The sequence below is a fragment of the Limnobacter parvus genome, from assembly GCF_024623725.1.
GTDB lineage: Bacteria > Pseudomonadota > Gammaproteobacteria > Burkholderiales > Burkholderiaceae_B > Limnobacter > Limnobacter parvus.
This window is the reverse complement of sequence record NZ_JANKHG010000017.1, coordinates 173,015-230,685: the sequence shown is the minus strand read 5'-3', so window position 1 is coordinate 230,685 and position 57,671 is coordinate 173,015. Positions and strand designations below refer to the sequence as shown.

Annotated in this window: 52 protein-coding genes and 1 tRNA gene (2 of these 53 running past the window's edge); 14 read left to right on the top strand and 39 right to left on the bottom strand. The window is 51.2% G+C overall.

The features are described from left to right. The 20 genes from nuoG to NSP04_RS08045 form a co-directional block, all read right to left on the bottom strand. Positions 1–181, bottom strand: partial view of an NADH-quinone oxidoreductase subunit NuoG gene (nuoG, locus tag NSP04_RS08140; protein ID WP_257511843.1) — the 5' portion only. It extends 2,096 nt beyond the left edge of the window; 181 of the gene's 2,277 nt are visible here — the first part of the coding sequence; it begins with the start codon at positions 179–181; its stop codon lies beyond the left edge, outside the window. A 20-nt stretch (positions 182–201) separates the two neighbouring features. Beyond that, entirely contained in the window at positions 202–1,497 is a 1,296-nt protein-coding gene (nuoF, locus tag NSP04_RS08135) for an NADH-quinone oxidoreductase subunit NuoF (protein WP_257511842.1), read from the bottom strand. Continuing rightward, positions 1,494–1,973, bottom strand: coding sequence for an NADH-quinone oxidoreductase subunit NuoE (nuoE, locus tag NSP04_RS08130; RefSeq protein WP_257511841.1), 480 nt, complete (start codon positions 1,971–1,973; stop codon positions 1,494–1,496). The genes nuoF and nuoE overlap by 4 nt, the downstream gene beginning before the upstream one ends. 15 nt (positions 1,974–1,988) lie before the next feature. Next, entirely contained in the window at positions 1,989–3,242 is a 1,254-nt protein-coding gene (locus tag NSP04_RS08125; RefSeq protein ID WP_257511840.1) for an NADH-quinone oxidoreductase subunit D, read from the bottom strand. A gap of 2 nt (positions 3,243–3,244) precedes the next feature. Then, positions 3,245–3,856, bottom strand: coding sequence for an NADH-quinone oxidoreductase subunit C (locus NSP04_RS08120; RefSeq protein ID WP_257511839.1), 612 nt, complete (start codon positions 3,854–3,856; stop codon positions 3,245–3,247). 12 nt (positions 3,857–3,868) lie between these two features. Then, the gene (locus tag NSP04_RS08115; protein WP_008251188.1) at positions 3,869–4,345 is read right to left on the bottom strand and encodes a NuoB/complex I 20 kDa subunit family protein; all 477 of its coding nucleotides are present in this window, start codon (positions 4,343–4,345) and stop codon (positions 3,869–3,871) included. A gap of 42 nt (positions 4,346–4,387) precedes the next feature. Further along, positions 4,388–4,747 (bottom strand): NADH-quinone oxidoreductase subunit A, encoded by a 360-nt coding sequence (locus tag NSP04_RS08110; RefSeq protein WP_130556729.1) that lies wholly within the window; start codon positions 4,745–4,747, stop codon positions 4,388–4,390. 88 nt (positions 4,748–4,835) lie between these two features. Further along, positions 4,836–4,921 (bottom strand) — tRNA-Leu (locus NSP04_RS08105). Positions 4,922–4,928: 7 nt separating this feature from the next. Further along, a complete protein-coding gene (gene secG / locus NSP04_RS08100; RefSeq protein ID WP_257511838.1) occupies positions 4,929–5,291 on the bottom strand; it encodes a preprotein translocase subunit SecG in 363 nt (120 codons plus the stop codon). A 7-nt stretch (positions 5,292–5,298) separates the two neighbouring features. After that, positions 5,299–6,084: a triose-phosphate isomerase gene (tpiA, locus tag NSP04_RS08095; RefSeq protein ID WP_257511837.1), complete on the bottom strand. Its 786-nt coding sequence runs from the start codon at positions 6,082–6,084 to the stop codon at positions 5,299–5,301. Between the two features lie 15 nt (positions 6,085–6,099). After that, positions 6,100–7,089, bottom strand: coding sequence for an NAD(P)H-quinone oxidoreductase (locus tag NSP04_RS08090; RefSeq protein WP_257511836.1), 990 nt, complete (start codon positions 7,087–7,089; stop codon positions 6,100–6,102). Then, positions 7,089–9,233 (bottom strand): polyribonucleotide nucleotidyltransferase, encoded by a 2,145-nt coding sequence (gene pnp, locus NSP04_RS08085; protein ID WP_257511835.1) that lies wholly within the window; start codon positions 9,231–9,233, stop codon positions 7,089–7,091. The genes NSP04_RS08090 and pnp overlap by 1 nt, the downstream gene beginning before the upstream one ends. Positions 9,234–9,365: 132 nt before the next feature. Next, positions 9,366–9,629 (bottom strand): 30S ribosomal protein S15, encoded by a 264-nt coding sequence (gene rpsO / locus NSP04_RS08080; RefSeq protein ID WP_008251166.1) that lies wholly within the window; start codon positions 9,627–9,629, stop codon positions 9,366–9,368. A gap of 123 nt (positions 9,630–9,752) precedes the next feature. Then, on the bottom strand, positions 9,753–11,294 hold the full coding sequence (locus NSP04_RS08075) for a 2-isopropylmalate synthase (protein WP_257511834.1): 1,542 nt from the start codon (positions 11,292–11,294) through the stop codon (positions 9,753–9,755). 342 nt (positions 11,295–11,636) lie between these two features. Beyond that, a complete protein-coding gene (gene pssA / locus NSP04_RS08070; RefSeq protein WP_306815301.1) occupies positions 11,637–12,455 on the bottom strand; it encodes a CDP-diacylglycerol--serine O-phosphatidyltransferase in 819 nt (272 codons plus the stop codon). Between the two features lie 2 nt (positions 12,456–12,457). Beyond that, the gene (locus NSP04_RS08065) at positions 12,458–13,102 is read right to left on the bottom strand and encodes a phosphatidylserine decarboxylase (RefSeq protein WP_257511833.1); all 645 of its coding nucleotides are present in this window, start codon (positions 13,100–13,102) and stop codon (positions 12,458–12,460) included. A 146-nt stretch (positions 13,103–13,248) separates the two neighbouring features. Beyond that, complete coding sequence (locus NSP04_RS08060; protein ID WP_257511832.1) at positions 13,249–15,315, bottom strand: catalase; 2,067 nt, start codon at positions 15,313–15,315, stop codon at positions 13,249–13,251. Positions 15,316–15,583: 268 nt separating this feature from the next. Continuing rightward, a complete protein-coding gene (ilvC, locus tag NSP04_RS08055; RefSeq protein ID WP_257511831.1) occupies positions 15,584–16,600 on the bottom strand; it encodes a ketol-acid reductoisomerase in 1,017 nt (338 codons plus the stop codon). Positions 16,601–16,682: 82 nt separating this feature from the next. After that, positions 16,683–17,174, bottom strand: coding sequence for an acetolactate synthase small subunit (gene ilvN / locus NSP04_RS08050; protein ID WP_257511830.1), 492 nt, complete (start codon positions 17,172–17,174; stop codon positions 16,683–16,685). Between the two features lie 16 nt (positions 17,175–17,190). Next, positions 17,191–18,903: an acetolactate synthase 3 catalytic subunit gene (locus tag NSP04_RS08045; RefSeq protein WP_257511829.1), complete on the bottom strand. Its 1,713-nt coding sequence runs from the start codon at positions 18,901–18,903 to the stop codon at positions 17,191–17,193. Positions 18,904–18,943: 40 nt separating this feature from the next. Between NSP04_RS08045 and NSP04_RS08040 the strand changes: the two genes are divergently transcribed. From NSP04_RS08040 to NSP04_RS08020, 5 genes are all read left to right on the top strand, one after another. Further along, a complete protein-coding gene (locus tag NSP04_RS08040) occupies positions 18,944–19,075 on the top strand; it encodes a hypothetical protein (RefSeq protein WP_008251157.1) in 132 nt (43 codons plus the stop codon). Between the two features lie 217 nt (positions 19,076–19,292). Next, positions 19,293–19,853 carry an RNA polymerase sigma factor gene (locus NSP04_RS08035; RefSeq protein WP_371825009.1) on the top strand — a complete coding sequence of 187 codons (561 nt, stop codon included), beginning with the start codon at positions 19,293–19,295 and terminating at the stop codon, positions 19,851–19,853. Beyond that, a complete protein-coding gene (locus NSP04_RS08030) occupies positions 19,850–20,329 on the top strand; it encodes a DUF3619 family protein (protein WP_257511827.1) in 480 nt (159 codons plus the stop codon). Before NSP04_RS08035 ends, NSP04_RS08030 begins: the two co-directional genes overlap by 4 nt. A 20-nt stretch (positions 20,330–20,349) precedes the next feature. Next, complete coding sequence (locus NSP04_RS08025) at positions 20,350–20,784, top strand: DUF3106 domain-containing protein (protein WP_257511826.1); 435 nt, start codon at positions 20,350–20,352, stop codon at positions 20,782–20,784. A 45-nt stretch (positions 20,785–20,829) separates the two neighbouring features. Next, positions 20,830–21,297 carry an RDD family protein gene (locus NSP04_RS08020; protein WP_257511825.1) on the top strand — a complete coding sequence of 156 codons (468 nt, stop codon included), beginning with the start codon at positions 20,830–20,832 and terminating at the stop codon, positions 21,295–21,297. On the opposite strand, the gene NSP04_RS08015 is transcribed toward NSP04_RS08020, so the two are convergent. The 6 genes from NSP04_RS08015 to NSP04_RS07990 all read right to left on the bottom strand — a co-directional run bounded on the left by NSP04_RS08015 (position 21,294) and on the right by NSP04_RS07990 (position 31,596). Continuing rightward, on the bottom strand, positions 21,294–22,274 hold the full coding sequence (locus NSP04_RS08015) for an aminotransferase class I/II-fold pyridoxal phosphate-dependent enzyme (protein ID WP_257511824.1): 981 nt from the start codon (positions 22,272–22,274) through the stop codon (positions 21,294–21,296). The two genes, NSP04_RS08020 and NSP04_RS08015, sit on opposite strands and share 4 nt — an antisense overlap. Continuing rightward, positions 22,264–23,730, bottom strand: a complete 1,467-nt coding sequence (locus tag NSP04_RS08010; RefSeq protein WP_257511823.1) for a SpoVR family protein — start codon at positions 23,728–23,730, stop codon at positions 22,264–22,266. Before NSP04_RS08010 ends, NSP04_RS08015 begins: the two co-directional genes overlap by 11 nt. An 11-nt stretch (positions 23,731–23,741) precedes the next feature. Further along, on the bottom strand, positions 23,742–24,995 hold the full coding sequence (locus tag NSP04_RS08005; protein WP_257511822.1) for a YeaH/YhbH family protein: 1,254 nt from the start codon (positions 24,993–24,995) through the stop codon (positions 23,742–23,744). A 27-nt stretch (positions 24,996–25,022) separates the two neighbouring features. Then, entirely contained in the window at positions 25,023–26,987 is a 1,965-nt protein-coding gene (locus tag NSP04_RS08000; protein WP_257511821.1) for a PrkA family serine protein kinase, read from the bottom strand. A 198-nt stretch (positions 26,988–27,185) separates the two neighbouring features. Further along, positions 27,186–28,985, bottom strand: coding sequence for an MFS transporter (locus NSP04_RS07995; protein ID WP_257511820.1), 1,800 nt, complete (start codon positions 28,983–28,985; stop codon positions 27,186–27,188). Positions 28,986–29,100: 115 nt separating this feature from the next. After that, a complete protein-coding gene (locus tag NSP04_RS07990) occupies positions 29,101–31,596 on the bottom strand; it encodes an acyl-CoA dehydrogenase (protein WP_257511819.1) in 2,496 nt (831 codons plus the stop codon). A gap of 401 nt (positions 31,597–31,997) precedes the next feature. Here NSP04_RS07990 and NSP04_RS07985 point away from each other — a divergent pair, with 401 nt between their 5' ends. Further along, on the top strand, positions 31,998–32,450 hold the full coding sequence (locus NSP04_RS07985) for an SRPBCC family protein (protein WP_257511818.1): 453 nt from the start codon (positions 31,998–32,000) through the stop codon (positions 32,448–32,450). A 56-nt stretch (positions 32,451–32,506) separates the two neighbouring features. Then, positions 32,507–33,562, top strand: a complete 1,056-nt coding sequence (locus NSP04_RS07980; protein ID WP_257511817.1) for a saccharopine dehydrogenase family protein — start codon at positions 32,507–32,509, stop codon at positions 33,560–33,562. A gap of 77 nt (positions 33,563–33,639) precedes the next feature. Here NSP04_RS07980 and NSP04_RS07975 read toward each other — a convergent pair whose 3' ends face one another. Beyond that, the gene (locus NSP04_RS07975; RefSeq protein ID WP_257511816.1) at positions 33,640–34,467 is read right to left on the bottom strand and encodes an outer membrane protein assembly factor BamE; all 828 of its coding nucleotides are present in this window, start codon (positions 34,465–34,467) and stop codon (positions 33,640–33,642) included. Between the two features lie 257 nt (positions 34,468–34,724). On the opposite strand from NSP04_RS07975, the gene NSP04_RS07970 reads away from it, so the two are divergent. Together NSP04_RS07970 and ettA are read left to right on the top strand one after the other, a co-directional pair. Beyond that, complete coding sequence (locus NSP04_RS07970) at positions 34,725–35,867, top strand: NAD(P)/FAD-dependent oxidoreductase (protein WP_257511815.1); 1,143 nt, start codon at positions 34,725–34,727, stop codon at positions 35,865–35,867. A 38-nt stretch (positions 35,868–35,905) separates the two neighbouring features. Continuing rightward, the gene (ettA, locus tag NSP04_RS07965) at positions 35,906–37,567 is read left to right on the top strand and encodes an energy-dependent translational throttle protein EttA (RefSeq protein WP_257511814.1); all 1,662 of its coding nucleotides are present in this window, start codon (positions 35,906–35,908) and stop codon (positions 37,565–37,567) included. A gap of 53 nt (positions 37,568–37,620) precedes the next feature. Here ettA and NSP04_RS07960 read toward each other — a convergent pair whose 3' ends face one another. From NSP04_RS07960 to NSP04_RS07905, 12 genes are all read right to left on the bottom strand, one after another. After that, on the bottom strand, positions 37,621–40,140 hold the full coding sequence (locus NSP04_RS07960; RefSeq protein WP_257511813.1) for a chemotaxis protein CheB: 2,520 nt from the start codon (positions 40,138–40,140) through the stop codon (positions 37,621–37,623). Next, entirely contained in the window at positions 40,137–40,742 is a 606-nt protein-coding gene (locus NSP04_RS07955; RefSeq protein ID WP_257511812.1) for a PAS domain-containing protein, read from the bottom strand. The genes NSP04_RS07960 and NSP04_RS07955 overlap by 4 nt, the downstream gene beginning before the upstream one ends. A gap of 134 nt (positions 40,743–40,876) precedes the next feature. Then, positions 40,877–41,473, bottom strand: coding sequence for a hypothetical protein (locus NSP04_RS07950; RefSeq protein WP_257511811.1), 597 nt, complete (start codon positions 41,471–41,473; stop codon positions 40,877–40,879). Next, a complete protein-coding gene (locus tag NSP04_RS07945; RefSeq protein ID WP_257511810.1) occupies positions 41,463–41,939 on the bottom strand; it encodes a hypothetical protein in 477 nt (158 codons plus the stop codon). The genes NSP04_RS07950 and NSP04_RS07945 overlap by 11 nt, the downstream gene beginning before the upstream one ends. A gap of 76 nt (positions 41,940–42,015) precedes the next feature. Beyond that, a complete protein-coding gene (locus NSP04_RS07940) occupies positions 42,016–42,432 on the bottom strand; it encodes a cytochrome c-type biogenesis protein (protein WP_257511809.1) in 417 nt (138 codons plus the stop codon). After that, on the bottom strand, positions 42,429–43,010 hold the full coding sequence (locus NSP04_RS07935) for a DsbE family thiol:disulfide interchange protein (RefSeq protein ID WP_257511808.1): 582 nt from the start codon (positions 43,008–43,010) through the stop codon (positions 42,429–42,431). Before NSP04_RS07935 ends, NSP04_RS07940 begins: the two co-directional genes overlap by 4 nt. Continuing rightward, positions 43,007–44,998 (bottom strand): heme lyase CcmF/NrfE family subunit, encoded by a 1,992-nt coding sequence (locus NSP04_RS07930; protein ID WP_257511807.1) that lies wholly within the window; start codon positions 44,996–44,998, stop codon positions 43,007–43,009. The genes NSP04_RS07935 and NSP04_RS07930 overlap by 4 nt, the downstream gene beginning before the upstream one ends. Then, complete coding sequence (gene ccmE, locus NSP04_RS07925; protein ID WP_257511806.1) at positions 44,995–45,402, bottom strand: cytochrome c maturation protein CcmE; 408 nt, start codon at positions 45,400–45,402, stop codon at positions 44,995–44,997. The genes NSP04_RS07930 and ccmE overlap by 4 nt, the downstream gene beginning before the upstream one ends. 10 nt (positions 45,403–45,412) lie before the next feature. Next, positions 45,413–45,583: a hypothetical protein gene (locus NSP04_RS07920; protein WP_257511805.1), complete on the bottom strand. Its 171-nt coding sequence runs from the start codon at positions 45,581–45,583 to the stop codon at positions 45,413–45,415. Between the two features lie 22 nt (positions 45,584–45,605). Beyond that, positions 45,606–46,298 (bottom strand): heme ABC transporter permease CcmC, encoded by a 693-nt coding sequence (gene ccmC, locus NSP04_RS07915; RefSeq protein ID WP_257511804.1) that lies wholly within the window; start codon positions 46,296–46,298, stop codon positions 45,606–45,608. 2 nt (positions 46,299–46,300) lie between these two features. Further along, a complete protein-coding gene (locus NSP04_RS07910; protein ID WP_257511803.1) occupies positions 46,301–47,620 on the bottom strand; it encodes a heme exporter protein CcmB in 1,320 nt (439 codons plus the stop codon). Further along, on the bottom strand, positions 47,621–48,766 hold the full coding sequence (locus NSP04_RS07905; RefSeq protein ID WP_257511802.1) for a tetratricopeptide repeat protein: 1,146 nt from the start codon (positions 48,764–48,766) through the stop codon (positions 47,621–47,623). Between the two features lie 235 nt (positions 48,767–49,001). Here NSP04_RS07905 and NSP04_RS07900 point away from each other — a divergent pair, with 235 nt between their 5' ends. The 5 genes from NSP04_RS07900 to NSP04_RS07880 form a co-directional block, all read left to right on the top strand. Then, positions 49,002–49,817, top strand: a complete 816-nt coding sequence (locus NSP04_RS07900) for a hypothetical protein (protein ID WP_257511801.1) — start codon at positions 49,002–49,004, stop codon at positions 49,815–49,817. Positions 49,818–49,825: 8 nt separating this feature from the next. After that, the gene (locus tag NSP04_RS07895; protein WP_257511800.1) at positions 49,826–51,295 is read left to right on the top strand and encodes a cytochrome c3 family protein; all 1,470 of its coding nucleotides are present in this window, start codon (positions 49,826–49,828) and stop codon (positions 51,293–51,295) included. Positions 51,296–51,396: 101 nt separating this feature from the next. Further along, complete coding sequence (locus NSP04_RS07890) at positions 51,397–53,367, top strand: GlcG/HbpS family heme-binding protein (protein WP_257511799.1); 1,971 nt, start codon at positions 51,397–51,399, stop codon at positions 53,365–53,367. A 17-nt stretch (positions 53,368–53,384) separates the two neighbouring features. Further along, positions 53,385–55,577 carry an SH3 domain-containing protein gene (locus NSP04_RS07885; protein WP_257511798.1) on the top strand — a complete coding sequence of 731 codons (2,193 nt, stop codon included), beginning with the start codon at positions 53,385–53,387 and terminating at the stop codon, positions 55,575–55,577. A 16-nt stretch (positions 55,578–55,593) separates the two neighbouring features. Beyond that, on the top strand, positions 55,594–57,671 hold the 5' portion of the coding sequence (locus NSP04_RS07880; protein ID WP_257511797.1) for an LVIVD repeat-containing protein. The gene runs 1,822 nt beyond the window's last position; only the first 2,078 of its 3,900 coding nucleotides appear in the window; its start codon is at positions 55,594–55,596; its stop codon lies beyond the right edge, outside the window.

Below are 57,671 nucleotides of genomic sequence, written 5' to 3'. Positions count from 1 at the left end.
CAGGCAAAGGCTTGGGCGCCTTTTCTACATCGACTAGGCACATGCGGCAGTTCGCTGCAATCGACAACTTTTTGTGATAGCAAAAGTGCGGTACATAGCTGCCCGCCTGTTCAGCAGCAGTAATCAGCATGCTGCCTTCAGCCACTTCAACTTTTACGCCATCAATCTCTAATTCAACCATTTGTATCTACCCGCAGGGAATCAAACGTAAGACGGCACAATGCACGACTTGTGTGTGATGTGATGCTCAAATTCTTCATGGAAATGCTTCAGGAAAGCGCGAACCGGCATGGCCGCAGCATCGCCCAAAGCGCAAATTGTGCGGCCCTGAATGTTGTCAGCAATCGAGTTCAACATGTCCAAATCTTCCGGACGACCTTCACCGTGCTCAATACGATTCACGATTCGGTACAACCAACCCGTGCCTTCGCGGCAGGGCGTGCACTGTCCACAGCTTTCTTCGTAGTAAAAATAAGAAAGGCGCAAAAGGCTTTTCACCATGCAACGTGTTTCGTCCATCACAATTACTGCGCCTGAACCCAGCATGGAACCTGCTTTGGCAATGGAGTCGTAGTCCATGTCAGTGGCCATCATTACGTCGCCAGGCAATACCGGCATTGATGAACCACCGGGAATAACTGCCTTGATTTTCCGGCCACCTTTCATGCCACCCGCCATTTCAAGCAAGGTTGAAAAGGGGGTTCCCAAAGGAATTTCGTAATTGCCAGGCCTTTCGACATCGCCAGAAATCGAGAAAATCTTTGTGCCGCCGTTGTTGGGCTTGCCCAATTCCAAGAACCAATCGCCACCGTTTTGAATAATGAACGGCACCGCAGCAAATGTTTCAGTGTTGTTGATTGTAGTGGGCTTGCCGTAAATGCCGTAAGAAGCCGGGAATGGCGGCTTGAAACGTGGCTGGCCCTTCTTGCCTTCAATCGATTCAATCAAGGCAGTTTCTTCACCGCAAATGTAAGCGCCATAACCCTGGTGTGCGTGCAACTCGAAATTGAAAGTCGAGCCCATGATGCTGTCGCCCAGGTAGCCCGCTGCACGTGCCTGCTCCAACGCCTCTTCAAAGCGCTCATAGGTTTCCCAAATTTCGCCGTGAATGTAGTTGTAACCCACGCTGATTCCCATCGCGTAGGCGGCAATGGCCATGCCTTCGATCACGGAATGGGGGTTGTAGCGCAGAATATCGCGGTCTTTGAATGTGCCGGGTTCGCCTTCATCCGAATTGCAAGCCAAATACTTCTGGCCTGGAAACTGGCGTGGCATGAAGCTCCACTTCAAGCCCGTGGGGAAGCCCGCGCCTCCGCGACCACGCAAGGCAGATTTTTTCACTTCTGCAATCACATCTTCCTGCGAAATACCTTCGGTCAGAATCTTGCGCAGGGCTTTGTAGCCACCACGAGCCTCGTAACCTTTCAGGTCCCAGTTGGTGCCATCGAGACCAGCCAAAATAACCGGGTTAATGTGTCGTCCATGCAAACAAGTCATAACTTCAACTCCTCTACCAGCGCATCGATTTTCTCGTTGCTCATGAAACTGCACATGCGGTGATTGTTCACCAACATCACTGGGGAATCGCCACAGGCGCCCATGCATTCACCTTCTTTCAAGGTGAACAGGCCGTCCTGGGTCGTTTCGTTGTAACCAATACCCAGCTTTTTCTTCAGGTACTCAGCCGCATCCGTGCCGCCCGACAAGGCGCACGGCAGGTTGGTGCACACCACAATTTTTGACTTGCCGACTTTTTTGGTGTCGTACATGTTGTAAAACGTCGCCACTTCATAGGCTGCAATTGGTTGAATTTCAAGATAATTGGCCACAGCCTCAATGGCTTCGCTGGACAACCAGCCCAATTCCACCTGCACAATGCGCAAGCCCGCCATGACCGCAGAAATCTTTTGGTCAGCCGGATATTTCTTCAGTTCTTTGTCGATCAGACGACAGGCGTTTTCGCTCAACTTCATGATTCTCTTCAATCCTTAGCGATCAATTTCACCGAACACGATGTCTTGGGTACCAATGATGGTGACCACGTCGGCCAGCATGTGGCCGCGAGACATTTCATCAAGGCCTTGCAAGTGGGCAAAACCTGGCGCACGAATTTTCAAGCGATAAGGCTTGTTTGCACCGTCTGCAACCAGATAAATTCCAAACTCGCCTTTGGGATGTTCCACTGCCGCATATGATTCACCTTCAGGCACATGCATGCCCTCAGTGAACAGTTTGAAGTGGTGGATCAACTCTTCCATATTGGTTTTCATGTCCACGCGGTTGGGTGGCGACACCTTGTGGTTGTCGCTCATCACAGATCCGGGGTTCACACGCAACCATTCCACACACTGCTTGATGATTTTGTTTGACTGGCGCATTTCTTCTACGCGCACCAGGTAACGGTCATAGCAGTCGCCATTTTTGCCCACAGGAATGTCGAAATCCAAGCGATCGTATACTTCATAGGGCTGCTTCTTGCGCAGATCCCAGGCAATGCCTGACCCGCGCAACATTGGGCCCGTAAAGCCCATGGACAATGCACGTTCAGGCGTTACCACACCCACGCCCACCAAACGCTGTTTCCAGATTCGGTTGTCTGTCAAAAGCGTTTCATATTCATCCACGTACTTCGGGAAACGCTGCGTGAAGTCATCAATGAAATCCAGCAGGGAACCCTGGCGGTTCTTGTTCAGCTGATCTACTTTTTTCGATGAACGCACCTTGGAAGGCTTGTACTGAGGCATGCGATCGGGCAGGTCACGGTACACGCCACCGGGGCGGAAATATGCTGCATGCAAACGCGCACCAGACACCGCTTCGTAGCAATCCATCAGGTCTTCGCGTTCGCGGAAGGCGTACAGGAAAACCGCCATGGCGCCCACGTCAAGGCCGTGAGCACCCAACCACAATAAGTGGTTCAAAATGCGGGTAATTTCGTCGAACATCACGCGGATGTACTGCGCACGAACAGGTACTTCAATATTCAACAGCTTTTCAATCGCCATGCAGTAGGCGTGCTCATTGCACATCATCGACACGTAATCGAGACGGTCCATATATGGCAGCGATTGAATGAAGGTTTTGTGTTCAGCCAGTTTCTCGGTACCACGGTGCAGCAAACCAATGTGCGGGTCAGCACGTTGAACCACTTCACCATCCAGTTCCAGCACAAGGCGCAACACGCCGTGCGCGGCCGGGTGCTGCGGTCCAAAGTTCAGGGTGTAATTTTTAATTTCAGCCATAATTATTTCGCTCCGCCATATTGAGGTTCGCGAATGATGCGTGGTGTAATTTCACGCGGCTCAATGGTGACCGGCTGGTACACCACTCGACCCAGTTCAGGGTCGTAGCGCATCTCAACGTGGCCAGACAAAGGAAAGTCTTTGCGAAACGGATGACCCACAAAACCATAGTCAGTCAAAATGCGACGCAAGTCGGGGTGACCTTCAAATACGATGCCGTACAAATCAAACGCTTCACGCTCGTACCAATTGGCTGAAGACCACACATCGATGACAGAAGCCACGGTGGGCAAATCGTCATCTGGGCAGCACACCTTCAGGCGCACACGCTGATTCTTGGACACAGACAGCAGTTGGCAAACCACCCAAAAACGCTGCGATTCATTCAATTCATTGCCGTATTCACTGCGATCCACGCCGCACAGGTCTAGCAACTGCTCGAACTTCAGGTTTTCATCATCACGAAGAATGGTGCAAGCCTCGAGGTAAGAGTCTGCTTTCACTGTCAGGTTAATTTCATTGAACGCGATTTTGCACTCAATGACTCGATCACCCAATGCGGCGATCAAATCATTGCTCAGCTTTTGAAGATTCAGGGATTGATTTTCAGTCATGGCCAAATCCCCTTATCGCGCAATCGTTGAAGTGGTTTTGATTTTGTTTTGTAACTGCAGCAAGCCATACATCAAGGCTTCCGCGGTGGGCGGGCAGCCAGGAACGTAAACATCAACAGGAACAATCCGGTCACAACCACGAACCACGGAGTAGGAGTAATGGTAATAGCCGCCACCGTTCGCACAGGAACCCATGGAAAGCACCCAGCGGGGCTCGGCCATCTGGTCGTAAACCTTGCGAAGCGCAGGCGCCATTTTGTTGCACAGCGTGCCCGCTACAATCATGAGGTCGGATTGACGCGGGCTTGGGCGGAAAATAATGCCAAAGCGGTCAAGGTCGTAACGACTTGCCCCTGCATGCATCATTTCAACCGCGCAACAGGCCAAACCAAAAGTCATCGGCCAAAGCGAGCCCGTGCGCCCCCAGTTGATCAATTTATCAGCCGTGGTGGTGATAAAACCTTCGTTTAAAACGCCGTCAATACCCATTTGCTTACTACCTTCACAAAAGTGGAGCGACTAATTGCCCGCTTATTCCCAGTCCAGCGCACCGCGGGTCCATTCGTAAATGAAACCCACCACCAAAACACCAAGGAAAATCATCATTGCCCAAAAACCGACCGGGCCAATTTCACGATAGGCTACTGCCCAGGGAAACAGGAAGGCGATTTCAAGATCGAACAAAATAAACAGAATAGCAACGAGGTAGTAGCGCACATCAAATTGCATGCGAGCGTCTTCAAACGCTTCAAAACCACACTCGTAGGGAGAAAGTTTTTGCCCATCTGGGCGATGGGGGGCGAGTACTCGGCCGGCCAGCATGGCGCCACCGCCTACACCGATCCCCACGAGGATGAACAACAACACTGGAAAATAAGACTCTAAATTCACTCTGACTCCCGTGTAAACCCTAATAGTCTTTGATAAGTCCGAAAAAAAGCCGGTCGTTTCATGCTTGACCGGCTTTGTTTTAAACCTTTGGTGCCGACGACGAGACTCGAACTCGTACAGCCTATGGCCACTACCCCCTCAAGATAGCGTGTCTACCAATTCCACCACGTCGGCGTAGTTATTACTTTGGAATATCCTGCACCGGCGTTGTGGGCTCAGTAGGTTTGTTCTCTGCAGGGGTTGCCGTTCCCTCTACAGGAGAAGCCTGAATGGATTCCATTACACCGCCAGATTCCGCTTCAACACCAGCCCTTGAATAAAAGGCCAAACCCAATGTACAAAGCAGGAAGATTGTAGCACAAAAGCCCGTTGCCCGGCTCAGGAAGTTTGCTGATCCGGTGGCACCGAACAGGCTTCCGGACGAGCCGCTACCGAAGGCTGCGCCCATGTCTGCGCCTTTGCCATGCTGCAACAAAACCAGAACAATCACAGCGATTGCAGAGACGATCTGCATCACTACCAAAAATGTGTTGAAAATGCTCATAAATTATTTAACCTCTCGCGGCGCGTATTATTCCAGAGAAATCGTCAGAAGACAAAGCTGCACCTCCAATAAGGCCCCCATCAATGTCTTCTTTCGCAAAAATCTCGCTTGCATTGCCCGGCTTCACACTTCCGCCGTACAAAATTCGGGTGCTTTGGGCAACTTCAGCGCCCAACATGGCATTTAGTCGTGCTCGGATCATTGCGTGCACTTCCTGAGCCTGCTCAGGGCTTGCCGTTACGCCTGTACCGATGGCCCACACGGGCTCGTAGGCAATTACCAGGTTCCAAACGCCGTTCTCAATGAACTTGGCGCATTGCTCAACAACTGGGTCAAGTTGATCTGCGATAACCTCTTCAACGCGCCCTGCTTCACGCTCAGCAAGCGTTTCACCCACACACACGATTGGAGTAATTCCTCCAGAAATTGCTGCCACTGCTTTTTCAGCCACGGTGACGCTGCTTTCAGCGTGATACTGGCGGCGCTCGGAGTGGCCCACCAGAACCTGCGTGACACCAAATTCATTAAGCATGTCGACCGACACTTCTCCGGTGTATGCGCCACTGGCCTTGGCCGAAACATCTTGCGATCCAAAGGCAACTTGTTGACCTTCTAGTAATTTGCCAACTTGCGCCAAATAGGGAAAAGGACAAAATACCGACACATCCACCTGTTCGTCGACTTCAGCCAAAAAACCCAGGATCAACCCTTCGTTGGCATCAAAGTTGCCGTTCATTTTCCAGTTGCCAGCTACCAGTTTTTTTCTTGCCATCTTGGCACTATTTTCAGTCATGCTGTTCCTTGATATTCAATCCTGATCTACAACATTCAAAACAATTTTACCCACGGAATCCCCCGACTCCATCAGCGCGTGGGCCCTGGCAACATCTTGCAGGTTGAAAGTGGCTTGCACCAACGATTTCAACATACCCGAGGAAAAACCTTCGATCAATTCACGTTCAACTTGCCTGGCCAGTTCTGCTTTGAATTCTGGCGAGCGTGGCCTCAGCGTGGTGCCGGTCAGCACCACTTGTTTGGTCATTAATTTTGCAGCGTCAATGTTGGCGAACCGCCCACCCAGCAATGCAATCACAATGACCATGCCTTGCGGCTTGGCGCAGCTTAAATCCTTGTTTAAATAATCGCCTGCAACCATGTCGAGAATTAAGTCGACACCCTGTTGCTGCGTGTCTTGCAAAACCAGCTGCTCCCAGTCTTGTGATTTGTACAAATAGGCTTTTTCGGCGCCCAATTCGGTACAAAAGTCAGCTTTGGTTTGACTACCCACAGTTACGAAAGTACGCAAGCCGTGTTTTTTGCACAACTGAACGGCCGCAGTGCCAATTCCGCTGCTGCCACCATGAATTAATACAGATTGACCCGGTTTGGCAGCACCCTTCAAAAACAGGTTTTGCCACACAGTCATGTACACCTCAGGCAGACTGGCCGCCTCGGTGAAACTTAAACTCTCTGGAATTTGCATGCACTGCCCTGCAGGCGTGCACACATATTCAGCATAACCACCGCCATTGCACAAAGCCATTACAGGCCTGCCCAACATAATTTCAGAAACGCCTTGCCCAACAGCCGCAACCACGCCCGACACTTCCAAACCCAGATTGGGGTTGGCATCAGGGGGTGGCGGGTACAGACCCATGCGCTGAAGAACATCGGGGCGATTCACCCCGGCAGCCTTCACTTGAATTAGTACCTCACCCGGCTTGGGTGACGGCACGGGCAGTTCGATCAACTGAAGCTGATCTACCCCGCCCGGAGCCTTGAGCCCAATGGCCTTCATCAGCCTTCGTTTGAACCTTCACCAGCCTGCTCAGCAGGTGCTTCAGGTGCCAACAAGGCTTTCATCGACAAGCGCAGGCGGCCTTTTTCATCGGCTTCCAACACTTTCACTTTCACGAGCTGGCCTTCTTTCAGGAAATCGCCCACGGTGTTCACACGCTCATTGGCAATCTGAGAAATGTGCAACAAGCCGTCTTTGCCTGGCAATACGCTAACAATCGCGCCGAAATCCAGAAGCTTCAGCACGGTGCCTTCATACACTGCACCCACTTCCACTTCCGCGGTGATGTCTTCAATCATCTTCTTGGCACGTTCACCAGCGTCGCCATCAACTGAAGCGATGGTGATAGAACCATCTTCCTTGATGTCAATGCTTGCACCAGTTTGTTCGGTAATACCACGAATGGTTGCACCACCCTTGCCGATCACGTCGCGAATCTTCTCGGGGTTGATCTTCATGGTGATCATGCGTGGAGCATAGGCAGAAAGCTCGCCGACGCTACCACCAGTCGCTTCTTTCATGATACCCAGAATGTGCATGCGGCCTTCGCGGGCCTGTGCCAGCGCAACTTGCATGATTTCTTTGGTAATGCCCTGAATCTTGATGTCCATCTGCAATGCAGTTACACCATTTTCAGTACCGGCCACTTTGAAATCCATGTCGCCCAGGTGGTCTTCATCACCCAGAATGTCGGTCAACACCGCGAACTTGTTCTCTTCTTTGATCAAGCCCATGGCAATACCAGCCACCAATTGCTTCAAAGGAACGCCTGCATCCATCAGCGACAAAGCGCCGCCACACACGGAAGCCATCGAGCTTGAACCGTTGGATTCAGTGATTTCTGACACCACACGCATGGTGTACTGGAAGTCTTCAGGGGCTGGCAGCATCATTTCAACTGCACGACGTGCCAGACGGCCATGGCCAATTTCACGACGCTTGGGCGCGCCCATGCGACCACATTCGCCAGTGGCGTACGGGGGCATGTTGTAATGGAACATGAAGCGGTCACGGTATTCGCCGGCCACTGCATCAATCATTTGTTCATCACGACCAGTACCCAAGGTGGTTACCACCAAAGCCTGTGTTTCACCACGAGTGAACAAGGCTGAACCGTGAGCACGCGGCAGTACGCCAGTGCGAACGGTAATTGGACGAACGGTGCGTGTGTCGCGACCATCAATGCGTGGCTCGCCGTTCAGGATTTGACCGCGAACAATTTTCGCTTCTAGACCGAACATGATGTCGCTAACGTCGGCATTGGTAACGCCGGCGCGTTGCTCTTCAGTCAACTTGGAAGGCAGTTCTGCAGCCACTTCCGCTGAAATTTCTTTCAGGCGCTGGCTACGGGCCTGCTTTTCGGTCATTTTGTAAGCAGCGGCCAGCTTCTCGCCAGCCAGTTCTGTCACAGCAGCCACCAAAGGCTCGTTTGCAGGCGCTGCTTTCCAGTCCCATTCAGGCTTGCCTGCTTTGGCAGTCAGCGCGTGAATGGCGTTAATCGCGGCTTGCATTTGTTCGTGACCGAACATGATGCCGCCCAACATAACTTCTTCAGACAATTCGTGGGCTTCAGATTCCACCATCAAAACGGCGGCTTCTGTACCTGCAACGATCAAGTCCATTTTGCTGTCTTTCAGCTGTGTAGCCGTGGGGTTCAACACGTACTGGTCGTTGATGTAACCCACGCGTGCACCGCCCACTGGGCCATTGAAAGGAATGCCAGCGATAGACAATGCCGCAGACGCACCCAGCATGGCTGGAATGTCTGGATTCACTTCAGGATTGATCGACATGACTGTGAGCACAACCTGAACTTCATTGAAGAAGCCTTCAGGGAACATGGGGCGCAGGGGACGATCGATCAGGCGTGCGTTCAGGGTTTCTTGTTCGGTGCCCTTGCCTTCGCGCTTGAAGAAACCGCCGGGAATACGGCCAGCGGCGTAAAATTTTTCAACGTAATCAACAGTCAAGGGGAAAAAGTCTTGACCTGGCTTGGCCGACTTGGCAGCCACCACGGTGGCCAATACTACGGTGTCGTCGACGGTAACAATGACCGCGCCGCCAGCTTGGCGGGCTACTTCACCTGTTTCCAGGGTCACTGTGTGTTGACCGTACTGGAATGTCTCTTTATGAATTTCAAACACTTTGTCTTTTCCTTTTAGTAATCTCGCCGGGCCAATACCCGGATGCGAGAGCCCGTCAGTTTTAAAACACAAATGCCCACAACCGGGGTTGCAGGCATTTGAGTCAAATCAACGGCTTGTAGCAGCGACCAATTACTTGCGTAGACCCAAGCTGCTGATCAGGTTGCGATAAGCATCTGCGTTTTTGCGCTTGAGGTAATCAAGCAGCTTACGACGACGAGACACCATGCGCAGCAAACCGCGGCGTGAGTGATGGTCTTTGGCGTTGGCCTTGAAGTGATCGGTCAACGAGTTGATTCGGGCTGTCAACAATGCCACTTGAACCTCGGGAGAACCTGTGTCGCCCTTGGCGCGTTGATATTCGGCAAGAATTGCCGCTTTATTGATTTCTGACATCATAAAACTCCACTTGCGTGAACTTACAGCCCAAATAGAATGACCGCAGTTCCGTGTAAAAAGACCACCTTTATTAGAAGGTGGTCGCCTGAACCCACTATTGTAGGGGAATTCCGGTAAAAATCAAACCTGTGGGTTCAACTTTTCATGTTTTGACTGCAATTTGTTCAGTGCAGACAAATAAGCCTTGGCTGAAGCCACCACAATATCGGGGTCTGCACCCACGCCATTCACAATTCTGCCGCCTTTTTGCAAGCGCATGGTGACCTCGCCTTGTGACTCGGTGGTGCCCGACGTAATGCCATTCACCAGGAATAAAAGGAGTTCGGCGCCACTTTGAACTTCCGCCTCGATGGCTTTGACTGTGGCATCCACCGGCCCATTGCCTTGGCTTTCAGAGACCACTTCTCGCCCATCGACTGAAAATACGACGCGCGCTTTGGGTCGCTCGCCGGTTTCCGAGTGCTGGGAAAGAGAAACATAGCGATAAAACTCGGTTTCACCCCCCACACCGTCGCCAGAAACCAATGCGTGAATGTCTTCATCAAAAATTTCGGCTTTTCGATCGGCCAGGTCTTTGAATCGCTGAAAGGTGTCGTTCAAAGCCTGTTCACTGTCCATCTCGATGCCCAACGCCTCAAGACGCTGTTTGAACGCATTACGACCGGACAACTTGCCCAGCACAATTTTGTTCGCGGACCAGCCCACGTCTTCAGCCGTCATGATTTCGTAGGTTTGGCGAGCCTTCAAAACGCCGTCCTGATGAATGCCAGACGCATGCGCAAAGGCATTGGCACCCACAATTGCTTTGTTGGGTTGAACCACAAAGCCCGTGATGTTGCTGACCAAGCGGCTGGCCGATACGATTTGCGTGGTGTCGATGCCCACATCCAGATCAAAGAAATCGCGGCGGGTTTTCACCGCCATTACAATTTCTTCCAGCGAGCAGTTGCCTGCACGCTCGCCCAACCCGTTGATAGTGCACTCGACCTGACGCGCCCCGCCAATTGCAACTCCCGCCAAAGAATTGGCCACTGCCATGCCAAGGTCGTTGTGACAATGCACCGACCACACCGCTTTGTCGCTGTTTGGGGTCATGGTGCGAAGGTCGCGCATGAATTCGCCGTAGAGCGAAGGCACGGCGTAGCCCACGGTGTCGGGAATGTTGATGGTTTTGGCGCCGGCCTTGATAACCGCCTCGCACACCTTGGCAAGGAAAGGCAATTCGGATCGATAGCCGTCTTCAGCTGAAAACTCGACGTCGTCGGTGTACTGCAAGGCAAGTTTCACGGCTTTTATGGCCTGCTCCAACACCTGATCAGGCGTCATGCGCAACTTCACTTCCATGTGCAGTGGCGACGTAGCAATAAATGTATGAATACGACGGCGTTCAGCCGGAGCCAATGCATCGCCTGCGCGCATGATGTCTTTGTCGTTGGCGCGGGCCAGTGAACACACTGTAGATTCTTTGATAACCGAAGCAATGGACTTGATGGCCTCGAAATCACCGTTGCTGGACGCGGCAAAGCCAGCTTCAATCACATCGACTTTCAACTTTTCCAGCTGCTTGGCAATACGGATTTTTTCTTCGCGCGTCATGGACGCGCCCGGGCTTTGTTCACCGTCGCGCAGAGTGGTGTCGAATATGATGAGGCGGTCTGACATGTTGTTCTCCTGAATATTTTTCAAGGATACAACAATGCAGGCGGGAAGCGGTATTGCGGGGAACCCGAGAGGGAGAGTCATCACCGGGATTGTGATTAGGTGCGACAGTGGCGGTTAACGAACGCTGTTGACGGATGAGGATGAACGGGAAACTCGCCTTGCGATTCAAGAAAAGCGCCCTGCTTCAGCTTGCCAATTGCGTTCGCCACGGGCGAAAAAAAGCCCTGACTGTCTTTTTTGTCAGGGCTTTTTTAGCAGTTTGCTCGCTGAAGAAAGGGTCAGCGCTTTTTAAGCAAAGCGAGATTCCCGCTCATCCTCATTCATAAAAACAGAGGGGTTAGTTCAAAAATGCTCATCCCGCTCAATATCCAGTCCCTTCAACCCCTGCCCTTTCACCTTCCGAACCACATACACCACATAACCCGAGAGGCCATAGAGCACGAATACGCCAAACAGTACTTTGGGTGGGTCTTGAGAAACTAGCGCGAACACCAAGGGAATCAACGCGAGCACAAGAAATGGCACGCTTCGGCGGAAATGAAAGTCTTTGCCACTGAAAAACGGTACGTTCGATACCATAGTAATGCCGGCATAAAAGGTAATGCCCCAAGCCAGCCAATCGAGTTCTGCACCCGCCATTTTGGCATCGTCCATCACCCACACAAATCCGGTGACCAATGCAGCCGCCGCAGGGCTTGGAAGCCCTTGGAACCAAGCCTTGTCAACAACAGCTGCATTGGTATTGAAGCGTGCCAGGCGAAGCGCTGCACCCGCCAAGTAAACGAACGCCGCAACCCAACCAAGCTTGCCCATGCCACTGAGCGCCCACTCGTAAATAATCAGGGCAGGTGCGGCACCAAATGAAACCATATCGGCCAAACTGTCGTACTCAGCACCAAAAGCACTCTGGGTATTGGTCATTCGGGCCACACGGCCATCCAGACTATCCAACACCAAGGCAGCGAAAATGGCCACCGCCGCAGTGGTGAACTGTTGACCCATGGCCATCACAATGCCGTAGAAGCCGCAGAACAAAGCCGCCGTGGTAAACATGTTCGGCAAGAGATACGCACCCTTGTGAGGTTTCCCAGCGGGGCGCGAAGCCGCGCCCGGAAATGCGCGGGGCGCACCAAAACGGTTTTTGTTCCGTTTGAAGCGCATGATCAGGACACCAACTCGGCCAAAACGGTCGAAGAAGCAGACACCTTGTCGCCGATCGCAACCTTCGGCACTGAATCTGTGGGCAAATACACGTCCACCCTGGACCCGAATCGGATAAAACCGTAGCGCTGGCCTTTTTCAACTGTTTCTGTCGGCTTTACGTAGCAAAGGATTCGACGGGCAATCAAGCCAGCCACCTGCACTGCAGTGACCGTGGCACCGCTTTCGGTGTGAATCACGATTGCATTGCGTTCATTCTGCGTACTCGCCTTGTCTAAATCGGCATTCACAAAAAGCCCGGGGAAATAATCCACCGATTTGATTTCACCACCAATCGGGATGCGGTTGGAATGGACGTTAAACACATTCATGAACACGGAAATTTTCAAGGCTTCGCGCTGGGCGTAGGGGTCTTCAACCCGCTCAACCGCAACAATTCGACCATCCGCAGGAGAAACCACAGCATTTTTCTGCGCAGGAATGTAACGAGGGGGATCACGGAAAAACTGCAACACAAATACGAACAATATCCAGGCCACAACCGACAAAAACGTGAGGCCAAAAGATTGTAGCGCAAGCGCCAAGACTGCGACGATTGCAAGAAAAGGCCAACCCTCGCGGGCGATGATGGGATGTGGATAGTTCATAGCTCTTTGTTGTGAATGATTATGAACCCGATTTTATAAGCCAAAAAGGCCGAGCGCGGTGAGTTTTGTGCGAATTGCCCAATAAGAATCAGAAGGAGCCGCCTACATTGCGGAAGAAAACGGCCCCCTGCTCGCTTTAGCGCGTTTTAAGCCAGAGTGCGCACGAACTTTTCACGTGCCCACTGGCGTGTTTTTGCGGCTTCAAGAAACTGATCAATATTTTGCATCGAGACAATACCTGGGTCAGTTGTTACACCCGCTTTATCCAGTAACGCCTGTGCACCAGCGTCTGCCGCTATGGCTTTCAAATGACCGAATGCGTCACGCACGAAATCAACTGCGGCAGCCTCATTGCAAAGCATAACTGCAGCCTCATCGCTCAATATCACCGCAACTGCGTCGAACATCACCGATGGAGTGCCTGCAAGCTGGCCCTGCACCTCCAGATGAGACCCATCGGACAGTTCAATTTCTCCCACATGCGGAGCAACTATTTTATGGCTTGCACCCGCACCGGCGAGTGCCGACACCATGGATCCGACCAATGCGCAATCCGAACCTTTCGCCACCAAGATACCTACCGCACGCCCTTCCAGAGTGGGCATCAATTTTCCGATAGTTTGTAACGCTGGCGACGGTTCTCGCTCCTGAACAGGTGCAGCAGCAATCGGTGGCATAGGCATGTCGCGCACACCAAGGCCCGTGGCAACGCGTTGTGCCAAATCCTTATCGATGTGCTGGAGATGACCCACAATCGCCAAGCGGATGTGCACATGCTCCACCTTGGACAATTCAAACACCAAAGCCGAAGCCATGTGCGCTTGTTCATAAACAGTTTGGCTCATGTAAAACTGCCTGGCCTGACTGTAGTGGTCGTTGAATGTTTCAGAACGGATTCGGCCTTTCACACCTTTCTCTTCAACCCTTGCGCTTTCAAACCCCTTGGGATGCTCACGGGGCCCATCAGGCATCAAGGAATTGGGTTCATAAGCCACGCGCCCCACTGGCTGATTCATTTGCATGTGACCATCGCGCTGGTTGTTTGCAAACGGGCACTTCGGTGTGTTGACTGGAATTTGGTGAAAGTTTGGGCTTCCCAGTCTGGACAACTGAGTGTCCAAATAAGAGAAAAGCCTGCCCTGCAACAATGGATCGTTCGAGAAATCGATTCCAGGCACCACATGAGAGGGACAAAAAGCAACCTGTTCAGTTTCTGCGAAAAAGTTGTCGGGCCAACGGTTCAACACCATGCGGCCAATTACCTTCAAAGGCACGAGTTCTTCAGGTATTAATTTGGTGGCATCCAGGTGATCGAATGGAAATGTGTCGGCTTGTTCTTGCGTGAACAGCTGCACTGCAAGGTCCCAGTCGGGATAGTTACCGCTGGTGATTGATTCAAACAAGTCGCGCCGATGAAAATCCTGATCTGCTCCCGCGATTTTCACTGCTTCGTCCCAAATTGTGGATTGAACGCCCAAACGGGGACGCCAATGGAACTTGACGAAAGTGGACTTTCCTCCCTCGTTGATCAGCCGGAAAGAGTGGACGCCAAACCCCTCAATCATTCGCAATGAGCGAGGCAAGGTACGATCTGACATGGCCCACATGATCATGTGCATGGATTCAGGTGTTAACGAGATGAAGTCCCAAAAGGTGTCGTGCGCACTCGCAGCCTGGGGAAAACCACGGTCTGGCTCCATTTTCACGGCATGTACCAAATCAGGAAACTTGATTGCGTCCTGAATGAAAAATACGGGGATGTTATTGCCGACCAAATCCCAATTGCCTTGATCGGTGTACATCTTCACAGCAAAGCCACGCACATCGCGCGGAGTATCAACAGATCCGGAGCCTCCGGCAACCGTTGAGAATCTGGTGAACAAAGGTGTTTGCTTGCCCACCTCGGTTAGAACTGATGCAGTCGTGTACTCAGCCAGTGATTCTGTCAGCTCGAAAAAGCCATGGGCTCCGGTGCCACGCGCATGCACAACACGTTCCGGGATGCGCTCATGATCAAAATGCGTAATTTTTTCGCGAAGAATAAAATCTTCTAGAAGGACAGGACCCCGAGGGCTGGCTTTCAAAGAATTTTGATTGTCGGCTATTGCCAAACCTTGATTGGTGGTAATCGTGGTTTCAGTCGCTTTCTGGTGCAACTCACCACCTGAACCATTTACGATATCTTGATGAGCGGTCGATTTTGGATTTGCCATGCTGAACTCCTTGCAAAGAAAACCATCCTACTCGCGCGCAATTTAATTACTAAATAACACTTCCGTTCAGAAAATATAATTAATGATTAAGAATGAATATTCCTGAAAATAAAAAATCATTTAATAAACCAGTTATTTATTTGAAATAGTTAATTATTACGAAAATTGAATCTATTAATTCACCTTCCTTTTCATCAGTGAATTTAAATATAAAAAAGCCCACAGCACTTTCATGCTGTGGGCTTTTCTAGCAGTTAAAACTGAAAGATCAGTTCTTTGACTGGTCTACCAATTTGTTCTTGCTGATCCAAGGCATCATGCCGCGCAGCTGGGCGCCCACGATTTCGATGGGGTGCTGTGCATTCAAGCGGCGACGCGCTGTCATTTCTGGGTAGTTGGTTTTGCCTTCCAGAATAAAGCGCTTGGCGTATTCACCATTCTGAATGTTGTTCAAACATTCTTTCATGGCTGCACGGGCCTGGTCTGCAATCACGCGGTTGCCAGTTACGTACTCGCCATACTCCGCATTGTTGGAAATGGAGTAGTTCATGTTGGCGATGCCGCCTTCGTACATCAGATCAACAATCAGCTTCAGCTCGTGCAGGCATTCGAAGTAGGCCATTTCAGGTGCATAACCCGCTTCAACCAAAGTCTCGAAACCAGCCTTCACCAGTTCAACTGCACCGCCACACAACACGGCTTGTTCACCGAACAAGTCTGTTTCGGTTTCTTCACGGAAGTTGGTCTCGATTACGCCACCTTTTGTGCCGCCGTTCGCAGCAGCATAGGCCAATGCGATATCGTGGGCATTGCCGGTGGTGTCTTGATAAATTGCGATCAGTGAAGGCACGCCGCCGCCTTTCAGGTATTCAGAGCGCACAGTGTGGCCTGGGCCTTTGGGGGCAATCATGATGACGTCGATGTCGGCGCGTGGCACAACCTGGTTGTAATGCACGTTAAAGCCGTGGGCAAATGCCAAAGCAGTGCCTGCCTTGATGTTCGGCGCCACTTCCTTGTTGTACACATCAGGAATGTTTTCGTCGGGCAACAACATCATGACCACATCGGCTTCTTTTACCGCGTCAGCCACTTCTTTTACTTTCAAGCCAGCGCCTTCCGCTTTGGACCAGGAAGCACCACCCTTGCGCAGGCCAACGGTCACTGCGACGCCTGAATCGCGCAGGTTTTGCGCGTGGGCATGGCCTTGCGAACCATAACCGATAATGGATACTTTCTTCTTCTGGATCAGGGAGAGATCCGCGTCTTTGTCGTAATAAACTTTCATGTCGTTTTCCTTTTGATTCAGGTATTTAAATTTATCTTCCGGGCTCATTTGCCGAACTCATTGAGCAGACTGAGCCTGCAGTTTAGAGGCGCAGAATTCTCTCGCCGCGACCAATCCCGGAACTGCCCGTACGGACTGTTTCCAAAATGGCTGTGCGGTCGATCGAATCCAAAAATGCATCCAGTTTGGATTTGTTGCCAGTCAGTTCAATGGTGTAACTTTTCTCGGTGACATCAATGATTCGTCCGCGGAAAATATCCGCAGTGCGCTTCAGCTCCTCACGCTCTTTGCCGACTGCGCGCAATTTTACCAGCATCAACTCGCGTTCAATATGCGCACCGTCACTAAGATCAACCACTTTAACCACTTCAATCAAGCGGTTAAGGTGTTTGGTGATCTGTTCAATGATGTCATCCGAACCCACTGTAACGATGGTCATGCGTGACATGGTCTCATCTTCTGTGGGGGCCACAGTCAAGGTTTCAATGTTGTAACCGCGAGCAGAAAAAAGGCCCACCACACGTGACAACGCACCTGGCTCGTTCTCTAGGAGAACGGAAATAATGTGTCTCATATTTGCCATCTCCATTTTATAGTTCTTCCGAACCCAGCAGCATTTCAGACAAACCCTTACCTGCCTTCACCATGGGCCACACGTTTTCTGTGCGATCAGTGATGAAATCCATGAACACCAAACGGTCTTTGTACTTGCCAAAGGCATCACGCAAGGCTGGCTCAACATCAGAAGGCTTGGTAATTTGCATGCCAATGTGGCCGTAGGCTTCCACCAGCTTCACGAAATCAGGCAATGCATCCATATAACTTTCAGAGTAGCGTGAGCCGTAATCAAGCTGCTGCCACTGACGAACCATGCCCAGGTACCGGTTGTTCAGATTCACGATTTTTGGCGTGAAATGGTACTGGAAGCAGGTTGACAATTCCTGGATGTTCATCTGGATTGATGCCTCGCCAGTAATACAGGCAACTTGCGCATCGGGGTTGGCCATTTGAACGCCCATGGCATAGGGCAAGCCCACGCCCATTGTGCCAAGGCCACCGGAATTGATCCAGCGGCGGGGTTTGTCAAAGCGATAGTACTGGGCAGCCCACATTTGGTGCTGACCCACATCGGACGTTACAAAGGCGTCGCCGTTGGTGACTTCCCACAGCTTTTCAACCACAAATTGCGGCTTGATCAGTTCATCGGACTTGGCATAATCCAGGCATTTGCGGCCACGCCACTTTTCAACCTGTTCCCACCAGCCTTGCAGTTTGCCTTGGTCAACCCGTTTGCCGCTGTCTTCCAGCAGTTGAATGAGGTCCACCAGCACGTCTTTGATGTTGCCCACAATAGGCACATCCACTTTCACGCGCTTGGAAATTGACGATGGGTCAATGTCGATGTGAATGATTTTGCGTGGAATGGACGCGAAATCTTTCGGGTTACCGATCACGCGGTCGTCAAAGCGAGCGCCAACAGCAATTAATACGTCGCAATTTTGCATGGCCAAATTGGCTTCATAGGTGCCGTGCATACCAGGCATGCCCATGAACTTCTTGTCGCTGGCCTTGAATGCGCCCAAACCCATCAGGGTGTTGGTGCAAGGCGCACCCACCCATTCCACCAAACGTGTCAGTTCAGCGGATGCGTCACCCAAAATTACGCCGCCGCCGGAATAGATCATGGGGCGCTCGGCTTCCAGAATCATTTGCACGGCTTTCTTGATTTGACCCTGGTGGCCTTTGACCACCGGATTGTACGAGCGCATTTTCACGGGCTCGGAATAATCAAAGGTGGTTTTATGAATGGTGATGTCTTTGGGAATGTCCACCAGCACAGGGCCCGGACGGCCAGTGCGGGCGATGTAAAACGCTTCCTTCATGACACGCGCCAGGTCTTTCACATCTTTCACGAGGAAGTTGTGTTTAACGCAAGGGCGTGTGATACCCACGGTGTCACATTCCTGAAACGCATCCTGACCGATCGCGTGCGTGGGCACCTGACCAGACAAAATAACCATGGGAATAGAGTCCATGTAGGCAGTCGCAATGCCAGTAACTGCATTGGTCAAGCCTGGGCCTGAGGTCACCAAACAAACACCCACCTTGTCGCTTGAACGCGAGTAGGCGTCGGCTGCATGCACAGCAGCTTGCTCGTGACGTACTAGTATGTGTTCAAATCCATCCTGTTTAAAGATGGCATCGTAAATGTAAAGAACTGCTCCGCCTGGGTAACCAAAAACGTGCTTGACGCCTTCTTCTTCCAGACATTTGACAACGATTTCCGCGCCGGTATATTCCATTTTTAAAAAATCCTGACAAAATCCACGGGACATTGGTCGGATGCCGTCCTGGATCGCATTGCCGTGGGGCACAGGCTTTTTGAAGATGAACAACCTTGTGGGTGTGGACATGTCGCAAAGCGCTGGCGATCACAACCCGATTATGTCGGGCAGGTTGGCCATGGGCTTCTGAACTCCAAGTTCAGCGCCCTAGCGCGTCTTTCGCCAAACCAGCAAGGATATGCTGTTTAACTAGAGACAAATTTAGGGTAGAACGAGATCTTAGTGCGAAGCCTGCTGTGGGTCAAGAAAAAAGCTTGTGGCTTTGATATCATGCCGTATTGTTAAATTTCGCGAATTATCCTCGCTACCCCCGGAAACCCTCTACTCAAACCTCGACACAACAATCTATGGCAAGCACGAGAGAATTAGAGGATTTTCTGAGAGAGGTATCGCACCGAGCTTATCGCCAGGCATTTTTTGCTGTAAAGAATGAAGAAAGCGCGATGGACCTGGTCCAAGAAAGCATGATGAAGCTTTCTGACAAATACGGTGACAAGCCAAAAGAAGAGCTACCCATGCTGTTCACCCGTATTTTGCAAAACACCATACTTGATTTTCACCGCAGGCAAAAGGTAAGAAACACCTGGACGACCCTCTTTTCAAGCTTTCAGAAAAAAGACGAAGAAGATTATGATGTGCTCGAGAACCTGCTTGCACAAGGCGAATCTCAGAATGCTAGTGCTCAGGAAGAGATAGAACAATCCCAGAATATGGCAGCGATTGAAGAAGCCATCGCGAATTTGCCCGAACGTCAACGCCAGGCCTTCCTGTTGCGTTATTGGGAAGAGATGGATTTGGCAGAAACAGCCCAAATTATGGGATGCTCGGAAGGCAGCGTTAAAACACATTGCTCAAGGGCAACAAAAGCATTGGCACAGGTATTAAGGCAACAGGGGTTTCGGGAATGAATGAAGAACGGCTAACCGCAAATGTAGTGAAAAGGCTACTGGATGAGTCAGCGGGACAAATTTCGCCCAACATTCAGGCCAAACTTGATTTTGCCATTTCAAAATCGGTCGAGTTGCATCGCCAAAAACTTCAGGCAAGCAAACACAGCGCATCACCCCAGTTGTTTGGCTGGTTAAAAGATGTTTCAGATTGGTTTAATCGACCTGCCCTGTCCATGGCGGTTAGTGCCCTGTTCGTAGCGGGCGCTGTATTCGGTGTGGCCCAATTCAGTCTTGAAAATTACAATGCCCGGATTTCTGAAACTGCAGATCTGGATGCGGCCATTTTGTCAGATGACCTTCCCCCAGATGCATATCTGGACAACGGTTTCATTAATTACGCGACCGAATTGCAAAAACAAAATGCCATTCCAGCGGAAGACGGCATTGAGCAATGGATGGATTCACTTCCAGCAGATTTCACTACGTCAATTTAGTACTTTGAAGGGTGTAGGACATGAAGGCCACAAGAACTGCCACCAAGCTGTATTCAAGGGTTTTGACCTTGGTGCTGCTTTTGGTTTTAGGCATTCAAAGTTTCGATGCGCTGGCGTCGGAAAAGTGGTCTGACTTGTCCAGCAAGCAGCAAGAGTTGCTTGCGCCATTGAAAGACGAGTGGAGCTCGCTCAGCGATTCGCAGCAAGAACGCTGGTTAAAGGTAAGCCGCAAGTACGAAGGTGAATCAGCCGAGCGGCAGGCCACGATGCGAGAACGAGTAAGTGCATGGAGCAAAATGAGCCCCAGAGACAAAGCTTCAGCCCGTGAAAATTACAAGGCTTTGAAAGAAAAACGTCAAGGCGAGCGAAATTCAAGCTGGAACAGTTACCAAAGCCTCGATCCGAAACAACGCGACGAATTCAAGATCAAAAACAACAAACAGGCTTCGAATTAGAGCCACAGCACTTCCAGATTGCCTGAGCAGAGATAAAATACAGGCATGGAACGATTGATTGACAATGGCCTGATTAGCCCAAGCAGAAAACGCCGACTGGCAAGCATGTTGTACGAAAGCATGCTGCTGTTTGGCGTTTTGTTCATTGCGGGCTACTTTTTCGACACACTGACCCAAAGCCGACATGCGCTGTACTTGCGCGAAGCTCGCCAATGGTGGTTTTTTGCAGTGCTGGGGTTGTATTTTGTGTGGTTCTGGCGCCATGGGGGCCAAACGCTTGCCATGAAAACCTGGCACATTCGTTTGGTGAAAGAAGATGGCAGCAAGGTGGGTTTGCTGCAGGCGATTTACCGCTACGTGTTGTGCTGGCTTTTCAATCTAACCGGTATTGCTTTCATCTACTCATTTTTCGACAAGAATGGTCAATTTCCACAAGACCGACTGGCCAAAACACTGTTGGTGTCGACAAAACCACGCGAACGAGGCATTGAAGAAGTGATGCGGCACAGCTAAATTGTCAGTTCATGGATGGCTTGGCTCAATCGCATCCAGTCGAACTCATTTTTCGGTATTCCGCATCGAAGAATGCTCCCATGATCGGATTGATAAACCCGAACCAACACCCCTTTGGCTTCCAGCTGGTTGGCCCACGCTTCATTTTGTTCATGAACAAAGCTGGCAAAATAGCCACCGCGGTGAACCACCAATTCAGCCCCTAGCTTGCTTCTCCACAAGGTCTCTAGGCGCAGGCTTACCTGTGCAAGGCGATCAATCTGGGCAGCGCGCCATTCTTCGGCCTCAAAGTACTGCAATGCCAACCACCACTGGGGCGACGACACAGCCTGTGTGCCCACTTCATTCAACAAAGCAGTACACACCGCCTTGGGGCCACACACGAAAGCCAGGTTGGCCCCTGCAAGTCCTGAGAAAGGGGCAACAGAGCGCAATACGATGGCCGGCTCCGCTTCAATGAAAGACGCATAAGACTCTTCACTGGTCCAATCCAGGTAAGCCTCGTCCAGAATAAGCCAACCGCCCTGCTCCCTAAGCCGTCTGGCCAAAAGCTTTACCTGTTGAATGCTGATCATTTGGCAGGTGGGGTTAACCGGGCGCCCCAGCACCACAACATCACATTCGGGAATTTCGCCCTCAAGAATCATGTCGACTGGCCAGTCCAGCACCACATGGTTGGCACGGCGAAAACGTTTGTCCCACTGATCAAAGCTGGGCTCGGCCAGCACCACACGCATTGAACCGTACCAGGTTTGAAACAAGCGCGCCAATGCCGAAATTCCGCTTTCGATTCCGGTTACAGCAAGCACTGCTTCACATTCGAAATAACGAGTAGCTTCTAGGTGAAAACGCGACCGAAGCAGATCGGGACTGCGCCAAATGTGAGCAGGCATGTCGGGAAGCGGCAACTCAAAAGGTGCCACCGACCCTGACAGGTCGAGCTTGGCCTGTTGCTTGACCCGCGTTTCAATGAACATCCAGGGTTTCCAAATGAACAGGGAAACCCCACAGTCGTTCGACTTGCGCCAAGGTTTTTTCGGCTTCGCCATCGTTCAGTGGTCGACCACGGCGGCTCATGTGCGTCAGCATCAAGGAACGATCCGTCATTCGTGCATACGAGGTCACTTGAATATCCGGCACCATGCTTTCACGAGAATACTGGTCTGCCAAAAGGGTGCGAATGCGTTTGTAGCCCTCGTCGTTGTGAATGCTGTCGATGAACAATTCACTTTCAGCTTTGTGATCTGCAATGGCGAACAAGCGGAAATCACGAATCACCTTCGGTGACAAAAACTGGCGGATGAAGGACTCATCTTTGAAGTTGCGCATGGCAAAGTCAGTGGCCTTAAGCCAATTGCCACTGCCCGCCAATTCAGGGAACCAGCGTTTGTCTTCCTCGGTGGGCTTTTCGCACATGCGCCGAATGTCGCTGAAAATTGCAAAACCCAAGGCATAAGGATTCAAGGCACGGAATCGACCATCGCGAGAATCGGGCTGAAACACCACATTGGTGTGCGAAGTTAAAAATTCCAGCATGAAGCCATCGGACACCAGCTTTTCGTCGTACAGCGTATTGAGCAAGGTGTAGTGCCAAAAGCTGGCCCAGCCCTCGTTCATGACCTTGGTTTGGCCCTGTGGGTAAAAGTACTGCGACATTTTTCGAACAATGCGCACCAGTTCTCGTTCCCAGTCGCGCAGCTTGGGGGCTTCTTTTTCAATGAAATAAAGAATGTTCTCAACCGGCTCACGCGGGTAATTGTCTTGGCGCCGTTCAATTTGCGCAGCCTCGACCGGAGACACCTTGGCCATGATTTCATCGTATTGGCGACGTTTTTCTTCGGCCAAATCATCACGCTTTACTTTCAGTGAGGCTTCCGATTCATAGCGGCGCTTGTAACGATCCACGCCAAAATATTGAATGGCGTGGGCTGCGTCCAGCACTTCTTCGACTGCCTCGAAACCGTATTTTTCTTCGCATTCCATCACATACTTTTTGGCAAACACCAGGTAATCGATAATGGCGTCGGCTTGGGTCCACTGGCGAAACAGGTAATTGCCTTTGAAGAAAGAATTGTGTCCGTAGCAGGCGTGGGCGATGACCAGGGTTTGCATGGTCATGGTGTTTTCTTCCATGAGGTAAGAAATGCAGGGGCTGGAATTGATCACCACCTCATAGGCCAAATTTTGCTGGCCTGTTTCATACAAATGTTCATTCACCGAAAATGATTTGCCGTAGCTCCAGTGCGGGTACATGACCGGCATAGCGCCACTGGAATAGGCGTCGAGCATTTGCTCGGCAGTAATCACCTCAATTTGATTCGGAAAGGTGTCGAGCTTGTATTTGTTGGCAGCAATGTCGTGCAGTTGCTCATCGATTTCCCGCAGCAATTCGAAGGTCCACTCATTGCCTGCTATATCCAGTTGCTTGGCCATTGTTGCCACTCCTAGCGCCCGAAGGCCACTTCTTTTTTCTCAAACAGACCACGAAACACAGGGTAGATGTCTCGCCGATTAAACAATTTGCGCATGGCAAAGTGCCCTGCAAAGCTGTCTTCTAGCCGCTCGAAGCTTTCCCATAGATCAGACGCACGCGCCATTCCGAACATGGGCGTGGGCATGGTTTCCACGTAAGCGTAGTAACGCACATGCGGCATGATTTTGGAAGAGAGATACTCCGCGCTGGCCCGGGCATCCCGAGAAGTGGCGTCGCCATCGGAAGCCTGAGCCACGTACACATTCCATGCACTGCCCGGGTAGCGGGTTTCAATGATGTGATGCATCAATTCCATGGCAGGCATAATTTCTGTGCCACCGCTTTTCTTGCCGTAAAAAAAATCTTCTTCAGTCACTTCCTCGGCTTCGTCGGTGTGGCGTATGAACACCAACTTCACTTCTTCGTATTTGCGGGTCAGGAACAAATACAGCAACGTGTAAAAGCGTTTGGCCAGGTCTTTCTTGGCCTCATCCATGGAAGCAGAAACATCCATCAAACAAAAAATAACTGCGTTGGTAGACGGTTCAGGATAGGTGACACGGTTTCTGTATCGCAAATCCACTTCGTCGAGAAAGGGCACGTAGGGCTTCTTTTTCGAATCATCAAGAAGATCGAGCTGACCTTTGTCCTCACCGTCTTCTTCGTCCTCTTCCCGCGGCTCCAGCGCAACACGTCGCATTAAAGACGCTTTCATGGTTCGCAACACCGACAAAGATGTTGGGGCACCCGAACGCGAGTAACCCGCGTTGCGGCTTTTCATGCGTTTTACCGATGAAATTTCACGCTTTAACAGCTCGGGCAGCTCAAGATCGTCGAAGTACAAATTAAGAAATTCTTCGCGAGACAGCACGAAAGTAAAGGCATCGTCACCTTCGCCCTTGCCGGGCTTACCGCCACCCTTACCCTCGCCGCCGCCACTGGGGCGTGGAATGCGATCACCGGGTACGAAATCGCGGTTGCCGGGCACTACTTGTTCTTTGCTGCCGCCTTCACCGAAAATAAAGGTGGGTTCAGAAACCTCGCGGATTGGGATGCGTACTTTCACCCGCCCATCGCCGCTAACGTCGGAAATAGACGATTCGCCTGCCACATCCGCGACCGCCTTTTTCAACTGCGTTTTGTAACGCCGAATAAAGCGCTCGCGATTGGGCAAGCTTCTGTTTTTGCCGTTGAGCCTGCGATCAATAATGGTTGAATCGCTCATGCCAACTCCTTTAAGCGTTTTGAATGATCAAGACGCTTTTTTAACGCGCAAATGCCATTCCACCAACAGGCGAACCTGTTTTTCGGTGTAACCCTTGGCCACCATTCTGTCCACGAAGTTCTCGTGCTTCTCCTGACTTTCTTTCGAGCCTTTGTGGTCGAAAGAAATAACCGGTAGCAGGTCTTCAGTTTTCGAGAACATACTGCGCTCGATCACTTCGCGCAGCTTTTCATAGCTGGTCCAGGCTGGCATGGTGCCCGTGTTGCTGGCTTGCGCGCGCAACACAAAATTAACCACTTCGTTTCGGAAGTCTTTGGGGTTGGCAATACCTGCCGGCTTCTCAATACGCACCAATTCATCGTTCAGCGAATCGCGATCGAAAATTTGACCAGTGGCAGGGTCGCGGAATTCCTCATTCTGAATCCACTTGTCAGCGAACTGAATGTAGCGTTCGAACAGGTTTTGCCCATACTCGCTGTAGCTTTCAAGGTAAGCGGTTTGAATTTCCTTGGCCACAAACTCGGCATATTTGGGTGTCAGGTAGCTCTTGATAAAGTCCAGATACTTGCGGGTTTGCTCTTCTGGCAGGTTGTCTTTAATGACCTGCTGTTCAAGCACATACAACAAATGCACTGGGTTGGCCGCCACTTCATGGTGGTCAAAGTTGAACACCTTGGACAACACTTTGTAAGCCCAACGGGTGGACGAGCCATTCATGCCCTCATCGGGGCCAGACTGGTCGCGATACTCCTGAATTGGCTTGGCGTGTGGGTCAACGTCTTTCAGGTTTTCACCATCGTAAACACGCATTTTGCTGAACAGATTGCTGTTGGCGGGTTCTTTCAAACGAGTCAACACACTGAACTGCGCCATCATGTTCAAGGTGCCTGGTGCACAGGCGGCCTTGTACAGGGATGAATGCTCAAGCAGCTTCTCGTAAATCTTGACTTCTTCGGACACGCGCAGGCAGTAAGGCACCTTCACGATGTACACACGGTCCAGAAATGCTTCATTGGTTTTGTTGTTGCGGAACTGCTGCCATTCCGATTCGTTGCTGTGCGCCAGAATAATGCCGTCAAAGGGAATGGAGCCAAAGCCCTCAGTGCCTTTGAAGTTGCGCTCCTGCGTAGCAGTTAGCAACGGGTGCAACATTTTGATCGGCGCCTTGAACATTTCCACAAATTCAAGCAGGCCCTGGTTGGCCAAACACAAGCCACCGCTGAAGCTGTAGGCATCGGGATCATCCTGGCTGAACTGGTTCAACATGCGAATGTCAACCTTGCCCACCAGGGCTGAAATGTCCTGGTTGTTTTCATCGCCGGGTTCTGTTTTGGCGATTGCAACCTGGTTCAAGGTGGATGGCATTAAACGAACCACACGGAATTTGCGCAAGTCGCCACCAAATTCAGCCAGGCGTTTTGTAGCCCATGGGCTGGCAATACCAGTCAGGTAGCGGCGCGGAATGCCGTATTTGTCTTCAAGTGATGCACCAAATTGTACGGGGTCAAACAAACCCAAAGGTGATTCATTAATGGGCGAGCCTTTCAAGGCAAAAATGGGCTGTTGCTCCATCAAAGCTTTCAAGCGTTCTGCCAATGATGATTTGGCACTACCCACAGGGCCGAGCAAATACAACACTTGCTTTCGCTCTTCCAGGCCTTGAGCGGCGTGGCGGAAGTAAGAAACGATGTTTTCAATCACGTCTTCCATGCCATAGAACTCTTGGAACGAGGGGTAGCGGCGCACCACTCGGTTCGCAAATATGCGGGAAAGTCGGGGATCGTGGCGGGTGTTCACTACTTCGGGTTCGCCAATGGCATGCAACATGCGCTCTGCAGCGCTTGCGTACGTCAGGGGATCGGCTTTGCACAGGTCGAGGTATTCTTCGAGACTCATCTCGGTTTGCTGCAAAGCTGCAAATCGGGATTGAAACTGACCAAAAATGTCAGAATCACCGGAATTCAAATCACGCGTATCAAGCTCTGTGTTCATGATGTCCTCCTGCACAACGCTTATTGCCTTTTGCTTTAACCGTGAACCTATTTCGCGCTTAAAGCATTCAATTCCATCCACTGAAAAAGTTGCAAAAAACAGGCCAGCTTGTTTGTTTACATTTTTGTGCTGTTTTGGTGCTTGCAACACTTTCTAATTAACTCTGGTTTAACTACTATCTCCCTATCAAGTGGGGTCTTAAACCCCTGAAGCGGTTAGGACTTCTTTTTTGTTTAGACGCCATACCGTGTGAGAAATTTCAGACTTCTTTAAATTCTCTTTGTTGTTCTCTTCTGAAAATTCGAGCACATTCATGACCACACCCTTTTTTGCCAGCACACCGGGCATGTCATCTAAGCGATATTGTTTGCGCAACAATTCGAACATGGGTTTGTCGATGGCTATCGACTTCCCCTCTTGTATGTGTAACGCAATCGCCTTGATTAATTCCTTTTGGGTATCAATTTCCGACAACTTGCTGAATTCCAGCACGAAGCCATGTTTGCGCATTTGATTCACGAAACGTGACGGTTTCAAGCGGCCAGACAACACCACCGTCATCTCCATGGGCAAGCCTGCCATGCGAAGCAAATAGTTCTCATGCAGCAAGGTGGGAAACACAATCAGATTCCCGCCAGCTTCACCCAAGTGTTCCAGGTTTTCAATTCTGGGCAGGTGCTTGGCAGGCACTTTGAACAGCAATTGCGTGCGCAACATCACATATGGTTGTTTGACGATCCACAAGCCAAGCACCACCACATTGATTGCGGTGACCGCAGTGAACACCCACATGACTGCACCCTGCGTGCCCAACAAGATGGCGATGGCAAACCCTGCAGAAACCACCATGAAGAAGGAATTGATGATGTTGTTGGCCGACACCACTCGGGAACGGCTTTCCCTGGGTGCGAAAGCCTGCATGGTCGCGTAAAGCGGCACACTGTACAAACCCACACCAACACTGATCAAGACAAACAAGCCCAGCACAGCCAAATTGTTGAACTGGCTGAAGAAGACAAACACGGTTTGCTGACTGGCACTGGTTTCATAGGCATGCAATACAAAATGAAGCAGCACCCCTGCCACGACCATGACGGCCAAACCGCACAGCACCAACCCCATTTCAATGCGCTTTCTGGACCATTTTTCGCACAAAAATGCACCAATACCCAAACCCACGGTGAACGCAAACAGCAGCACAGTGGCCACGCCCGGGCTTGCATTCAACAGGGTTTTTGAAAGCAGAGGAAATTGCGTAAGGTAAGTGGCGCCCACAAACCACAACCAGGAAATACCCAGCAAGGCGGGCCATACTTTCGGCAAACCTGTGGCAAATCGCACATTCCGCCAGGTTTCAGTGAACAAGTTCCAGTTCACTTTCAAGTCGGGTGAATGGGACGGTGTCAAGGGCATGCGCTGCGATTGATAAACACCCAGCAAGGCAACCAAAAAACCAAAACCACAAACCACATAAACCACCACATTGCCTGCGTCTTGACTCATCAAACTGCCCGCAGCAATGGTGCCCAGCAAAATGGCCATGAATGTGGCTGACTCAACCAAAGCATTGCCCATCACCAGTTCACTCGATTTCAACTGTTCGGGCAAATAGGCATACTTCGCCGGGCCAAAAAATGCAGACTGAGTGCCCAACAAAAACACTGCCAATATCAAAAGCTCCACCGAATTCATCAAAAAACCAAGTGCGGTGATGATGACAATGGGTGGTTCTAACCACTTGGCCAGGCGCATGACTTTGGTTTTGTCGAATTTGTCCGCAAGCTGACCACTGGTGGCCGAGAAAATTACGAAGGGAAGAATAAACAATGCAGCAATTAAATTGATCAACAAGCCAGGGGAAAAACTGCCGCGAAGCGCATCGTTGTAGGTGACGGCCAAGGTAACGGCGAACTTCAAAAGATTGTCGTTGAACGCTCCTAGGAACTGCGTCCAGAAGAATGCGCCAAAACGATTGTCACGTATCAATTGAATTGCCATGCTTTTAGCATAGCGCAAAATATTCCGCGCGAGTAACAAAAAAGGCCTCGCTTTTGCGAGGCCTTTCGATGTTTTTACTACAACAAAATTGCAGTTAAAAACTTCCTATTTAAAATCAAGCAGCTGCCTTGTATTCGTTCACTGGCTTGGCTTCAATAATTTCATCAGGAATTTGACCATTGCTGCGCAAATAGTCTTTGCTGAAGTCGTCGGTCAAAATTGCATCGAAACGAATCGGCTCGTACTCGCGAATGCCCTGCGCCAGATCGGGGCTGATCAAGTTCTTCGCCACCGCATCTTTCAACTGGGCTTCCAGTCCTTCACCAATTACTTTGCCTGAGGAAACAGCTTTCAGGAAATTGCTGTAACCAGGTTCGATCGACAACAATTTGTCTGCTGCTTCCAGAATACGACCAGTTGGGTCTGACAATCCTTCGCCAACGAACACCTTGTCTAGCAGGCGTTCAGCGAATGCATTCCGTGTCATTAACAACTCGGCCACTTCTGCGTTCACCTTGTCGCTTGGTCCTTTCGATTTGCCCATGCCCAAAGGGTAAGCCACGAAGTTCAACAACATACCAACAGCCTTGTTGGGGAAGTTGCGGTTGAATTCGGTGAAGGCCTTGTCGATTTCAGCCAGCGAATCTTCAATCGCCCACTGAGCGTGTGGCAATTCATCGGCCAAACGGCCGTTGGTTTCAAAGTACTTTAAAACAGCAGTGGCCATGTAAAGGTGGCTCAACACGTCGCCCAGGCGGGCTGACAAACGCTCACGGCGCTTTAGCTCACCGCCCAACACGCCCATGGCCACATCGGCTGTAAACGCCAAGGCTGCCGAACGACGCTCAATGGCTTTGGCATAGCTTGCCATTGGGCCGCTTACCGGGCTTTTCGCCAAGCGATTGCCGCTCAAACCCAACAAAAGAGCACGCATTGCACGGTTGAAAATATGACCCAAGTGGCCGAAGAATGCCTTGTCGAAGTCGCGCAGACCTTCTGCTTTGTTCGGATTCTGGGCGGCTTGCATTTCTTTCAGTACCCAGGGATGGCAACGAATTGCGCCCTGACCAAACACGATCAGGTTACGCGTCATGATGTTCGCACCTTCAACCGTAATGGCCACTGGCATGGCTTGGTAAGCCTGGCCCAGGTAGTTGCGTGGGCCAAGAATAACCGTACGGCCACCGTGTACGTCCATGGAGCGCAGAATGATTTCGCGCATCATTTCAGTCATGTGGTATTTCATCATGGCCGTGACAACAGACGGAGCACATTCGGCACAGGCGGTTGCTGTCAGCACGCGTGATGCTTCAAGCTTGTAGGTCAAGCCGCCGATTTTACCGGTTGCTTCCTGAACCCCCTCAAAACGGCCAATCGGCATTTTGAACTGGCGACGAATACGCGCATAGGCGCCGGTGGCCAAATACATGCCCCAGCCCGATGCGGCTGACAACGCTGGCAAAGAAATACCGCGGCCTGCAGACAGACATTCGACCAGCATTCTCCAACCCTTGCCAGCCATTTCGCGGCCACCAATGATTGAAGTCAGCGGAACATACACATCGTTACCGATGATTGGGCCATTCATGAACACAGCGCCAGGGAAGTGTCGACGACCAATTTGTACATTCGGCGTATCCGCTGGCAACAACGCGCAGGTAATGCCGTAATCCACCTTGTTTTTGTCGCCCAATAGGCCTTCCGGATCTTTCAGTTTGAATGCCAAACCCACCACGGTGGCCACAGGTGCCAAGGTGATGTAGCGCTTGCTGAAATTCAAAACAATGCCCAGTTCTTCTTTGCCGTTCACATTGCGCTTAACCACCACGCCAGTGTCGGGAATTGCAGAGGCGTCTGAACCCACTTCAGGGCCGGTCAAACCAAAACAGGGAATTTCACGGCCATCCACCAAACGTGGCAGCCAGTAGTCTTTCTGTTCCTGTGTGCCGTAGTGCATGATCAGCTCGCCTGGGCCCAATGAGTTAGGAACCATCACGGTGACTGATGCGGTCAGTGAGCGGGTGGCGATTTTTGCAACCACACAACTTTGCGCGTAGGGGGAGAAACCCAAGCCACCGTGTTCTTTGGCGATCAACATGGCGAAGAACTTGTTCTTGCCCATGAAGTCCCACACTTCTTTGGGCAGGTCTTTCAACTCGAAAGTGATCTTCCAATCGTCGAGCATCTTGCACAGTTCTTCTGTCTCGTTGTCGAGGTACGACTTTTCATCTGCTGTCAGCTCGGTGTACTTCACATTCATTAGCTTGGACCAGTCTGGCTTGCCGCCAAACATTTCAGCTTCCCACCAGGTGTCGCCTGCTTCCAGTGCATCCTTCTCGGTTGGGCTCATGGCTGGCAGCGCTTTGCTAAAGGCCTTGAAAATTGGTGCAGTCAACACGCTGCGACGCAGGCTGGACACGTTCAGTACCACGGCGATTGGCAGGTAGATTGCTGCAAAAACGACAAGACCCAGTTCACCCAAGCCACCCAAGGCGTAAAAGCCCAGTGCAGCCGCGCCAATTGCGGCTGTAAAGGTCAGCAGGCTTGCGCCGCTATATACAAGACCGATCAGCACGACTGCTGAAAAAACGGCGAAGAACGAATTTGACATGATTATTACCCCTTGAATACCATCAAAGTTACTTCTAAGTTACTTAGGCGTAACATGCGCTTTCGGTGAACGACTGTCAACCTTATTGCACCAAAAATACGCCGACTTTTCTAGAGCTTGAATTCGAAAAAATTCAATCACTTACATTGCATTGCACCATTTGTAGTTTGCAGCATTCGTCAAACAAGCTGTCAACAAAGGTTTACACAAGGATCGTCAATATTTGCAGTGCAACACGCCAGTTTTCAGTTGAACAAGTGGCCTCGAAAGAATTAACAAGCCGGCATTCAAGCACCACCCAGTTGCTTGATCGAGCTAACAAGCGCGCCGTTTAACCGATACACTTCGATTTATGCAGTAAAACATCCACAATAAAAAGCGAGGGGAATATGGCGGTTAATGTGAACGTAAAAATCGAAAAGTCTTTCAAAGTGGCCTGCAGCGCGCAAAAAGCGTTTGAACAACTGGCTGACGTGGCAGACACCGTGGCTCTATTTCCAAAACTGGACAAGATCGTGGACCTTGGCGATGCAGTATGGCGCTGGGAAATGGCGAAAATTGGTGCCGCAGGTATTTCACATCAAGTGAAGTACGCTGTGAAATACACCAACGATGGCAAAACCAAGATTGACTGGAACCCGGTTCTAGGCGAAGGGAATGCAACAGTTTCCGGTGGTTGGGTGATTAAAGAAGAAAGCCCCAAATCCTGTACGGTTTCGTTTCGCTCCACGGGCGAATTCGAGATGCCTGTGCCACGCCTGATGAAAGGCATTGCAGAAGGTATAGTGAAATCCGAATTTGACGCACAGGTCGGCACTTTTCTTGACCGTGTGAAAGCCAAATTGGAATCTTGATTTAAAAATAACAAGGGCGCCCCACCGAGGGCGCCTGCTGCGCTTTAGGAGAAGCAATGCCCTGGATGATATACGGCGCCAATGGTTACACCGGCGAAATGATTGCACGAGAAGCCGCCAAGCGCGGCATGCGCCCCATTTTGGCGGGCCGCAATGAAGCAGCGGTTACCGCACTGGCCAATAAACTAAGCTTGCCAAGCCGTGTGTTTTCTCTGGACGACGAGGCGGAAGTGCTCGAAGGCTTGAACGAAGTGGACCTGGTACTACACTGCGCTGGCCCGTTTTCTGAAACCGCAGAGCCCATGATGATGGCCTGCCTGCAGACCAAAACTCATTACCTCGACATTACCGGCGAAATTTCGGTGTTCGAGTTGGCGCAATCGCTTAGCGGCAAAGCAAGAAAACAGAAAATCGTATTGTGCCCGGGTGTTGGTTTTGACGTCATTCCTACAGACTGTGTGGCATCGCGACTTCATGAATTACTGCCAGACGCCACGCATCTGGCCTTGGGCTTCGATTCACGCAGCGGCTTGTCGGCAGGCACCGCCAAAACAACAGTGGAAGCCATGAAGCATGGCGGGCGCGTTCGTGAAGACGGGGAAATTAAACCTGTTGGCCTGGGCTACAGCACCCGTGAAATTAACTTTGGCAACGGCACCAAGTTCGCAGTCACCATCCCTTGGGGCGATGTGTCCACGGCATTTCACAGCACCGGCATCCGGAACATAGAGGTATACATTCCTTCATCGCCCAAATCAGTACGCATGATGCGGGCTGCCAACTTGGCACGCCCCGTGTTGGGACTGTCGCTGATACAGAATATTTTGAAAAAACAGGCGGCAAAGGTCGAAGGCCCCAATGAAGAACAACGCGCAAAAATGCCCGCTTATGTGTGGGGCGAGGCCAGCAATGCCGAAGGCAAAAAAGTGGTTGCCCGTGTAAAAACCGCGAATGGTTATTCTTTAACTGTAATGGGTTCACTGGCAGTGGCCAGCTTCATTTTGATGGAGAAAAACATTGCGGGTGGCGCTTACACACCTTCAAAACTGATGGGCAGTGACCTGGTTGAACGTTTGGATGGTTGCGGAAAAATCCAGATCTTCGAACAGTAAATTCCGCACGACCTTAAACTAAAAAGCCCCTGGCTGCAATGTTTGCTACCAGGGGCTTTTTTATACAAAATCAAAAATTACTTCTGAAACTCTTCGCTTTGAATTTTCCAGGTACCACTTGCTTTCGACAGGGTCAGGATTTTGGTGCCCGAATCGTTGAAGCGGTTTGATGAATAGTCTTGTTTGAACTTTACTGACGCCAAAGCCTCCGACTGAACATCAATTTGTACATCTGACACGCTCACCGAGATGGTTTCTTTGTCAGACAAACGAGCTTTACGCTGATTCTCCCAAACTTCGCGCGACTTTTTCCCGTGCTCAAAAGTGTCGGCGTAAAAGCCAAGGTAACCTGCTGCGTCCTTCGATGACCACGCAGCGGCCCAGTTGCTCAACATGTCATTGATAGCCGCTGCATCGCCAACATCGGCCCCAACTGCAAGGCTGGGTTCGGGTGCCATTACTTCACCAGCGCTGGCGGCTGGCGCTTCAACTGCGGGGGCCTGAACAGCCACTTCGTCAACAGGCGCTGCTGGAGGAGGTGTCAACGGTGCAAGACGCACCACCTTTTGATCTTTGAAATAAACCGCGTAGGGAACAAATTCTTCTTGCGCGCCTTGACCTTTTTTAAGCACATAGTCCCAACGATCATTTTGCTCTTTCCCACTGAGCATCGGCATACCCAAACGGTTTTGAACCTGAAGGGGCGACATGCCCAATTTGATGCGAGCCAGGTCTATGTTGGTGATGAAATCACGGGGGCCCACATGTTCAAAATCGGAATCCAGATACTCGGGAATGTCTTTGAGGCCAGTCATGGATCCGCAAGCGGCCAATACTGATACTGACAGCGCCAAAGCCGCAGTTTTGAAAAAACGTGAAGTGCCCATGCGATCAAATGTACTCAAAGTTGTCTCCCTTTGATGTGTATTTTGTGAAGTCGTTTGATAATAAAGGAATGCCATTAGTCTATCGTGGCGTTCGGCGTTAAAACCGAATACTTCCAGCATCTTAACCAATGCAGCTCTGTTTGGTAAACACCCGTATACATTTGGATTGCGCTTACAATGCCAATATCGAAAATGGTTATAGTAATGCACCATCATTTCAACAGATTCATAGACAGCAACTATTTCAACTGATTTGTAGCAACAGGATTAACGACATGAATACCACCATCATTGGAAGCGGCGTGGCCGCTTGGACTTTGGTTAGAGAACTACGCAAAGCAGACCCGGAATCACAGATTCGCTTGATCACTGCCGACAATGGCGATTTCTATTCCAAGCCCATGTTGTCCAATGCACTGGCCAGCGGAAAAACACCGGAAAGCCTGGTGATGACGCCTGCCGCAAAATTTGCTGAACAACAAAAAGTTGACTTGATTCCCAATACAAGCGTGAGCGCAATTGATGCCGATGCGCGAAAAGTTTCAAGCAGCGCTGGCGAATTCAACTATGACAACCTGGTGCTGGCCTTGGGTGCCGACACAATCAAATTGCCCCTCGAAGGCAATGGTGCGAGCGATGTGATCAGTGTGAATGATTTGAACGACTACACCGTATTTCGCAAACTGCTGGAAGGCAAAAAAGAAGTTGCCGTGTTGGGCGCAGGCCTGATTGGTTGCGAATTTGCCAATGACCTGCTGAAGGCTGAGATTCACACCACCGTATTTGATTTGGCGGACCGCCCCTTAGCGCGCCTGCTACCCGAACAGGCCAGCACTTTCATGCTGAACAAGCTGGCCGAGAAGGGAGTGAGCTGGAAGCTGGGCCGCTCGGTCACAGGCATTGTAAAAACCGGTACTGCCTACACCCTGACCGACTCTACTGGTGACAGTACCCAAGCTGATTTGGTGTTGTCTGCAGTGGGTTTAAAACCCCGCACAGAACTGGCCCAAAATGCAGGTTTAACCGTGCAACGCGGTATTGTGGTGAATGGCTTGGGACAAACAAGCCATTCAAATATCTATGCGTTGGGCGATTGCGCAGACTACTTGGGTAAGTTCGTGTTGCCGTACATCATGCCTGTGATGCAATCTGCGCGCGCCATGGCCCAAACACTGACCGGCAAACCAACCGAAATTAAATTCCCGGCCATGCCTGTCAGCATTAAAACACCCGACTGCCCAGCAGTGGTGAACCCGCCCCTGCCCGAACATGAAGGTGAGTGGGAAATTACCGCTGATGAAAATGGCGTGAAAGCGCTGTTTAAAAACAAAGATGGCGCGTTGCTGGGCATGGCCTTGCTGGGTGAAGCCAGCAAGGAACGACAAGCCTTAACCCCCCTGCTGCCCGCGATGATTTAAAATTGCGGCATTGTTAAACCTATTGAATTGGAAACCGAATGGCCCAGTACGTCTACAGCATGAACCGCGTGGGGAAAATTGTTCCCCCAAAGCGCCAGATTTTGAAAAATATTTCGCTGAGTTTCTTTCCCGGCGCGAAAATCGGTGTGCTGGGCTTGAACGGCTCGGGCAAGTCTACGCTTCTGAAAATTATGGCGGGTGTCGACAAAGACATCGAAGGCGAAGCGGTGCCCATGCCCAATTTGAACATTGGGTACTTAAGCCAGGAACCTGAGTTGAACCCCGAACACACAGTGCGCCAAGCGGTTGAAGAAGGTTTGGGCGAACTGGGTATGGCCCAGCAGAAACTGGAAGAAATTTACGCCGCCTACGCCGAACCCGATGCCGACTTCGACAAACTGGCCGAGGAACAAGCCAAATGGGAGGCGGTTATTTCTGCCGCTGGCAATGACGCGGAACACTTGATGGAAATTGCAGCCGATTCGCTGCGCTTGCCCCCTTGGGAAGCCAATGTGGCCAATTTGTCGGGTGGTGAAAAGCGCCGCGTGGCACTGTGCCGCCTGCTTATGAGCAAGCCCGACATGCTGCTGCTTGACGAACCCACCAACCACCTGGACGCAGAATCAGTGCACTGGCTGGAGCAATTCCTGCACAAATTCCCGGGCACCGTGGTTGCCGTTACCCACGATCGTTATTTCCTCGACAACGCAGCCGAGTGGATTTTGGAACTGGACCGTGGGTCTGGCATTCCATGGAAAGGCAACTACAGTTCTTGGCTAGACCAGAAACAAGACCGCCTGAAGCAAGAAGAAAGCAGCGAAAGCGCGCGCCAAAAAGCATTGAAGAAAGAACTGGAATGGGTTCGCCAAAACCCCAAGGGGCGCCAGGCCAAATCCAAAGCGCGTATTGCACGCTTTGAAGAACTCTCAAGCCACGAATACCAGAAGCGCAACGAAACCCAGGAAATTTTTATTCCAGTGGCCGAGCGTTTGGGCAATGAAGTGTTTGAATTCGAGAATGTCAGCAAGGCCTTCGGCGACCGTTTATTGATAGACAACCTAAGCTTCAAAGTGCCACCCGGCGCAATTGTGGGTGTAATTGGCCCCAACGGCGCAGGTAAATCCACCCTGTTCAAAATGCTGGCAGGCACAGAAAAGCCCACCAGTGGCGAGATCAAAATTGGATCAACCGTGCGCATGGCCGTGGTTGACCAAACCCGTGACTCACTGCCCAACGACAAAACCGTGTTTGATGGTGTGGCCGACGGTGCAGACATTCTGACCGTGGGCAAGTTTGAAATGCCTTCACGTGCCTACCTGGGGCGCTTTAACTTCAAGGGTGGTGATCAGCAAAAACTCATTGGTAATTTGTCTGGGGGTGAGCGTGGCCGCCTGCATTTGGCCAAAACCCTGATTTCAGGTGGCAATGTCTTGCTGCTGGATGAGCCCTCAAACGACCTGGACGTGGAAACCTTGCGTTCACTGGAAGACGCCTTGCTTGAATTTGCAGGCACGGTGATGGTTACTTCACACGACCGCTGGTTCCTTGACCGCATTGCCACACACATTCTTTCTTGCGAAGGAGATTCACAGTGGGTGTTTTTTGATGGCAACTTCCAGGAATATGAAGCCGACAAAGTGAAGCGTTTGGGTGAAGAAGGTGCGCGGCCAAAACGTGTGCGCTACAAGCCTTTGAAATAAACCAGAACCGAAGCCAAAAAAACCGAACCCTGGGCAATCATGGTTCGGTTTTTTTATGTGTTGATTGCCATTAAGGTAATGACCACACCATCGATAACATTGTCCAAGCGCTTGTAAGGCATGATTCGCACTGAAAACTGACGGCCATCACTGCCGGAAATTTGCTTCTGCGAGAATGCCAAGGTTCGCAAGGTTTCAGCTGCATCTTCATTCAATTCTGGATAATTCAAAATGCTGCTCAGGTCGCTCAATGGCCGGCCCACATCACTTTCGCGCAAACTGATAATTTTTGCGGCTCGCTCAGTGTAGCGCCGCACATTCAAATTTCCGTCCAGGAAAAGAATTGCAATTTCTGTGCTGTTCAACAGATTTTGCATGTCGCTTTGAGCCAGTGCCAAATCATCAAGCTTGGCCTGAAGTTCAGAATTAATGGTTTGCAATTCTTCATTCATGGATTGCATTTCCTCTTTGGAGGTGGTCAACTCCTCGTTCGTGGATTGCAACTCTTCATTGATCGACTGAAGCTCTTCATTTGAGGACTGAAGCTCTTCCTGAGATGCCCTGTTCTCCTCGCGAAGACGCTGATTTTCTTCTTGCTGCCGATGTAACTCGGTGGCCAATGCCCCGCTGACGTTGTCAACTTCCATCAGGGTTGATTGTTGCCGCTCGGATAAAACACCTGCATCTCGAAAGACAATCATGAACATGCCACGCAGAGCAGACGGCTCTTTCAGCTTCTGCACTGTCACATCCACAACCAGACTGGCGGAGTTTCCCATTTCTACGGGTAAGCCGAGCAATTCCACTGCACGGTCCTGAGTGGCTGCTTTCTTGAGTGCGTTGTACAGCGGTGCGCGCAAACCATCGCGCACCATTGCATGAATATTCCAATTCGCCTTGCCCGCAGCGGGCTCAAGATATTTACCGGTTCTGCCGCTGATGTACACAATGTCGCTTTCGCCATTCACCACCACCGCAGCGGGCGCGTACACCTGCAACAGCACGTGGTCAGCTGCACTTTGCAAATTTTGCAGGGAATTCGAATTGTCTGGCGTGGGTTTGGACACAGAATAATCTCGGTTTGGTACTTGAATGGTGGGGAAGGTATTTAACAACAAATCTGTGTTTAGCAATGGATCGCTGTTGCGGCGCTGGTAAAAACGCAATTTCGCATGCACAGCCGCAAACAAGTGCTCCGTGTTTCCAATGGTTTCAGAACTTCCTAACAACATTAAACCACCGGGACGCAAACTGTAGTGAAACAGCGGCAACAAACGTTGCTGCAACACTGAATCAAAGTATATCAACAGGTTTCGACAAACCACCAAATCCAGTTTGGTAAAAGGGGGGTCGAGCACAAGGTCATGCTGGGCAAACAAAACCATGTCGCGAATTCTTTGGCTTACAAAGTAGTAACCATCACGCAAGATGAAAAAGCGTGACAGCCTTGAAGGAGAAACATGCTCGGCGATCGACAAAGGGTATTTGCCCCGGCGCGCAAAAGCGATGGCGTCAGTCCCAATGTCCGATGCGAAAATTTGAACCTCGACCCGCTTGTTGGGGGGCAATCGATCAAATACTTCGGCCAACACCATCGCCAATGAATAGGCTTCCTCGCCAGTGGAACAACCCGCACACCATGCGCGGTATTTATGGGAGGCAGAAAACTCTCCAGCCACTGAGGGCAAAATCGAATCTTGTAAATGATCCCAAACATTGGGATCACGAAAAAAGTTGGTGACACCAATCAGAAGCTCTTTGAACAGCAATTCGATTTCTTTTGGATTAGTCTCCAAAAATGTGGCGTAGCTCGACATTCCCTTAAGACCATGCACGGAAATACGACGCTCAATGCGCCTTAACAGGGTGCTGGTTTTATAAAGTGAAAAATCGTGACGTGTGTGAGCCCTCAAGTGTTGAACAATTGCACTCATGGCTTCAATGTCATTCTGTTCTTGTTCTACGGCCCCCTCTGCGGGTTTGGGCGGGCCATGCAACAGGCCCATGATCCTGATGGGGAGTGAATCACAGGGAGCCACTATATCGATACAACCCGTACCGATCGCACTTTGAGGCATTGAGTCGTATTGTGCCGAATCGGGCGTTTGAGCCAAAGTAAGCCCTCCGCTGCTTTTCACTGCTTGCATACCCAAGGTGCCGTCTGACCCCATGCCGGAAAGTACCACTGCGATCGCCCTTTCGCCATATTCGCTGGCCAGCGACGAAAACAAAACATCGATTGGCAGGCGTAGCCCACGAACTTCTGTGGAATGCGAAAGTTGCAGCTTACGGCTATGAACGGAAAGTTCCCAGTTGGGTGGCAGAACATAAACACAATTGGGATCGATACTGGCATTGTGGCTAGCCTCTCGAACGGTCATGTCAGTAACTCGTTGAAGCAGCTCGGGAAGAAGTGCCTTCTTGGTGGGGTCCAAGTGCTGTACCACGAGGTAGGCCAATCCACTTTCTTTGGGCACCGACCGGAAAAACTCTTCAAGTGCAGGTAGGCCACCCGCGGACGCGCCAATGCCTACCACTCGGGTGTCTGAATTGCTTTCGGGATTGGGTTTCAAACTTTCAGCAGTTGGTCGTAACTGGACAAGCCAAACAAAAATTGACCTTCCTCGGGCGATTTGTTGATCAAAACCTGCATTCGCCTAGGGCGGCCGCGGCCTGGTTTCAATTCAAGCACACACATCACTGGGGGACCTTCGACCACGGCATGCATCAACAAGTCTTGAAGACCATAAGCACTGAGTACGGTACAGAAACTGTCGAATCGCTGACCAACGCATGATTTGTTTTTCGAGCCAAGCAACATGACGGCGGCTGAATTACAGTGAATGATTTCGCCATCCCGATTGACAATCAGATAACCAAATGGTGCATGCTCGAAGTATGACTTCAATTTGTCCATTTGCTTGGTGTGTTGCTGAGCGCTGTGTTCCAACTCTTGCTGCTGCATTTCCAGCTCAACCTGATGGGTTTGTAACTCGTGCAAAAGCTTTAGCCCGTCCATCACAGTTTCTGGAGAACTGGCCAGTTTGAACAACAGCCCCAAAGTGTCTGCACCCAGACACCAGTCAGCGCTGTTAGCCACGCCGATTTTCAATCGAAAAGCCGCCTCTGAACGCAGTTCAGACTTGTTTCTGGTTGCTTTTACGATTGCAGACATGAGGTACCACTGTGAGTAACATTATTTTTATAGTACTCCCCAATGCAATCCAAAGTTCGCTTATTCCCCAATTTAGGGTAAAGATGGGTGCTTCTGTCTTATATATGAACAAGATACAGACAATCAAGTTAGATCTAACGCGCGATGCACACTTGGCCCGCCCACATATTGCTTATGTTGGCATCGGCATTCGATGAATTCAAAAGCCCCGCCACATTTCCCGCAGAGAACTCGATTCCGATCGATGACTCGGTAACTTGCACCACTGTGCCACTGTTTTCAAGCTCGGTTCTTGTCATTCCAAGGCCAATGCCGTTCGCAGTGCGCAGCGTCGAGGCTTGGTCTTCACTGATAGACCAACCCACGAATCGCTCGGCTTGAAACCACGTGATTAGTCCATCGGACCACACCGCGTTTGTCGCACCGCAGTCTTCATTGTTGCCCTGCTTCACAGCGGGCTTACCCGTAACCTTTTCAAGCATCTCCAAAAATTCAGTTTTATTAGTACCAAATTCAACTGCGCGTGCGCCGCCTGAATTTGAATCAATTAATCGAAGCCCATCGCCATCCAGATTCAGGCTTGAAACCGTGCCTTCCGCGGGGGCGGGTGAGGGCTCAGAGGCAGCCACAGGTGGCCCCTCGCTTGTTTCATCCACCTGGGGTTTGTCACACGCCGCAAGCAAAAAAACAGCACAGACCAAGCCAAAGTTACGCATGAATTTAATCGACATTCCAATCCCACCTTAAGGAAACTACTTTTTCTTGATCCACGTGAATGACAAGCGCGTTGTTACCTTCCGAGGGCTCATACAACAAGCTGTTGCCCTTACGTGCCTTGGATGGCCCCAAGTGCTGTTCTACAGAACGGATATCGGTGCCCAGATCAAGAAACCCTGGGAGCCCCGGGTGGGGCTTACTGAGTTGTAGTGAAATGGGCAAACCCTGCGGATTGGATGCCGCTTTGGAGTGATAAGTTTGTGAAACAAAACCGTCGCAACGAACTGTTTTCAGTTGATCAATCAAACCGACAACATGCCGATTCGGGACGTCAGTGTATACAACACTTGCACCTGCGCAGCCTTGTTTCAAAATATCCAGTCCAACTTGCTCCCATCTGGGGGAATCATTGGAAGGAACAGTTGAACATGCAGCAAGCAGCGCCATACTGGCAGCAATTACAACGCGAGAACTGAACATGGCCACCTCAGAATGAAAAATCACCGATATTTTTAGCGTCAAAACTGCATAAGTGCAATGTAGCGCTCAATTCTGATCAATCCTTCTTTTCTGGCTTGGCGCTGGAATAGAGTTTTTCTGCCCACTGCGGATCAGCCTCAGCGGCCGGTGGTTTGGAGGGTTGAAGTGAAGCACTTGTACCTCGACTTACTCTGCGTGCCAGCACAACGGCAACCAGCAAGACCACAAACGGCCCCAACCAAAGCACAGCATTTTCCATGCTGTAGGCTGGCTTGTAGATTACGAATTCACCGTACCGGTCTTGCATAAAGCTCTTGATTTCTTCATTGGTTTTGCCAGCACGAATTTGCTCTGCAATTTTTTCTTTCAGGTCAACGGCAAGTGAAGCATGCGAATCCGCAAGCGACTGGTTCTGACAAACCAGACAGCGCAATTCACTGGCCACTTCCTTGTATTGTTCTTTTTCAGTTGAGTTCAGGTCGTTCACATTCATCGCGAAGCCTCTATGGCAGGCATGGCCATGCTTTCAAGATAATCAGCAGGAACAGGGCCAACTTGCTTGTGAATAATCGTATTGCTTACACTCATTAAAAAGGTTTCAGGCACGCCGTACACCCCCAACTCAATTCCGTACTGACCTTGCTGATCAATCAAAATCAAATCATAGGGGTTTCCATACTGCGCGAGCCAGCGGCGTGTGTTCGCCAAATCGTCTTTGTAAGCCAAACCCACAAGCTTGATTTTCTTCTGCGAGCTTTGCTGCCTAGCCATTTCAATGAAATGCGGGTGCTCCACCAGGCAAGCCTGGCACCAGGATGCGAACACATTCAACACCCAAGGCTCGCCTTTCAACGCATCAATGTTCTGCAAGGTTTGAATGTCAACGATTTGTACAGCACTTGATTCTGAACCTTCAAAACTCAACACCGGAAGTTGCGCTACCGGCGCGGGTTTGCCGATCAAAGCGGAAGGCAATTTCTTGGGATCAAGCCACAATCCGCGCAATAAAAAAACGCCCAGAAACAGCAGCACCAAAATTGGCAAGTACAAACGCAGACGTTTCTTGATCATGTCAGCACCTGTTTCCTTTTTGGCCTGTAGCGCCTGTCGAATACGGTAAGCAAACCACCCAAGGCCATCAGCGCGCAGCCCCACCAAATCAGGTTAATCAGTGGTTTGTAGTACAAACGCACACCCCAACTGCCCGCATTGGCGTTACTTTGCACAGCATCGCCCAAACTCAAATACACATCAGAAAACCACTCGGTGTGAATTGCCGCCTCGGTCATGATTTGTTCTGAACTTTGGTAGCGGCGTTTTTCGGGTTCCAACAAATGAATCAGATTGCCTTGCCCACGGGTTACTTCAAACACGCCCAACGCGGCCACATGGTTTTGCCGCTGAACGGAATCAACGCCAATGAAGGTGACCCGCCACGGGCCAATTTCAGTGGTTTCGCCCGGCTTTAACACGGCATCGGTTTCTGTTTCGAATGTTTTTACCCAACTTACGCCCACCACGAACACAGCAACACCCAAGTGCGCAAGCACCATGCCCCAATAAGAAAGTGACAAGCGCCGAATTCGATACAGCAAACCACTTTCAGGAATGGCGGCACCCGCCTTGCGTGTGGCCACTGCTGCGTGGGCCATTGTAGCCACGGCCATGAACACCGCACACACCACACCAATGGCCCATACAATACTGAAGTGCCCATTGAAGAAAGCTGCACCGATCAACACCAGCAAAGCAGCACCCATGGCCACTACACCTGGTTTAATGTACTGTGCCATTGGCGTTTCGCGCCAGCGAGAATCGGGACCAAGAGCCATCAGCAACACTGCTGGCAGCAAAATCGGCGCGAACAAGGCTTCAAAGTAGGGTTGGCCCACCGACATTTTTCGTCCGCCGATGACTTCAACCACCAATGGATAGAGTGTTCCCAGCATGACGGTGACCAACGCCGCACTCATTAACACATTGTTGGACAACAACAGCGATTCACGGCCCGTGGTTTTGAAGCTGCCCCCCTGCCCCACTTCGCCTGTTTTCAAGGCATATAAAATATAGGAACCACCCACCACCAGGAACAACAAGGCGAGAATAAACACGCCGCGCTCGGGGTCGGTGGCAAACGCATGCACGGAAGTCAGTACGCCAGAGCGAACCAAAAAAGTGCCGAGCAAGGACAAGGCAAAAGTGGTTAAGGCCAACAGCAGCGTCCAACTGCGCAAGGCTCCGCGCTTTTCAGAAACTGCCAGGGAATGTATAAGCGCAGTGCCGGCCAACCAAGGCATCAACGATGCATTTTCAACCGGGTCCCAGAACCACCAACCGCCCCAACCCAATTCGCGGTAGGCCCACCAGCTTCCCAGTGCAATGCCCATCGTAAGAAAAGCCCAGGCCACGTTGGTCCATGGCCTGCTCCAACGCGCCCAGGTCATGTCAAATCTGCCTTCCAACAAACCTGCTACGGCAAACGCAAAAGTAACTGCGAAACCTACATAGCCCATGTACAGCAGAGGCGGATGGAGGATCATGCCAATGTCTTGCAACAAGGGATTTAAATCGCGACCATCCAGCGGTGTGGGGTACAGGTATTCAAAGGGGTTACTGGCGATGAGGAGATACAACAGAAAACCAACCAGCACCAACTGCAGCGTAGCCAAAACCCGCACTTTGAAGCATGCTGACACCTCGAAGTTTGACGCTGCCACAGCCTGCGCCCAACCAGCGAACATGAGTACCCACAACAAAAACGAGCCCTCATGCGAGCCCCACGTGGCTGCAATTTTATAAAGCACCGGCAAGGCAAGGTTGGAATTTTCAGCCACATTGCGCACTGAAAAATCGCTAACAACAAAAGAGTAAATCAAGCCGACAAAAGAGATACCCACCAAACCGAACACCATGGTGACATTGCGCTGCACGGACTTGAGTAAAGGCACTGCGGGCTCATGGGTGAAAACGCCACGCACTGCTGCAAAGCCCGCCACAGCCCCAAAGAAAGAAAGCACCAACGCCAAGGCAAGGCTGAACTGAGATACAAATGCAATCACTGCTCGACTCCGGGTGGCATGTATTCTTCATCGTGTTTGGCCAGCACTTCAGACGCTACGAAGGTGGTCCCATCCCATTGGCCATCAGCGACCACGCCGGTTCCTTCTTTGAACAAATCGGGAACAATTCCGTTGAATTCAACAGGAACTTTGCTATTCAAGTCACTGACTACGAAACGAACTTTCAGCGAATCAGCTTCGCGTTGCACGCTTCCGGTTTCAACCATTCCGCCCAGGCGATATGTTTTTTCTCCGGTGGGCACTTCTCCGCCCAAAATTTGTGTGGGTGTGTAAAAAAACACCAGGTTTTCATTGAACACCTTCACCAGTGCAATACCAAAGCCCAAGGCCACAACCACAATGGCAGCAAGCCAGACGGCGCGGTGCGTGCGTACGTTGCTCATGTCACGTTCCTCATTTCAAACTTCCTTTGCCAATGCTGGCCAAGCGCTTGCCGCGTTGCCCTGTTCGGGCCAATTCGGTTTTGTCGGGTCCAGCACGGTTGGCAAGCCAGGCGTCCAGTGCAATTACAACAACACTGAAACCCACGCAAATCCAAACGGTTTGCCATGCATCAAAATTCATTGCTTAAGCCCCTCTATGTGCATTAAAGCCACCGCCTTTGAACCAGCAATCGGCGTGCCCGGTTTAATGCAGTGCTGGCACAGATTAGCCAAAATCCCACTACACTTAACCACATGCCTGTGGCAATTTCTGGATGAATGCTGCTGCCGCTCATTGAAACGCTATACCCCTGATGCAATGTATTCCAAAAAACCACGGACAAATAAATCAAGGGAATATTCACTGCACCAATTAGCAAACCGATCGACAATACGCGGTCGGCTTTGGCAGGGTCTGTGGTCAACTGTCCCAGCGCAATCAAACCCAGGTAGATGAACAGGAGCAGCAATTCAGAGGTCATACGCGCATCCCAAACCCAGTAGGTGCCCCAGGTTGGCTTGCCCCACAAAGCGCCTGTAACAAGAGCTATTGCGGTCATCCAAGCCCCGGTGGGTAAAAAGGCACGCATCATCACTGCGGATACATCACTGCGATAGACCCAATTCAACATGGCATATCCACACGCTACCAAATACAAAAACATGGACATCCAAGCGGCTGGAACATGCACGTAAATGGCCCGGTACACTTCACCTTGCTTTGCATCGGTGGGGGCCAAAAAAAGCCCGGTGTATAGGCCAAGCCCCAGCACTGCGATGCCAGTCACTAGCAGCCAGACCCAAACTCGACTGGCAAGGGCATGAAACTTGGGGGGTGAAGCAAACTGCGCAAACATAGTTATTCCTGTATTAACTGTATAAGCCGTCGAGCCACTGCGGGCCCCAGCAGGCAGGCAAGCATACCCATGCTAATCAACACGGCAAGCGGGGCAGCGGCGCTGCGACCCAAATCAACGGCTCGGCTAGCTTCCAAACCGAAAATCAGCACCGGTACCAGCAGTGGCAATGCGAACAAATACACCAACACGGCACCGCCCCGAGTCAGCATTACCAACAGAGCCACCACGCCCAATAGGGGAACAATTGCCCACAAGCCCGCAATCATGGCGACAATCAACTGCACGCCCTGCGTGACGGTCAAGCCAAACTGCAGAGCAAGCAGGCCAGTGACAGGCACCAACACCGCCATTTGCGCAACAGCGGTGGCCAATACACGGATCAGCCAATACATGCCCAGATTTTCAGGGTTCAAGTGTGCAACAAAACGCATCCAGCCGACTCGATGATCTTCTGCAAACCAGTCTTTTGCGCCGAGTAACACAGCAAGCAACAAACTGACCCACACCGCCACCTGGCTAAATTCTACGCCTGGCTTTCCGAGGCCAATGCCAAAAAAACTTAACACCATCCAGTGAAACAAGGCGCCCCACAAGACGGCTTGCGGATTGCCAAGAAGCAAGACCCATTCACGCCTTAGCAAGGCCGCTATTGGAATCTTTGGCTTGGAAACTGATTCGAGTGTAGTGTTTATCCCTGTACCAGCAACAGCCGATTCAGACAGTAGTTCACCGCCCTGAATGAGATGATTACATAGGCTGACACCGGGCATGTGCTGCAACAGCTGTTGGGCATCCACATGGCTGGCCATCAAGACAAAACCACCTTGGCTTAAATGGATGCATAACGAATTGGCCAACACTGAGCAACCGTCCGCATCAAGCGCATTCAGCGGTTCATCCAGCAGCCAAACCTTGAACTGGGCCAACAGCAAAGTACACAAACCCAAGCGCGCACGTTGCCCGGAAGACAAAGTGCCAATCCGCTCAAATTGCCAATCGCTTAAGCCGACCTGTGCAAGACGGGTTTCCAGCGAAGATTCTTCGCAACGAAGATGCTGCAACACATTGGTAAGATGTTCATGAACCAACAACTCGTCTCTCAAACCATAATCGGGCTTGAACAAAACCGCCTGTGCAGGCATTGCATTGCACACCGTGCGCAACAAGGTGGACTTTCCGACACCATTCGCCCCACGCAGCACATGCACTACACCCGCACTTAATGTGCAATCAAATTCGCCAGTCAACACAACCCCTGCAGCCTGCAGACCAGTGCACTTCAACCGCAGTTGATTGGATAGCAGCGCGGCTTGAATCATTTATTTCGATTGGCCTTCAGACAAATTCAAGTTCACACCCGACTCCAGTTGGTTTCGGGGTACGGCAACCCAGGCTGAATCAATGTCACCCGTACTGGTTTGGGCCATGCCTTGAATCGACAATCGGGCTTGAAAATAAAGTGTTTCGGGCAAATTGTCGATGGCGCCTTCCTGAATAAAGTCACCAGGACCAAAACGCACAGGCTGCGAACCTGCTATTAGCGCGGTGGCTGGTACACGCACCACGGCTAGAGGCATTCCGGGTCCGCTCTCACTTTTCAGGAATACAAAAAGGGCCGAGTCTTCATTCATTGTGTTCAACGCTGCCTTGGAAATAGTCACTGTGGCGATGGTCAACACATTTAGAACCTGCGCAGGTGCATTGCTTTGCAAGTCAGCTTGTTGAACCTGGCTTAGAAGCTGCCAATACACCTGTGCTTTGTCATTGTCACCCGCCTGTTCCGCTGCACTGGCCGCGAGCGCCAACGCTTTTTCGTGTCTTGGGTCGCTCTGCAAGGCCGCTGCAATGTACTGTTCAGGTTCACCTGCCAGTTTGCGTCCCTGTGCCATGGCGGTCATGTCAGCCAAATCAGCGAGTATGTCAGGGTGCCCGGGTGTAAGGGCCAAAGCAGCTTGCAGTGCCTGCGCACTTTCAGAATAATTTGCCATAGATGCATGCGTGCGCGCCATAAGCACCCACCCCTGCAAATCGTCAGGCTGCTGAGCCAACCTTGCTTTCAAGCCAGCCAACCGGTCCTCAAGACTGGCGCCATCACCGGGATGACCTTCAGTGGCCAGGACTGCCTGATCCACGGTGGGCGCATTAACCGCCGCAGAATCCATGCTGGGCCATTTGGTGGCACCTGGATTCATTGCACCGATGGTGTAGGTCAGTAATGTGGCAAGCGTGAGCGTGAGTGCAATCAAAACTGGCAAAGCTGTCGGCGTCGCCCATGCTCTTGGAGCACCTCTGGAGGACTCGACTTTGAACATATGTGGCTTGCTTTCCTGAGCCATCATCTGCCAGTTTTCGATAAGAGTTTGTTTGCTTTTCTCATCCAGTGTCGGGTCATTCTCAATTTCTTGCCGACGATCTAAAAAAGCCCTCCACTCTGGACTGTGTTCCAACAAAATACTGGAATTCAAGGCATTTTGCCCGTTCACAGAAAAAAAACCTTTCCATGAAAAATACAGGCAAAATACTAGAAAAAACAGGAACATAACACCGATAAATGCTATACCAAGACTCAATTAATGAACTCCCAGACTAGAACTAGGGATACTAACATCACCAATGATGACGTAACATTGAAGGTTATACGGAATTAAGTGTAAACCCTGAGCAGCATGACCTCTGATTATTCGCCAAGGCGCTGAACCAATGATTCAGGACAATCTATTCAATTACAAACGGTTTGCCTTCCTGAAATGTGCGCTGCTGCTCACTTTGCTTGCTTCTTTCGCTTACTTGTTTGATCAACCACGCATCAACGCCAACGGTGGCACTTGGCTGGGTTACACCCTTGGCACAATCGGAGCGCTGCTCATCTTATGGCTAATGTGGTTTGGTGTACGCAAGCGTCAATACTCCAACGAAGCTGGCAATTTAAGGGGTTGGGTGTCTGCCCACATTTACCTCGGGCTGGCATTGGCCGTGGTCGCGACCTTGCACACTGGCTTTCAAATCGGCTGGAACATTCATTCTCTTGCTTATGTGTTGACCATGACGACGATTGGCACCGGCGTGTGGGGCTTAACTTTTTATTTGCGTTACCCCACGGAAATGTCGAATGTGCTTAATCGGCAAAGCCCGGAACAAATTGTTTCCCAAATCGAAACACTTGACAGGGAAGCAGGCAAGCTCTGCAAGAACATCAATGATCGTTTGGCCAGAACTGTTTCTGAATCGACAAAACAAGGCATTTTCAATTCACGGCGAAGCCAACGACTGGGCAAAGTGAAGGTTTGCGCCACAGAAAAAGCTGTCGATATTTTGCAGAGCGAACTAACCCGCACTGACAGCCTGTCGGAGATTTACCGAAATCAGGTTCAGCGACTGCGTGCATTAAAACAGCTACGCCGGTATTACCACATGCGCTACTGGCTAGAACTTTGGTTGGCAGTGCATGTGCCGTTGTCATTCGGGTTGCTCGCTGCATTGATTGCGCATGTGCTTTCCGTGTTCATTTATTGGTAAGCGCACTCATGGCAGAACAACAAAAAAGCCCGCTTCAACATGAACAAGAAGCACTCCAAAAACCGCTGGGTTTAAAGCGACCTTTGTCCTGGCTTGTTTTTTTGCCGGTGCTGTTCGCATTTCTTGTGCTCCCTTTGTTGGCGATTTATTACCCACAACTGTTTGAAATAGGCGTACAGGCAGAGATTGCGAAACCACAAAGCGTGGCGCAGGAACGAATGCCTTTGAATGCGCACCCCAGTCTTCAAAGCAATTTCGTTGTACCCACGCGCAACACCACCGCACATGCATTTGATTCGGTGTGGAACCCAGGACCATTGGCATCAGCACATTCAAACCTTGAAGGTGATTGCCAAGCTTGCCATGCCGGAGATTTTTCTCGCGTAAAAGATGAAAGCTGCATGGTGTGCCACAGCAACATGGGTTTGCATGTTGCCGAGCAAAGTCTACCCAACACGTCCTTCGAAGAAGGCCGCTGCGCAAGCTGCCATCGCGACCATAAGGGTCGAGAAAGTTTGGCAGAACAAAACAAACATTTTGTCGGCGCCGACTGCGCAGCCTGCCACACAAATATTGAAGCGGTTGCACCAAAAACAGAAACCCTGGCGGTCAGTGACTTTGCTGGCGACAAACACCCTGCATTTCGCGTCACGGTTGCCACGGGACCAGAGCCCAGCGACCTGCGCAGAATTCGCATGGTCGCCAACGAGCCCATTGTCGAGAAAACCACCCTTAAGTTTCCACACGATGTGCACATGGACCCCAAGGGAATCGACAGCCCGAGCAAAAAAGTGGTGATGGAATGCGCAAATTGCCATGAACCGGCAGACACCAAAACCGGCTTTGAAACACTGAGCATGGAAAGCCATTGCCAGGAATGCCACAAGTTGAGTTTCGAACCTGCCCTGCCTGATCGTCAGGTACCACACGGCCCGGTGAGCGCCGTACTAAGCACGGTTGAGGAATTTTACAGCTACCTGGCCTTGCACCCCGAGGAACGCAACAAGGTAAACACCCAGCGCGCAGTGTTGCGTGCAAGGCCTGGTGAGAAAAACCCGAACCGCTCTAACTTGCGCAACTTAAGCGGCAACCCACGCGCACAAGCAGCATTTGCCACCGTAGAACTGTTTGAAAACACCGCCTGCGCAGTTTGTCATGAAGTAAAAGCAGTGGACGGATTGGGCAACACCAAAACATCGGGTTCACGCATGCCGCAATATTCAATCGCCGAATTCAACCCTGCCCACCCATGGATGCCCATGGCCAAATTTGATCACAAGGCACATGAATTCGAAAACTGTGAAAGCTGCCACAAGGCCAGCGAATCCGAAGAAGCCAGCGATGTACTAATGCCTGCAATTGACGGTTGCCAAACTTGCCATGCAGGCAGCAAACCCGCGCTGAACAAAGTTCAGTCGGATTGTGGCGTTTGCCATGAATATCACATACACGAAAAGGAATTGGCAGCGCAACAATAGCCGATCGACGCAGTAGCTTGAAAAGACAGACCAGCATTGAACTGGAGGGTGGCTAAATTGGCCAGCCCATTGAACAACGAAGAAAAGCGAGTAAGAAGTCGATGCGAACACGCACTCAAGCAGCACCCAGCAGTACAAAATTAAAACGAATCGCATTGGGGGTGGCTGCTTGTTTGGCCGCACCCCTGATTTTGGTGTCTTGCGGGGGCGGGGGTGGAGGTAGTGCTACAGCACCCAACTTCAATGTGGCGCCTCTGGGTACCCAAAGCTTGTCGATCGCAGAAGTGAACGACATTGTTGCACGCGCGGTGCAGGCATCCATTTCTCGAGGCGTCCAATCCACCATTGCGGTAACTGATCGAGTGGGCAATGTGCTTGCTGTTTATCGAATGAACAACTCAAGCCCCAATGTGACTATTACGAGCGGGCTACCGGGTGCCAACGGAAACGGCCTGGATGGGTTTAACCCTGTGCCCAGCGAACTGGCAGCGATCGCCAAAGCGATTACTGGCGCATACCTATCATCGACAGGTAATGCATTCAGCACGCGCACCGCCAGCCAGATTGTTCAGGAATTTTTTCAGCCTGGTGAAACGGGTCAACCCAGCGGCCCCTTGTATGGCGTGCAGTTTAGCCAACTGCCTTGCTCTGATTTGAATGTCTGGTTGTCGCAAAATGCAACCATCGGCCCAAAACGCTCGCCCCTAGGGCTTTCGGCAGACCCGGGTGGCTTTCCCATTTACCAGGAAGGCCGCGTGGTGGGTGGCATTGGCGTAATTTCTTCAGTGAATGCGGGTACCAATGGAATTTATGGTCTGGACCGCGACATTCTGACCAATGAAACCGATCTGGATGAAGAAATTGCGTTTGCAGCGCTTAGCAACGCATTTCGGGCGCCTGAACAAATTCGGGCAAACCGAATTACGGCCAACGCTCAAACTTTCCAGTTTTCCAACACCACACCCGCAGTGGCTGGTCTTGCAGATTTGGTGGCAAGCGGAAATTTCGTAGCAGTTGCTGGTTACAAATCAGTCGCAAATCCGATCGCAGGAACTGCTTATGGCGCAACTCAATCCGGCTATGTGGCAACCACTGCCCCTGCTTTCAACGGACTGAATACGTTCACTTTAATCACCGATCCCGCAAACAACACGGCGGTGCGTTTTCCTCCCACGGCAGGTACCAATTTAACCCAGGCTGAAGTACAAAACATACTGGTCGAGGGCATGAAAACTGCAAATCGGGCTCGAGCACAAATTCGGGTTCCACTGGGCTCCCCAGCGGAAGTGACGGTGTCTGTGGTTGATATTGACGGTGACATTCTCGGCTTGATTCGTTCATCGGACGCGCCAATTTTCGGCACCGACGTGTCTGTTCAAAAAGCACGCTCTGCCCTCACATTCAGTTCCAATGAAGCGCTGACGGATTTCACAGCGATTGACGCTGGCGCGCATGCCGCCTTTGCCAACGCGATGAATACCTTTTTCCAGCAACAACCCGCCGTTCTGAATGGCAGTGCCGCTTTTTCTGCGCGCGCGATAGGCAATGTCCACCGCCCTTATTTTCCAGACGCAGAAGTAGGCCAGGCTGAAGGCCCCCTTTCTTCGCCGATTGCAAGCTGGAGCCCTTTCAATGTCGGATTCCAATTGAATATTGTCGCCAACAAAGTATTGAGTACTCTAGGGTCGCCAGTTCGCACTGTGGTGGGGCTCAATCAATTTGCACCTGCTGCCAGCCAAACCTGCGTAGACGATGCAAACATTCCAGCAGGACGACAAAGTCGCTTCGCCAATGGCATGCAAATATTCCCGGGCGGCTTTCCAATTTACAAAGGCAACACCTTGGTGGGCGCAGTGGGTGTTTCTGGAGATGGCGTAGACCAAGACGACATGGTGGGCTACCTGGGTGTAATCAACGGTGCGAATGCTGTTGGCAGCGCGATGCGACCTTTCCCTGCAAGCTTGCGTACGGCTGATGAACTGTCGAACTCGGGCGAGTTCCTGAAGTATGCACAATGCCCACAAACTCCGTTCAACGACAGCAACGAACAAAACGTATGCCCCGCACCATGAAAAAGCAAAACCTCACCATGCGTTTAAAACCGTTGGCAGCCTGGCTGATTTTTGCAGGCCTGCTACCCTGGCCGGTACATGCCCAAATACGGACAGACATTCGCCCTAGCATAGTGGCTCAAGTTGCGGAAACTGTGGAAAAAGTCAGCCGAAAGGTGGCGGGCATTCCCGAAGTCATGGACCTTGAAAACGCTGAACGGCCCTTGGTACTGCTTCAGGTGTTTGAAAATCGGCGGGTTGTGTATGCCAAACCTGATGCCAATTCAAGGGCCATCGGCGAGTTTTTCAAGGGCCAACTGGTGGATGCTTTTGAAGAAAAAAATGGGTGGTACCGCATCCGCATTCAAGACAGCTTATTGGGAAGCACCGATGGCTGGATAGAGCAAGGTACTGGCCAATTCGGTGAACTAGCCTTGGGCGTTTTCGCGCCGCGTGCATTTTCAGCTGATGTGCTGCAGGACCAGGCCGGCACAGGCATTCGCCCGTCGCAAAACGCGACTCCCGGCATTGTTCCCACTACCCCTTTGGTGCAACGTGCTATTCCTGGTCGTGACACCATAATCGCGCCGCGCGATGTGGCCATTCCTGTCATTGATCCCAGCCAGGTACCGCCACCGCTTCCCAACCTTCCCCGGGAAACTGTGGCTGTACCTGATCGCTGGCGCATTATGCAATCCCTGGGATTCAAATTTCCCTTGTACGACCCGTACAATCAAAACGTGATCAAGGGCGACCTGCCCGTGTTACAAGACACCTTGGGGCCTGATTGGTTTTTCAATCTAGGTGTGATTGCCGACACGCTTTTCGAGCAGCGCAATTTCCCCGTGCCAGTGCCGCCGGCTACGTCGACATCGAGTGGGCAAACTAATATTTTTGGCAATGGTGACCAAACCATTTTTGCGCACAATCTGATCGTGAGTTTGTCGCTGACCAAGGGCAATACCACGTTTAAACCACCAGATTATGAATTCCGCTTAACACCCGTGTTCAACTACACCGATGTGCGGGTCAATGAAGACCGTTTGCTGAAAATTGGTGCGTCTTCGGGCGACACACGCCGGGAAGGTTTTGTGGGCATTCAGGAGGCATTTGTCGACGTGCACCTGCGCAATGTGTCCGATCGTTACGACTTCGACAGTCTGCGTGTTGGCATTCAACCTTTCATTAGCGACTTCCGCGGCTTCCTGTTTCAGGATTTACCGATGGGTATTCGCCTGTTCGGTAACCGCAACAACAATATTTACCAGTACAACATTGGCTACTTCAAACGCGTTGAGAAAGACACCAACAGTGGTTTGAACGACATACGCCAAGACCTGCGCGATGACGACTTTTTTGTAGCCAATCTGTACCGGCAAGACTTTCCGTTTCTTGGCTTCACCAGCCAGGTTTCGTATATTCACAACCGCAACAATGAGGACGGCGAACGCTATTTCGATGCGAACGGTTTTCTGGCTCGCCCCGCCTCATTCGGCGATCAACAGCCCTTTGGTTACCATGTGGATTATTTTGGTTTGAGTGGCGACGGCCACTATGGCCGCTTGAACATCACCACATCAACCTACTACGCAAGCGGTAAAACTGATCGGCATCCACTGGCGCAGCGGGAACAGAAAATTGATGCGTTCTTTCACGCCACGGAAATTTCTCGCGATTTCGACTGGTTCCGACTTCGCGGTAATTTCTTGTATGCATCCGGCGATGAAGATCCGTTCGATGACAAAGCAGAAGGCTTCGACGCGATTTTCGAGAACCCTCAATTCGCGGGGGCCGACACCAGCTTTTTCATCCGGCAAAATATACCGTTGGTTGGCGGCGGCGGTGTGTTTTTGTCCGGCCGCAACGGTATTTTGCCTTCCCTGCGATCCAGCAAAGAACAGGGTCAATCAAACTTCATCAATCCTGGCCTTTTACTTCTGGGTGTGGGTGCCGATATTGATGTATTGCCCGAACTGCGTGTAGTGGCCAACGTGTCGAAGCTTGAATTCGACAACACCAATGTATTGGGCGTGTTACGGCAACAACGGCCACCATCAACAGATTTGGGCATAGATGCCTCCGTGGGTTTTCAGTACAGGCCGTTTTTCTCACAGAACGTGGTGATTAACGGATCATTTGCCAAGCTGCTGCCAGGCAAAGGCTACAAAGAATTGTTCCCTGACGACAAAGACCCCTATTCGTTTTTGTTCAACGTTATTTTAAGTTTTTAAAGCAGGTTGTTTGTTGATGAATTTGAATAAAGCAGGCCAAAGCCAGAACCCGCACACCAGCAAATCACGCTGGCGGAACTGGCTGTGCGCGCTTGGTTTTGCAGTGGTAGGTGTATCGATAGCAGCAAGCCACGAAACAGCATTGGCAGCCGACGAAAAGCTGCCTGAGAAAGCCTACACCATGGCCCCCAATGCGCCGGAACGCCAAACTGCTGAACAGGCTTTTGCAAAAACCGAAGGCTGCATGAGCTGCCACACGCAAACCGATGAACACACCATGCACGCCAACCCCGGCGTGGTACTGGGGTGTACCGATTGCCATGGTGGCGACGCCACAGTGAAATGGCAAGGCAAAGAGGAAAAACAAGGCACGCTGGCTTACGACCACACGCGTGCTGCGCGTGAAAAAGGCTTTGCACCAGAATACCGCGCGGCGTTGGACAAAGCCCACATTGCGCCGCGCAATGAAAAATTCTGGAACTACCCTTCTTCGGCCAACCCAAAGCGTTCATATTCCAAGCTGAACAAGGAGCACCCCGCCTACATTCGCTTTATTAACCCGGGCGATTTGCGCGTGGCGCGTGAAGCCTGTGGCGCTTGCCACCTGCCCATTATTCAGGCGCAAGAACGCAGCTTGATGAGCACATCGGCCATGCTGTGGGGTGGCGCATCTTACAACAACGGAATTCTGCCGTACAAGCGCTATATTCTTGGCGAAGCCTACACGCAAGATGGCAAACCCGGTTTGTTGAAAAACCCGGTCGAAGCCAACAATGAGTTGTTTGTGCACAAAGGCATTTTGAACGAATTGGCTCCCCTGCCCGCTTGGGAAACCACGCCACCCGGCGATGTGTTTCGCGTGTTCGAGCGCGGCGGCAAAGTAATCAACAGCATCTTTCCGGAAGTGGGTTTGCCCAACGTACTGGGGCAAATTCAGCGGCTGGATGAACCAGGGCGGCCTGACATTAAACAGTCCAACCGTGGCCCCGGCACGGGGCAGCGCATTGCCGTGCCACTGATCAACGTTACAAAAACCCGCTTAAACGATCCGCACCTGTGGTTTTTGGGCACCAATGAACAGCCGGGCGATTACCGCTCATCGGGCTGCACCGGTTGCCACACCATATACACCAACGATCGAGACCCCAGACACGCTGGCCCCTATGCCAAGCTGGGCCACGATGGCACCACACAAACCATCGACCCCACAATTCCAAAAAATGAAAGCGGCCACCCGGTGAAGCATGAATTCACCCGCGCCATTCCAAGCTCGCAGTGCATGGTGTGCCACATGCACCAGCCCAATGTGTTCGTAAACAGCTATTACGGCTACATCATGTGGGACTACGAAAGTGATGCGCCCCACATGTGGCCAGAAAAACAGCGCTACCCCACCGATTCGGAAATGCGCGAAATTCTGGACCGCAATCCGGAAGAAGCTGCTGTACGCGGCAAGTGGAGCGACCCCGAATTCCTGAAGAATGTTTCAAGCCTGAACAGCAAGTTGAAAGACACTCAGTTTGCCGATTACCACGGCCACGGCTGGAACTTCCGTGCCGTGTTCAAGCGCAACCGCAAGGGCGCTTTGCTGGACGCTGAAGGTAAAATTGTTTCTGACGACGATCCGAAGAAATTCGACAAAGCTGTGCACCTAAGCTCAATACACTTGGACGTGGGCATGCACTGCGTGGATTGTCATTTTGCGCAAGACATGCACGGCAATGGCCACATTTACGGTGAAGTGGCTGCTGCTGTTGAAGTGGATTGCGCAGATTGCCACGGCACTGCGACCAAATACCCCACGCTGCGCACCAGCGGGCCTGCTGCGCCCCCCGGCGGCAGCGATTTGACCCAACTGCGCACACAAGACGGCCGCAAGCGCTTTGAATGGCGCGATGGCAAGCTGTATCAGCGTGCCGCACTTGACCCCAACAAAGAGTGGGAAATGAGCCTGGTGAAAGACAATATGAACCCGGCCCACCCCGAGTACAACGCCAAATCGGCGCGCGCCAAACTAATGGGTGCGGGCGCTGAGGGGCAGGACGGAAAATGGGGGCCCGGCGTGAAAGAACTGGCGCACGACAACGACAAGAT

Excerpts from the sequence above, each read along its gene's own strand:
- NSP04_RS08125 (WP_257511840.1), bottom strand. The coding sequence starts at position 3,242 with ATGGCTGAAATTAAAAATTACACCCTGAACTTTGGACCGCAGCACCCG.
- NSP04_RS08120 (WP_257511839.1), bottom strand. The coding sequence starts at position 3,856 with ATGACTGAAAATCAATCCCTGAATCTTCAAAAGCTGAGCAATGATTTG.
- NSP04_RS07900 (WP_257511801.1), top strand. The coding sequence starts at position 49,002 with ATGATTCAGGACAATCTATTCAATTACAAACGGTTTGCCTTCCTGAAA.
- NSP04_RS08020 (WP_257511825.1), top strand. The coding sequence starts at position 20,830 with ATGGAACGATTGATTGACAATGGCCTGATTAGCCCAAGCAGAAAACGC.
- NSP04_RS07995 (WP_257511820.1), bottom strand. The coding sequence starts at position 28,985 with ATGGCAATTCAATTGATACGTGACAATCGTTTTGGCGCATTCTTCTGG.
- NSP04_RS08005 (WP_257511822.1), bottom strand. The coding sequence starts at position 24,995 with ATGAGCGATTCAACCATTATTGATCGCAGGCTCAACGGCAAAAACAGA.
- NSP04_RS07920 (WP_257511805.1), bottom strand. The coding sequence starts at position 45,583 with ATGAATTTTGATGCATGGCAAACCGTTTGGATTTGCGTGGGTTTCAGT.
- NSP04_RS07885 (WP_257511798.1), top strand. The coding sequence starts at position 53,385 with ATGCGTTTAAAACCGTTGGCAGCCTGGCTGATTTTTGCAGGCCTGCTA.
- NSP04_RS08090 (WP_257511836.1), bottom strand. The coding sequence starts at position 7,089 with ATGAAGGCCATTGGGCTCAAGGCTCCGGGCGGGGTAGATCAGCTTCAG.
- NSP04_RS07950 (WP_257511811.1), bottom strand. The coding sequence starts at position 41,473 with ATGTCGATTAAATTCATGCGTAACTTTGGCTTGGTCTGTGCTGTTTTT.
- nuoE (WP_257511841.1), bottom strand. The coding sequence starts at position 1,973 with ATGAAGTTGAGCGAAAACGCCTGTCGTCTGATCGACAAAGAACTGAAG.
- NSP04_RS07990 (WP_257511819.1), bottom strand. The coding sequence starts at position 31,596 with ATGTCAAATTCGTTCTTCGCCGTTTTTTCAGCAGTCGTGCTGATCGGT.
- pssA (WP_306815301.1), bottom strand. The coding sequence starts at position 12,455 with ATGCGCTTCAAACGGAACAAAAACCGTTTTGGTGCGCCCCGCGCATTT.
- NSP04_RS07945 (WP_257511810.1), bottom strand. The coding sequence starts at position 41,939 with ATGTTCAGTTCTCGCGTTGTAATTGCTGCCAGTATGGCGCTGCTTGCT.
- NSP04_RS08010 (WP_257511823.1), bottom strand. The coding sequence starts at position 23,730 with ATGGCCAAGCAACTGGATATAGCAGGCAATGAGTGGACCTTCGAATTG.
- NSP04_RS07940 (WP_257511809.1), bottom strand. The coding sequence starts at position 42,432 with ATGAATGTGAACGACCTGAACTCAACTGAAAAAGAACAATACAAGGAA.
- NSP04_RS07980 (WP_257511817.1), top strand. The coding sequence starts at position 32,507 with ATGCCCTGGATGATATACGGCGCCAATGGTTACACCGGCGAAATGATT.
- NSP04_RS08045 (WP_257511829.1), bottom strand. The coding sequence starts at position 18,903 with ATGGAATATACCGGCGCGGAAATCGTTGTCAAATGTCTGGAAGAAGAA.
- NSP04_RS07890 (WP_257511799.1), top strand. The coding sequence starts at position 51,397 with ATGCGAACACGCACTCAAGCAGCACCCAGCAGTACAAAATTAAAACGA.
- NSP04_RS07970 (WP_257511815.1), top strand. The coding sequence starts at position 34,725 with ATGAATACCACCATCATTGGAAGCGGCGTGGCCGCTTGGACTTTGGTT.
- NSP04_RS07955 (WP_257511812.1), bottom strand. The coding sequence starts at position 40,742 with ATGTCTGCAATCGTAAAAGCAACCAGAAACAAGTCTGAACTGCGTTCA.
- ccmC (WP_257511804.1), bottom strand. The coding sequence starts at position 46,298 with ATGTTTGCGCAGTTTGCTTCACCCCCCAAGTTTCATGCCCTTGCCAGT.
- NSP04_RS07895 (WP_257511800.1), top strand. The coding sequence starts at position 49,826 with ATGGCAGAACAACAAAAAAGCCCGCTTCAACATGAACAAGAAGCACTC.
- NSP04_RS08015 (WP_257511824.1), bottom strand. The coding sequence starts at position 22,274 with ATGTTCATTGAAACGCGGGTCAAGCAACAGGCCAAGCTCGACCTGTCA.
- NSP04_RS07935 (WP_257511808.1), bottom strand. The coding sequence starts at position 43,010 with ATGATCAAGAAACGTCTGCGTTTGTACTTGCCAATTTTGGTGCTGCTG.
- secG (WP_257511838.1), bottom strand. The coding sequence starts at position 5,291 with ATGAGCATTTTCAACACATTTTTGGTAGTGATGCAGATCGTCTCTGCA.
- NSP04_RS08000 (WP_257511821.1), bottom strand. The coding sequence starts at position 26,987 with ATGAACACAGAGCTTGATACGCGTGATTTGAATTCCGGTGATTCTGAC.
- ilvN (WP_257511830.1), bottom strand. The coding sequence starts at position 17,174 with ATGAGACACATTATTTCCGTTCTCCTAGAGAACGAGCCAGGTGCGTTG.
- ccmE (WP_257511806.1), bottom strand. The coding sequence starts at position 45,402 with ATGAGCAACGTACGCACGCACCGCGCCGTCTGGCTTGCTGCCATTGTG.
- NSP04_RS08040 (WP_008251157.1), top strand. The coding sequence starts at position 18,944 with ATGCCGTCCTGGATCGCATTGCCGTGGGGCACAGGCTTTTTGAAGATG.
- NSP04_RS08065 (WP_257511833.1), bottom strand. The coding sequence starts at position 13,102 with ATGAACTATCCACATCCCATCATCGCCCGCGAGGGTTGGCCTTTTCTT.
- ettA (WP_257511814.1), top strand. The coding sequence starts at position 35,906 with ATGGCCCAGTACGTCTACAGCATGAACCGCGTGGGGAAAATTGTTCCC.
- tpiA (WP_257511837.1), bottom strand. The coding sequence starts at position 6,084 with ATGACTGAAAATAGTGCCAAGATGGCAAGAAAAAAACTGGTAGCTGGC.
- NSP04_RS08030 (WP_257511827.1), top strand. The coding sequence starts at position 19,850 with ATGAATGAAGAACGGCTAACCGCAAATGTAGTGAAAAGGCTACTGGAT.
- NSP04_RS08115 (WP_008251188.1), bottom strand. The coding sequence starts at position 4,345 with ATGGGTATTGACGGCGTTTTAAACGAAGGTTTTATCACCACCACGGCT.
- NSP04_RS08035 (WP_371825009.1), top strand. The coding sequence starts at position 19,293 with ATGGCAAGCACGAGAGAATTAGAGGATTTTCTGAGAGAGGTATCGCAC.
- ilvC (WP_257511831.1), bottom strand. The coding sequence starts at position 16,600 with ATGAAAGTTTATTACGACAAAGACGCGGATCTCTCCCTGATCCAGAAG.
- nuoF (WP_257511842.1), bottom strand. The coding sequence starts at position 1,497 with ATGACTTGTTTGCATGGACGACACATTAACCCGGTTATTTTGGCTGGT.
- NSP04_RS08025 (WP_257511826.1), top strand. The coding sequence starts at position 20,350 with ATGAAGGCCACAAGAACTGCCACCAAGCTGTATTCAAGGGTTTTGACC.
- NSP04_RS07910 (WP_257511803.1), bottom strand. The coding sequence starts at position 47,620 with ATGATTCAAGCCGCGCTGCTATCCAATCAACTGCGGTTGAAGTGCACT.
- rpsO (WP_008251166.1), bottom strand. The coding sequence starts at position 9,629 with ATGTCAGAAATCAATAAAGCGGCAATTCTTGCCGAATATCAACGCGCC.
- NSP04_RS08060 (WP_257511832.1), bottom strand. The coding sequence starts at position 15,315 with ATGGCAAATCCAAAATCGACCGCTCATCAAGATATCGTAAATGGTTCA.
- NSP04_RS08075 (WP_257511834.1), bottom strand. The coding sequence starts at position 11,294 with ATGTCAGACCGCCTCATCATATTCGACACCACTCTGCGCGACGGTGAA.